Source organism: Variovorax sp. LjRoot84, from assembly GCF_964254305.1.
Taxonomy (GTDB): Bacteria; Pseudomonadota; Gammaproteobacteria; order Burkholderiales; family Burkholderiaceae_C; genus Variovorax.
Map to the genome: position 1 here is coordinate 1253807 of NZ_CAXUTE020000001.1, position 54850 is coordinate 1308656.

General features: G+C 68.2%; 54 protein-coding genes (2 of these 54 cut by a window edge). 31 read left to right on the forward strand and 23 right to left on the reverse strand.

Going from position 1 to position 54850, the window contains the following annotated elements; genetic code table 11:
- The 4 genes in view from ACSQ9I_RS06390 to ACSQ9I_RS06405 are tightly spaced (at most 41 nt apart) and all read left to right on the forward strand, a layout consistent with a single transcriptional unit that may run on beyond the window.
- Positions 1 to 1125: the end of a hybrid sensor histidine kinase/response regulator gene (locus tag ACSQ9I_RS06390; RefSeq protein ID WP_436312616.1), read on the forward strand. It extends 2409 nt beyond the left edge of the window; 1125 of the gene's 3534 nt are visible here — the last part of the coding sequence; the start codon falls outside the window, past its left edge; it ends in the stop codon at positions 1123 to 1125.
- The gene (locus tag ACSQ9I_RS06395) at positions 1122 to 2135 is read left to right on the forward strand and encodes a response regulator transcription factor (protein WP_093108992.1); all 1014 of its coding nucleotides are present in this window, start codon (positions 1122 to 1124) and stop codon (positions 2133 to 2135) included. Before ACSQ9I_RS06390 ends, ACSQ9I_RS06395 begins: the two co-directional genes overlap by 4 nt.
- A gap of 40 nt (positions 2136 to 2175) precedes the next feature.
- Positions 2176 to 2844 (forward strand): hypothetical protein, encoded by a 669-nt coding sequence (locus tag ACSQ9I_RS06400; protein WP_436312617.1) that lies wholly within the window; start codon positions 2176 to 2178, stop codon positions 2842 to 2844.
- A gap of 41 nt (positions 2845 to 2885) precedes the next feature.
- Positions 2886 to 4010 carry a GSU2403 family nucleotidyltransferase fold protein gene (locus ACSQ9I_RS06405; RefSeq protein ID WP_436312618.1) on the forward strand — a complete coding sequence of 375 codons (1125 nt, stop codon included), beginning with the start codon at positions 2886 to 2888 and terminating at the stop codon, positions 4008 to 4010.
- Here the strand turns inward: ACSQ9I_RS06405 and ACSQ9I_RS06410 are convergent.
- Genes ACSQ9I_RS06410 through ACSQ9I_RS06425 form a run of 4 tightly spaced genes read right to left on the reverse strand, consistent with a single transcriptional unit; the run spans position 3986 to position 8158 of the window.
- Positions 3986 to 4591 (reverse strand): hypothetical protein, encoded by a 606-nt coding sequence (locus ACSQ9I_RS06410; protein WP_436312619.1) that lies wholly within the window; start codon positions 4589 to 4591, stop codon positions 3986 to 3988. The genes ACSQ9I_RS06405 and ACSQ9I_RS06410 overlap by 25 nt on opposite strands.
- Positions 4592 to 4602: 11 nt before the next feature.
- Positions 4603 to 5484 (reverse strand): NUDIX hydrolase, encoded by an 882-nt coding sequence (locus ACSQ9I_RS06415; protein WP_436312620.1) that lies wholly within the window; start codon positions 5482 to 5484, stop codon positions 4603 to 4605.
- 2 nt (positions 5485 to 5486) lie between these two features.
- Positions 5487 to 7196 carry a single-stranded-DNA-specific exonuclease RecJ gene (gene recJ, locus ACSQ9I_RS06420; protein WP_436312621.1) on the reverse strand — a complete coding sequence of 570 codons (1710 nt, stop codon included), beginning with the start codon at positions 7194 to 7196 and terminating at the stop codon, positions 5487 to 5489.
- Positions 7196 to 8158, reverse strand: coding sequence for a hypothetical protein (locus ACSQ9I_RS06425; RefSeq protein WP_436312622.1), 963 nt, complete (start codon positions 8156 to 8158; stop codon positions 7196 to 7198). The genes recJ and ACSQ9I_RS06425 overlap by 1 nt, the downstream gene beginning before the upstream one ends.
- Before the next feature lie 122 nt (positions 8159 to 8280).
- On the opposite strand from ACSQ9I_RS06425, the gene ACSQ9I_RS06430 reads away from it, so the two are divergent.
- The 3 genes from ACSQ9I_RS06430 to ACSQ9I_RS06440 all read left to right on the forward strand — a co-directional run bounded on the left by ACSQ9I_RS06430 (position 8281) and on the right by ACSQ9I_RS06440 (position 10955).
- On the forward strand, positions 8281 to 9537 hold the full coding sequence (locus tag ACSQ9I_RS06430) for a lipoprotein-releasing ABC transporter permease subunit (protein WP_093108986.1): 1257 nt from the start codon (positions 8281 to 8283) through the stop codon (positions 9535 to 9537).
- Positions 9530 to 10294 carry a lipoprotein-releasing ABC transporter ATP-binding protein LolD gene (lolD, locus tag ACSQ9I_RS06435; RefSeq protein ID WP_436312623.1) on the forward strand — a complete coding sequence of 255 codons (765 nt, stop codon included), beginning with the start codon at positions 9530 to 9532 and terminating at the stop codon, positions 10292 to 10294. Before ACSQ9I_RS06430 ends, lolD begins: the two co-directional genes overlap by 8 nt.
- 70 nt (positions 10295 to 10364) lie before the next feature.
- Complete coding sequence (locus ACSQ9I_RS06440; RefSeq protein ID WP_436312624.1) at positions 10365 to 10955, forward strand: ATP-dependent Clp protease proteolytic subunit; 591 nt, start codon at positions 10365 to 10367, stop codon at positions 10953 to 10955.
- Between the two features lie 16 nt (positions 10956 to 10971).
- Here the strand turns inward: ACSQ9I_RS06440 and ACSQ9I_RS06445 are convergent, their stop codons facing one another.
- Positions 10972 to 11358: a RidA family protein gene (locus tag ACSQ9I_RS06445; protein WP_093108983.1), complete on the reverse strand. Its 387-nt coding sequence runs from the start codon at positions 11356 to 11358 to the stop codon at positions 10972 to 10974.
- Between the two features lie 154 nt (positions 11359 to 11512).
- On the opposite strand from ACSQ9I_RS06445, the gene ACSQ9I_RS06450 reads away from it, so the two are divergent.
- The 8 genes from ACSQ9I_RS06450 to ACSQ9I_RS06485 all read left to right on the forward strand — a co-directional run bounded on the left by ACSQ9I_RS06450 (position 11513) and on the right by ACSQ9I_RS06485 (position 20731).
- Positions 11513 to 13057 (forward strand): ABC transporter substrate-binding protein, encoded by a 1545-nt coding sequence (locus ACSQ9I_RS06450; RefSeq protein ID WP_436293882.1) that lies wholly within the window; start codon positions 11513 to 11515, stop codon positions 13055 to 13057.
- Between the two features lie 88 nt (positions 13058 to 13145).
- Complete coding sequence (locus tag ACSQ9I_RS06455) at positions 13146 to 14087, forward strand: ABC transporter permease (protein WP_093108981.1); 942 nt, start codon at positions 13146 to 13148, stop codon at positions 14085 to 14087.
- Between the two features lie 3 nt (positions 14088 to 14090).
- Positions 14091 to 14930 carry an ABC transporter permease gene (locus ACSQ9I_RS06460; protein ID WP_436312625.1) on the forward strand — a complete coding sequence of 280 codons (840 nt, stop codon included), beginning with the start codon at positions 14091 to 14093 and terminating at the stop codon, positions 14928 to 14930.
- A complete protein-coding gene (locus ACSQ9I_RS06465; RefSeq protein WP_436312626.1) occupies positions 14930 to 15964 on the forward strand; it encodes an ABC transporter ATP-binding protein in 1035 nt (344 codons plus the stop codon). Before ACSQ9I_RS06460 ends, ACSQ9I_RS06465 begins: the two co-directional genes overlap by 1 nt.
- 127 nt (positions 15965 to 16091) lie before the next feature.
- Positions 16092 to 17063, forward strand: a complete 972-nt coding sequence (locus ACSQ9I_RS06470; RefSeq protein ID WP_436315720.1) for an ABC transporter ATP-binding protein — start codon at positions 16092 to 16094, stop codon at positions 17061 to 17063.
- Positions 17060 to 18358, forward strand: a complete 1299-nt coding sequence (locus ACSQ9I_RS06475) for an amino acid deaminase (RefSeq protein ID WP_436312627.1) — start codon at positions 17060 to 17062, stop codon at positions 18356 to 18358. Before ACSQ9I_RS06470 ends, ACSQ9I_RS06475 begins: the two co-directional genes overlap by 4 nt.
- Before the next feature lie 11 nt (positions 18359 to 18369).
- Complete coding sequence (locus ACSQ9I_RS06480; protein WP_436312628.1) at positions 18370 to 19269, forward strand: MurR/RpiR family transcriptional regulator; 900 nt, start codon at positions 18370 to 18372, stop codon at positions 19267 to 19269.
- Positions 19262 to 20731 (forward strand): N-acyl-D-amino-acid deacylase family protein, encoded by a 1470-nt coding sequence (locus ACSQ9I_RS06485; protein WP_436312629.1) that lies wholly within the window; start codon positions 19262 to 19264, stop codon positions 20729 to 20731. The genes ACSQ9I_RS06480 and ACSQ9I_RS06485 overlap by 8 nt, the downstream gene beginning before the upstream one ends.
- A 25-nt stretch (positions 20732 to 20756) precedes the next feature.
- Here the strand turns inward: ACSQ9I_RS06485 and ACSQ9I_RS06490 are convergent, their stop codons facing one another.
- The 3 genes from ACSQ9I_RS06490 to ACSQ9I_RS06500 all read right to left on the reverse strand — a co-directional run bounded on the left by ACSQ9I_RS06490 (position 20757) and on the right by ACSQ9I_RS06500 (position 23245).
- Entirely contained in the window at positions 20757 to 21809 is a 1053-nt protein-coding gene (locus tag ACSQ9I_RS06490; protein ID WP_436312630.1) for an ABC transporter substrate-binding protein, read from the reverse strand.
- 201 nt (positions 21810 to 22010) lie between these two features.
- Positions 22011 to 22370, reverse strand: coding sequence for a hypothetical protein (locus tag ACSQ9I_RS06495; protein WP_436312631.1), 360 nt, complete (start codon positions 22368 to 22370; stop codon positions 22011 to 22013).
- Between the two features lie 35 nt (positions 22371 to 22405).
- A complete protein-coding gene (locus ACSQ9I_RS06500; protein ID WP_436312632.1) occupies positions 22406 to 23245 on the reverse strand; it encodes an alpha/beta fold hydrolase in 840 nt (279 codons plus the stop codon).
- A gap of 201 nt (positions 23246 to 23446) precedes the next feature.
- On the opposite strand from ACSQ9I_RS06500, the gene ACSQ9I_RS06505 reads away from it, so the two are divergent.
- Positions 23447 to 24415, forward strand: coding sequence for a LysR family transcriptional regulator (locus tag ACSQ9I_RS06505; protein WP_436312633.1), 969 nt, complete (start codon positions 23447 to 23449; stop codon positions 24413 to 24415).
- A 33-nt stretch (positions 24416 to 24448) separates the two neighbouring features.
- On the opposite strand, the gene ACSQ9I_RS06510 is transcribed toward ACSQ9I_RS06505, so the two are convergent.
- From ACSQ9I_RS06510 to ACSQ9I_RS06530, 5 genes are read right to left on the reverse strand one after another with little or no spacing between them, the layout of a single operon-like run.
- Positions 24449 to 25207: an SDR family NAD(P)-dependent oxidoreductase gene (locus tag ACSQ9I_RS06510; protein WP_436303037.1), complete on the reverse strand. Its 759-nt coding sequence runs from the start codon at positions 25205 to 25207 to the stop codon at positions 24449 to 24451.
- A gap of 12 nt (positions 25208 to 25219) precedes the next feature.
- Positions 25220 to 26263 carry a VWA domain-containing protein gene (locus tag ACSQ9I_RS06515; protein ID WP_093108971.1) on the reverse strand — a complete coding sequence of 348 codons (1044 nt, stop codon included), beginning with the start codon at positions 26261 to 26263 and terminating at the stop codon, positions 25220 to 25222.
- Positions 26260 to 27255 carry a DUF58 domain-containing protein gene (locus tag ACSQ9I_RS06520; protein ID WP_093108970.1) on the reverse strand — a complete coding sequence of 332 codons (996 nt, stop codon included), beginning with the start codon at positions 27253 to 27255 and terminating at the stop codon, positions 26260 to 26262. Before ACSQ9I_RS06520 ends, ACSQ9I_RS06515 begins: the two co-directional genes overlap by 4 nt.
- Positions 27236 to 28252 (reverse strand): AAA family ATPase, encoded by a 1017-nt coding sequence (locus ACSQ9I_RS06525; RefSeq protein WP_436312634.1) that lies wholly within the window; start codon positions 28250 to 28252, stop codon positions 27236 to 27238. The genes ACSQ9I_RS06520 and ACSQ9I_RS06525 overlap by 20 nt, the downstream gene beginning before the upstream one ends.
- A gap of 34 nt (positions 28253 to 28286) precedes the next feature.
- Complete coding sequence (locus ACSQ9I_RS06530) at positions 28287 to 29267, reverse strand: S1C family serine protease (protein WP_093108968.1); 981 nt, start codon at positions 29265 to 29267, stop codon at positions 28287 to 28289.
- Between the two features lie 90 nt (positions 29268 to 29357).
- Here ACSQ9I_RS06530 and ACSQ9I_RS06535 point away from each other — a divergent pair, with 90 nt between their 5' ends.
- The 11 genes from ACSQ9I_RS06535 (at position 29358) to ACSQ9I_RS06585 (ending at position 40403) form a co-directional block, all read left to right on the forward strand.
- On the forward strand, positions 29358 to 30218 hold the full coding sequence (locus tag ACSQ9I_RS06535) for a TatD family hydrolase (protein WP_436303040.1): 861 nt from the start codon (positions 29358 to 29360) through the stop codon (positions 30216 to 30218).
- 124 nt (positions 30219 to 30342) lie between these two features.
- Complete coding sequence (locus tag ACSQ9I_RS06540; RefSeq protein ID WP_093108966.1) at positions 30343 to 30717, forward strand: hypothetical protein; 375 nt, start codon at positions 30343 to 30345, stop codon at positions 30715 to 30717.
- A gap of 64 nt (positions 30718 to 30781) precedes the next feature.
- Positions 30782 to 31303, forward strand: coding sequence for a DNA-deoxyinosine glycosylase (locus ACSQ9I_RS06545; protein WP_436312635.1), 522 nt, complete (start codon positions 30782 to 30784; stop codon positions 31301 to 31303).
- Positions 31303 to 32064, forward strand: coding sequence for a spermidine synthase (locus tag ACSQ9I_RS06550; protein WP_093108964.1), 762 nt, complete (start codon positions 31303 to 31305; stop codon positions 32062 to 32064). Before ACSQ9I_RS06545 ends, ACSQ9I_RS06550 begins: the two co-directional genes overlap by 1 nt.
- Positions 32065 to 32066: 2 nt before the next feature.
- Positions 32067 to 33854, forward strand: a complete 1788-nt coding sequence (locus ACSQ9I_RS06555) for a GspE/PulE family protein (RefSeq protein ID WP_093108963.1) — start codon at positions 32067 to 32069, stop codon at positions 33852 to 33854.
- 118 nt (positions 33855 to 33972) lie between these two features.
- Positions 33973 to 34461, forward strand: coding sequence for a tripartite tricarboxylate transporter TctB family protein (locus ACSQ9I_RS06560; protein WP_436312636.1), 489 nt, complete (start codon positions 33973 to 33975; stop codon positions 34459 to 34461).
- Between the two features lie 13 nt (positions 34462 to 34474).
- Entirely contained in the window at positions 34475 to 35989 is a 1515-nt protein-coding gene (locus ACSQ9I_RS06565) for a tripartite tricarboxylate transporter permease (protein WP_093108961.1), read from the forward strand.
- A gap of 85 nt (positions 35990 to 36074) precedes the next feature.
- Entirely contained in the window at positions 36075 to 37046 is a 972-nt protein-coding gene (locus tag ACSQ9I_RS06570; RefSeq protein WP_436312637.1) for a Bug family tripartite tricarboxylate transporter substrate binding protein, read from the forward strand.
- A gap of 3 nt (positions 37047 to 37049) precedes the next feature.
- Positions 37050 to 38663 carry a gamma-glutamyltransferase family protein gene (locus tag ACSQ9I_RS06575; RefSeq protein WP_436312638.1) on the forward strand — a complete coding sequence of 538 codons (1614 nt, stop codon included), beginning with the start codon at positions 37050 to 37052 and terminating at the stop codon, positions 38661 to 38663.
- A gap of 5 nt (positions 38664 to 38668) precedes the next feature.
- Positions 38669 to 39592 carry a DMT family transporter gene (locus ACSQ9I_RS06580; RefSeq protein WP_436312639.1) on the forward strand — a complete coding sequence of 308 codons (924 nt, stop codon included), beginning with the start codon at positions 38669 to 38671 and terminating at the stop codon, positions 39590 to 39592.
- 19 nt (positions 39593 to 39611) lie between these two features.
- Positions 39612 to 40403, forward strand: coding sequence for an SDR family oxidoreductase (locus tag ACSQ9I_RS06585; RefSeq protein ID WP_436312640.1), 792 nt, complete (start codon positions 39612 to 39614; stop codon positions 40401 to 40403).
- A gap of 217 nt (positions 40404 to 40620) precedes the next feature.
- Here ACSQ9I_RS06585 and ACSQ9I_RS06590 read toward each other — a convergent pair whose 3' ends face one another.
- The gene (locus ACSQ9I_RS06590) at positions 40621 to 41241 is read right to left on the reverse strand and encodes an MFS transporter (protein WP_436312641.1); all 621 of its coding nucleotides are present in this window, start codon (positions 41239 to 41241) and stop codon (positions 40621 to 40623) included.
- Here ACSQ9I_RS06590 and ACSQ9I_RS06595 point away from each other — a divergent pair.
- Entirely contained in the window at positions 41193 to 41942 is a 750-nt protein-coding gene (locus ACSQ9I_RS06595) for a LysR family substrate-binding domain-containing protein (RefSeq protein WP_436312642.1), read from the forward strand. The two genes, ACSQ9I_RS06590 and ACSQ9I_RS06595, sit on opposite strands and share 49 nt — an antisense overlap.
- On the opposite strand, the gene asd is transcribed toward ACSQ9I_RS06595, so the two are convergent.
- Positions 41934 to 42800, reverse strand: coding sequence for an archaetidylserine decarboxylase (asd, locus tag ACSQ9I_RS06600; protein WP_436303051.1), 867 nt, complete (start codon positions 42798 to 42800; stop codon positions 41934 to 41936). The genes ACSQ9I_RS06595 and asd overlap by 9 nt on opposite strands.
- 53 nt (positions 42801 to 42853) lie before the next feature.
- Between asd and ACSQ9I_RS06605 the strand changes: the two genes are divergently transcribed.
- A complete protein-coding gene (locus ACSQ9I_RS06605) occupies positions 42854 to 44512 on the forward strand; it encodes an aminotransferase class III-fold pyridoxal phosphate-dependent enzyme (RefSeq protein WP_436312643.1) in 1659 nt (552 codons plus the stop codon).
- A gap of 23 nt (positions 44513 to 44535) precedes the next feature.
- Here the strand turns inward: ACSQ9I_RS06605 and ACSQ9I_RS06610 are convergent, their stop codons facing one another.
- Positions 44536 to 45129, reverse strand: a complete 594-nt coding sequence (locus ACSQ9I_RS06610) for a hypothetical protein (RefSeq protein ID WP_436312644.1) — start codon at positions 45127 to 45129, stop codon at positions 44536 to 44538.
- A gap of 126 nt (positions 45130 to 45255) precedes the next feature.
- Between ACSQ9I_RS06610 and ACSQ9I_RS06615 the strand changes: the two genes are divergently transcribed.
- Positions 45256 to 46497: a glycosyltransferase family 4 protein gene (locus ACSQ9I_RS06615; RefSeq protein WP_436312645.1), complete on the forward strand. Its 1242-nt coding sequence runs from the start codon at positions 45256 to 45258 to the stop codon at positions 46495 to 46497.
- 1 nt (position 46498) lies between these two features.
- Here the strand turns inward: ACSQ9I_RS06615 and lplT are convergent, their stop codons facing one another.
- Positions 46499 to 47758, reverse strand: a complete 1260-nt coding sequence (lplT, locus tag ACSQ9I_RS06620; protein WP_436312646.1) for a lysophospholipid transporter LplT — start codon at positions 47756 to 47758, stop codon at positions 46499 to 46501.
- 96 nt (positions 47759 to 47854) lie between these two features.
- On the opposite strand from lplT, the gene ACSQ9I_RS06625 reads away from it, so the two are divergent.
- Complete coding sequence (locus tag ACSQ9I_RS06625; protein WP_436312647.1) at positions 47855 to 48838, forward strand: quinone oxidoreductase family protein; 984 nt, start codon at positions 47855 to 47857, stop codon at positions 48836 to 48838.
- A gap of 3 nt (positions 48839 to 48841) precedes the next feature.
- On the opposite strand, the gene ACSQ9I_RS06630 is transcribed toward ACSQ9I_RS06625, so the two are convergent.
- The 6 genes in view from ACSQ9I_RS06630 to ACSQ9I_RS06655 are tightly spaced (at most 37 nt apart) and all read right to left on the reverse strand, a layout consistent with a single transcriptional unit that may run on beyond the window.
- Positions 48842 to 50500 carry a Na/Pi cotransporter family protein gene (locus ACSQ9I_RS06630; RefSeq protein ID WP_436303056.1) on the reverse strand — a complete coding sequence of 553 codons (1659 nt, stop codon included), beginning with the start codon at positions 50498 to 50500 and terminating at the stop codon, positions 48842 to 48844.
- Positions 50501 to 50537: 37 nt separating this feature from the next.
- Positions 50538 to 51359, reverse strand: a complete 822-nt coding sequence (locus ACSQ9I_RS06635; protein WP_436312648.1) for a phosphodiesterase — start codon at positions 51357 to 51359, stop codon at positions 50538 to 50540.
- On the reverse strand, positions 51356 to 52414 hold the full coding sequence (locus ACSQ9I_RS06640; protein ID WP_436312649.1) for an ABC transporter ATP-binding protein: 1059 nt from the start codon (positions 52412 to 52414) through the stop codon (positions 51356 to 51358). Before ACSQ9I_RS06640 ends, ACSQ9I_RS06635 begins: the two co-directional genes overlap by 4 nt.
- Positions 52404 to 53201 (reverse strand): ABC transporter permease, encoded by a 798-nt coding sequence (locus ACSQ9I_RS06645; protein ID WP_436312650.1) that lies wholly within the window; start codon positions 53199 to 53201, stop codon positions 52404 to 52406. The genes ACSQ9I_RS06640 and ACSQ9I_RS06645 overlap by 11 nt, the downstream gene beginning before the upstream one ends.
- A 7-nt stretch (positions 53202 to 53208) precedes the next feature.
- A complete protein-coding gene (locus tag ACSQ9I_RS06650) occupies positions 53209 to 54015 on the reverse strand; it encodes an ABC transporter permease (RefSeq protein WP_436315721.1) in 807 nt (268 codons plus the stop codon).
- Positions 54012 to 54850: the 3' portion of an ABC transporter substrate-binding protein gene (locus ACSQ9I_RS06655; RefSeq protein ID WP_436312651.1), read on the reverse strand. Its footprint extends 172 nt past the window's final position; only the last 839 of its 1011 coding nucleotides appear in the window; the start codon falls outside the window, past its right edge; its stop codon occupies positions 54012 to 54014. Before ACSQ9I_RS06655 ends, ACSQ9I_RS06650 begins: the two co-directional genes overlap by 4 nt.

A 54850-nucleotide genomic window follows, 5' to 3' on the forward strand; every position in this document is an offset into this window, starting at 1 on the left:
AGCGAGCTGGCCGACATGTTCGAGCTGCAGGCGGCCGAGAAGGGCCTGGCCTTCCGCTTCGAACCCGCCGGCGAACTGCCCGAGCTGGTGCGCGCCGACGAGCGGCGCGTGCGGCAGATCCTCATCAACCTGCTGGGCAATGCGATCAAGTTCACCGCCAGCGGGCAGGTCACGCTGCGCCTGCGCTATGCGCGAGAGTTCGCGGCCATCGAGGTCGAGGACACCGGGCCCGGCATGTCGGCCGAGGAACTGAGCCGCATCTTCGAGCCCTTCGCGCGCGGCACGAGCGCCGGCCCGTCCGCGCCCGGCGCGGGCCTGGGCCTCACGATCGCGAAGATGCTGATCGACCTGATGGGCGGCGAGATGAGCGTGCAGAGCGCGCCCGGCGCCGGCTCGGTGTTTCGGGTGCGGCTGTTCCTGCCGCGCGTGCACGAGGCGCCGGCCAACGGCGGGCGGCGCACGACCGCGGCCGCGCCCCGGCCGCGGCGCGGCTACGAAGGCCCGCGCCGTCGCCTGCTGGTGGTCGACAACGAAGAGGCCGACCGCGAACTGCTCGTGCACCTGCTCGCGCCGCTGGGCTTCGAGCTGCGCACGGCGGCCAGCGGCCACGATGCGCTGGACCTGATCGCCGCCGGCTGGCATCCCGACGCGATGTTCGTCGATCTCGCGATGCCCGGCATCGACGGCTGGGAAACCATCCGCCGCTCGCGCGCGCTCGGGCTCGCGCAGGCGTCCGTCGCAATCGTCTCGGCCAATGCCTTCGACAAGCGGCTGGACAACGACGTCGGCATCGCGCCCGAGGATTTCTTCGTCAAGCCGGTGCGCCACAGCGAGCTGCTCGACTGGCTCGAGCGCCGGCTCGCGCTGCGCTGGACCGACAGCGCCGTGGCACCGCCGCCGGCGCCCTCGCTGCCGGCGGCCGTGCTGCCCGATGCGGCCAGCCTGCGAGCGCTCGAGGAGGCCGTCGGCCTCGGCTACTTCCGCGGCATCATGAACCAGCTCGACGCCATCGATGCGGCCCAGCCCGAATGCGCGGGCTGGACGGCGGCGCAGCGTACGCTGGCGCGGCAGTTCCAGTTCGAGGCCATGAGCCGTGCCTTGAATTCGGCGGCGGGCACCTCATGAGCAGCGAGCCCCCGCCACCCCTGGTGCACAGCCTGCGCGAGCACGCCGGCACCGGCGACCTGGTGCTGATCGTCGACGACGTGCCCGACAACCTCGCGGTCCTGCACGATGCACTCGACGAATCGGGCTATGCGGTGCTGGTCGCGACCAGCGGCGAGCAGGCCCTGCAGCGCGCGGCCCAGGCGCGCCCCGACATCGTGCTGCTCGACGCGATGATGCCGGGCATCGACGGCTTCGAAGTCGCGCGCCGCCTCAAGGCCGATGCCGCGACGGCCCACATCCCGATCGTCTTCATGACCGGTCTCACCGAGACCGAGCACCTGGTCGCGGCGCTGGAGGCCGGCGGCGTCGACTACGTCACCAAGCCGATCAAGCCCAAGGAAGTGCTGGCGCGCATGAATGTGCACCTGCAGGGCGCGCGCGCCGCGCGGCAGGCGGTGCAGCAGGCCGGGCAGGCACGCAATGCGCTCGATGCCTTCGGCTACGCGAGCTTCACCGTGCGCATGCCCGAGGGCAGGCTGATCTGGCAGACCGCGCTGGCGCGCGACCTGCTGCAGCGCTACTGCGCCACGGCCGCGCCGGCCACGCCGCCGGTGGTGCTCGAATGGCTGCGCCAGCACCTGCCCGACGCGCAGCAGCGCCAGGTCGAGCCGCCCGTGCTCTCGATCGCGCAGGGCGCCGCCAGCCTCAGCCTGCGGCTGCATCAGCAGACCGGGCACGACGAGGAGGGCGACGACTGGCTGATCATCATGCGAGAGGTCTCCGGCACCGCGGTGATCGAGGCCATGAGCCTGAGCCTGAAGCTCACCGCACGCGAGGCCGAGGTTCTGTACTGGGTGGTCAAGGGCAAGACCAACAAGGACATCGGCGAGATCTTGGGCAGCAGCCCGGCCACCGCCAAGAAGCATCTGGAGCGCGTGTACGTGAAGCTTGGCGTCGAGACCCGTACCGCGGCCGCCGGCGTGGCAATGAAACGCATTCGCGAGCTGCAGCCGCAGTTCGAAATATGAGCCGATGAATTGACGCCGGCCGCTCCTAGAATGCGCGGCCATGATTCGACCCTATCTGATGGCCCCGCTGTGGTTCGCTGCAGCCTCCGCGCAGGCCGGCGGCCATTTCGACGTCGACGATGCGGGCACGCTCGATCGGGGCCAGTGCCAGTACGAGTTGTGGGGTACGCGCACCCGCAGCCAGCAGACCACGCTCTGGCACCTCGGGCCGGCCTGCCGCGTCGGCCCGGTCGAGCTGGGTCTCAACATCGATCGCATCGCGGTGGCCGGGGATCGCCTGCACACGGCGGGCCCGCAGCTCAAGTGGACCTTTCTCGGGCAGGCGCCCGATGCGCAGTGGAGCGCGGCCGTCTCGATGGGCGCAACCTTCGAGCTGCCGCGCCACGGCGGCCGCACCGGCGGCCAGTTCGTCGTTCCCGTGACCTGGCGCGCGACCGACAGCCTGCAGGTCCACGCCAACCTGGGTGCCGACTGGGCCCCCGGCACCGGCGCGCGCAGCGGCCGCGGCGGACTGGCCGGCGAATGGGCGCTGAACGACACCGTGTCCCTGATCGCCGAGCGCAACCGTGCCTTCGGGCTCTGGACTTCGCGCGTCGGCGCGCGCTTCAGCCTGACGCCCCTGATCAGCATCGACGTGGGCGCGGCGCGCACCGGGCCCGGGGGCGTGCGCAGCGTGGCGATCGGCCTGAATCACGAGTTCGGGCGCTGAAGCGTGGCTATACTGCGCAGGAAGGACTCCGCAGTATAACCGTGGCCACCGTCTCCGAACCCTCGCTCTTCGAGGATCTGTCGCTCTCGGCGCAGACCAACTTCGCCGAACTGGTCGAGCAGGCGCAGGCGCGCATGCTCGATCGCTCGATCGCAGATCTGAGCGGTTCCTTCAACAAGAAGGAGGTCAAGGGCGTCATCTATTGGTATTGGCAGTTCCGCGATCTGGCCGGCAGGAACCACCAGGTCTATCTCGGGCCCGACGATGAGCGCCTGCGTGAGCTCATCGGGCTGCGCTCCGAAGGCAAGTCGCATGGCCACGATGGCCTGGCCAGGCTCGCCAGCGCATGCACTTCGCTTGGCTGCCTGAACGTGACGCCCCAGCACTTCAAGGTGATCAACAGGCTCTCGGAGCATGGCTTTTTCAACGCCGGCGGCGTGCTGATCGGCACACATGCGTTCATCGCTATGGGGAACATGCTCGGCGTGCGGTGGACGGGGGGCTGGAAGACGAACGACATCGACTTCGCGCACGCGGGCAAGAATGTGTCGCTTGCCTTGCCGACGAACACCGAGTCCGACGTGCACGACGCGATCACTTCGCTTCAGATGGGCTTGCTTCCGGTGAAGTCGATCGCGAGCGGGGCTGGCGCCACCTACCTGAATTCCAAGGGTGGCGAAATGCGGATCGATCTGCTGACGACCGCCGGTAGGAGCGATGCGGTTTACCGGCACGAGCCGCTCAAGGTGAATCTCCAGCCTCTGAAGTTCATGGAATTCTCCCTGGAGAAGATCGCCCAGACAGCCGTGATCTCGGGGGAACACGCGCTGATGGTGAACATACCGTCGCCGGTGCGCTACGCGCTGCACAAGCTGGTCGTCATGGCCGAGCGCGAAGAGGCGTTCCGCACCAAGATCCAGAAGGATGCGGGGCAGGTCGCCGCCATTGTTTCGCACGCACTCGAGCGCTCCCCGTATGCGCTCGACGAGGCAGCCGAGGACATCATGGGCCGCGGCAAAGGATGGCGCAGCCGTATTGCCGAAGGCACGCGTCTGCTGGCGCAGCACCACCCGTCGATCGCGGGGCAGCTGACCATGGTGCTAGAGCTTGCCGGCGCCAGTCGGCCGCGAGCGCCGCGGCGTCAACCGCCTACCAAGGCACCGTAGGCGCGCCGCGTCGCCGGCGCCACCGCATCGAGCACCTGCGCGTAGGAGGTCTTGTGGCGCGCCAGCAGCCGTGCCGAGGCGACCGCCTTCGACCTGCAGAACCAGTGGCAGGTGTGCTGCATGAGGAAGAGCTCGGCCGACAGGGTGAAGGCCTTGCTCTTGGGCGTGCGCTGAGCGCTGTTCGCTACCGCATCGGCGATGCCCCGCGCGTGGATCGCCAGCGCCTCGCGCATGTCGAAGCTGCTGCCGGGAAACAGCGTCTGCGCGAAGGGCAGCGCGATCGGGAACTTGCTCACGCGCGCGTCGGCCGCGCCGACCTTCGAGAACTCTGCGGCGAAGCGCGTGAACTGGCCGGCAAGCGTCTGCTCGCTGGTGGCCAGCAGGCTCCAGATCTGATCGCGGCGCTCGGGGTCGTTTTCGCCGAGGCAGCGCAGGTAGCCATCGGTGAGCTGCTCCATCAGGTGTTCGATCTGGTAGTTGCCGAGATGGCTGGCAAGGAGCGCGACGCGCCGCTTCTGCTCGCGGGACTTGATCAGGTAGGCACCGAAGAAGATCAGGGCCGTCAGGGTGAGAACTTCCATGACGCTGATTGTCAGCGCCAGAACCCGTCGAAGCCGTCCGGTGGCTCCAGCCGCCGGACGCGCAGCACCAGACGCAGCGGCCCGGGCATGACGCGAATGCGCTCCGGATGGCGTTCGTCGCCGGGGTAGGCGGTGGCGCGCATGCCCTCGATCTCGAAGGTGTGCGGCCGCACGAGGCAGGGCGGGCGGCTGTCGGCCTCGGCCAGCATCGCATCGACGCTGTTGAAGCGGCCCAGGTGCGCGAGGCTCATGATCTGCGGCGCGGCCAGAACGATGTCGCCGCGCCAGTAGCTTTCGAGCGCGGTGCGTGGCTGCAGCCAGTCGCTGTGCACGGCCTCGTGCGCATCGTGCCGCGCATGCTGCCCGGCGGGCGCGGCGGCGATGAAGAAGCGCGTGTCGAAGCGCTTGCCCGGCGATGACAAGGCCTGCAGCGGCGTGATCCAGCGCGACCACGGCCGCAGGGCACGCGTGTCCAGGCGCAGGCCGAGCCGGCCCAGCATGTCGTTGAAGGCGACGCCGGCCGCGGCCAGCGCGGCCGCCTGCCGCAGGGCTTCGGCGTCGAGTCCCTGCGCGAACAGCAGGCCGCATTCCTCGAAGACTTCGCGCGCCGCCGCCACATGGATCGCCGCGGCGGTCGCGGCATCGATGTCCTCGTCGTGCAGCAGCGCGTGCAGGCGATCGGGTTCCTGGTCCAGGCGCGCCTGCGCGTCGAGCCCGGCATCCGCCGGATCCACCTTGCCGCCGGGAAAGACGTAGGAACCGCCATGCACGTCCGACAGCGCATGGCGCTGGATCATGAGGACTTCGGGCCCGGCCGCGCTGTCGCGGCAGATGAGCACGGTGGCGGCGGGCCGGATGGGCGCCGGCGGCGCATCGGGTCGCGCGGCTTGCATCTTCAGCCCTCGGCGCCTTCCACCAGGAAGCGCACCCGCCGCACGCCCTGCCACTCGTCGGCATCGAGCCGGAACGCAATCACCACGCGCGGCGGCAGCGGTTCGGTGTGGCCGAACCAGATGCCGTCCACCGGCTTGCCCTGGTGCTTGAGTTTCAGCGCCAGATGCTTCTCGCCCACCAGCCGCTGCGAGATGACCTCGACCTCTTCGCTGAAGGTCGGCGGCGCAAAGCCTTGTCCCCACACTTCGCGGTGCAAGGTGTCGACCAGTTCGACGCGCAGGTATTCGGGCGCCAGCGGCCCGTCGGTGTCGAGCCGCCGCGTCAGCGCTGCGGCATCGAGCCATTCCATCGCCACCTGCGCCAGCGCGCGCTCGAAGGTCTCGAAATGTTCCTCGGCCACGGTGCAGCCCGCCGCCATCGCATGGCCGCCGAAGCGTAGCAGCACGCCCGGATGGCGCTTGGCCACCAGGTCCAGCGCATCGCGCAGATGGAAGCCCGGGATCGAACGACCCGAACCCTTGAGCTCGTGCGACTTGCCGTCGGCGGCGCTGGCCGCGAAGACGAAGGCGGGCCGGTGGAAGCGGTCCTTGAGCCGCGAGGCGACGATGCCGACCACGCCTTCATGGAAGTCCGCGCCGAACACGCTGATGGCGGCGGGCGGGGCCTGGCTGTCGTCGAACAGCGTCTCGGCCAGCATCAGCGCCTGCTCGCGCATGCCGCCCTCGATGTCGCGCCGCTCGCGGTTGATGCCGTCGAGCATGCGCGCCAGTTCGTCGGCGCGCGCCGCGTCCTCGGTCAGCAGGCACTCGATGCCCAGCGTCATGTCGGCCAGGCGTCCGGCCGCATTGATGCGCGGCCCGAGTGCGAAGCCGAAGTCGAAGGTGGTGGCTGCCTGCGCATTGCGGCCGGCGGCCTTGAAGAGCGCGGCAATTCCTGCCGGCATGGAACCAGCGCGGATGCGGCGCAGGCCTTGCGCGACCAGGCGGCGGTTGTTGGCGTCGAGCCTGACCACGTCGGCCACGGTGCCGAGCGCAACCAGCGGCAAAAGCGCATCGAGCTTGGGTTGCGTCGCGACATCGAACACGCCGCGCGCACGCAGCTCGGAGCGCAAGGCCAGCAGCACATAGAACATCACGCCGACGCCCGCGATGCTCTTGCTTTCGAACTCGCAGCCGGGCTGGTTGGGATTCACCAGCACGTCGGCCGCGGGCAGCGCCGGGCCGGGCAGGTGGTGGTCGGTCACCAGCACCGCGAGCCCGCGCGCCTTGGCGGCGGCCACGCCCTCGACGCTCGCGATGCCGTTGTCGACTGTGATCAGCACGTCGGCGCCGCTCGCGGCCACGCGCTCGGCGATCGGCGGCGTGAGGCCGTAGCCGTCGATCACGCGGTCGGGCACCAGGTAGCTCACCTGCTTCGCGCCGAGCAGGCGCAGGCCACGCACGGCCACCGCGCAGGCCGTGGCGCCGTCGCAGTCGTAGTCGGCCACGATGCACAGGCGCTTGTCGTCGCGGATCGCATCGGCCAGGAGCACCGCGGCCTCGCGCGCGCCGCGCAGGGTGGCGGGTGCGAGCAGGCGCACGAGGCCGTCGTCGAGCTCGTCCTTGCCCTGCACGCCGCGCGCGGCATAGAGCCGTGCCAGCAAGGGATGCACGCCGGCCTGTTCGAGCGCCCAGGCGCTGCGCGGGGGGATGTCTCGGGCGACGATCTTCATCACAGCGCTTCCAGCACGGCCGGTGCGCTCTCTCGCTGGAACAAGGACTTGGCCCAGCGTGCCAGGCCGCGCTGCTGCACGCCGAAGCGTCGCGCGCCGCGGTCGCCGCACAGCGTGATCGCCACGTCGGCGCCTTCGGTGTACACGGCCAGCAGCTCGGCCACCGGGCCGGCGTCCACCTCGCCCCAGGCCGCGGTCCAGGCGGCGGCATCGTCGCGCAACGCGGGAGCACGCAGCGCGTCGGCGACAGTGGGCCGCGCGTCGCCGAAGGAAGGGGGGAGGCGGCCGGTGCCGCTGAGCCAGAAGGAATTGATCGGCGGCACGCCGCGCGCAGTGCGCTCGTCGTTCACGCGCTCGGTGTAGAGCAGCATCTGCATCTCGTTCTGCAGCCGGCGCAGCGACCGGGCACCGTCGGCGAGCGGTGACCACTGCGAAATGGGGTAGCCGATCGCGCGGTCGATCGAGGCGGTGGCCAGGCCGTCGAACACCTGGCCTTGCGCAAGCCAGCGGCCCGGCGTGGGCGTGGCGTGCAGCGCGATGCCGTCTTCCTCGAAGAAGGGGCGCGCGGCCGCGAGCAGGGCGCCGGATTCGGCCGCGTCGATCCGGATCGCGGCTGGATCACCCAGCACCACGTCGTCGATGCCCACCTGCCAGTGACACAGGGTTGCGATGCCCCAGCTGTCGCCGTCACTGGTAGGCGAGAGCCCGGCCTGTTTCGCTTCCAGCGCCGCCCACGGGATCTGCCCATCGGCGGCTTCGATGCCGAGCGCCGCGGCCAGCGCACGTTCGTGGGGTGGCGAGAGCGTGCTTTCGTCCTGCGTGTCTTCGTGCACCAGCGCCAGGCGCGAGAGCAGCGATTCCAGCTTCGGCAGACGCAGGCCCGTCAGTGCTTCGCGGCAGGCCGGCGAGCTGCGGCCGGCGAAGGGGATCAGCAAATGGTGCGAAGTAGACAAGGCGGGCATGGGCCTATTGTCCGGGATGCCACAATCCGAGCGATGAACGACCCCCACGCTCTGCATGCCGTGTCATCGCTGCCCCCCGAGGGGGCGCAGGTCTCTCTTGGGGCGGCCCGGCGAGATACCTGATGCGACTCCCCTACGAACTGCAGCTCGGCTGGCGCTACACGCGCGCGGGCCGGGCGACGCGGCGCAACGGCTTCATCTCCTTCATCTCTGGCGTCTCGATGTTCGGCATCGCGCTGGGCGTGGCGGCGTTGATCATCGTGCTCTCCGTGATGAACGGCTTCCAGAAGGAAGTGACCGACCGCATGCTCGGCGTGATCTCGCACATCGAGATCTTTTCGCGCGACGGCCAGGCACTGGCCGACATCGATGCGATTGCCGCGGCGGCACGCAAGAACCCCAACGTCGTCGGCGTCGCGCCCTTCATCGCCGCGCAGGCGCTGATCGCGCGCGGCGAGGACATGAAAGGCACGCTGGTGCGCGGCATCGAGCCTTCGCTGGAGCCGCAGGTGACCGACATCTCCACCACCGCGCAACACGGTGCACTGGCGAAGCTGGTGCCGGGCGAATTCGGCATCGTGCTCGGCGTCGAGCTGGCGCGCTCGCTCTTCGTGCGCGTGGGCGACCAGGTCACGCTGATCGCGCCCGGCGGCCAGGTCACGCCGGCCGGCGTGGTGCCGCGCCTGAAGCAGTTCACCGTGGTCGGCACCTTCGATTCGGGCCACTACGAATACGACTCGGCGCTCGCGATGATCCACGAGCAGGACGCGGCCCGCGTGTTCCGGCTCGAAGGGCCGAGCGGCCTGCGCCTCAAGCTCAAGGACCTGCACCAGGCGCGCGAGGTGGCCGATCAGCTGGCCGTCACGCTGCCCGGCGAATTCCTGATCCGCGACTGGACGCGCCAGAACAAGACCTGGTTCGCGGCCGTGCAGGTCGAGAAACGCATGATGTTCATCATCCTCACGCTGATCGTCGCGGTCGCGGCCTTCAACCTGGTCTCGACCTTGGTGATGACGGTGACCGACAAGCGTGCCGACATCGCGATCCTGCGCACGCTGGGCTCGAGCCCGCGCAGCATCATGGGCATCTTCGTCGTGCAGGGCGCGATGGTGGGCGTGATCGGCACGCTCGGCGGGCTGCTGCTGGGCCTGGGCATCGCCTACAACATCGACGTCATCGTGCCGGCGCTGGAGCGGCTCTTCAACGCGCGCTTCCTGCCGCAGGACATCTACCTCATCAGCAAGATGCCGAGCGATCCGCAGCGCGGCGACATCATGCCGATCGCGCTGATCTCGCTTGCGCTGTCCTTCGTGGCCACGCTCTACCCGAGCTGGCGCGCCAGCCGTGTCAACCCTGCGGAGGCCTTGCGCTATGAATAAGCGGGCCCCCACGCTCGGCACTGACGTGTCCTCGCTGCCCCCCGAGGGGGCTGCCATCGGCTTGGGGCGGCCCGGCGCCGATGGTGGGGTCGTCCTGCAAGTCAGAGGCCTCACCAAGCGCTTCCACGAAGGCCGCATCGATCTCACCGTGCTGCACGGCGTCGACCTCGACGTGCGCGCGGGCGAGACGCTCGCCATCGTCGGCGCCTCGGGTTCGGGCAAGAGCACGCTGCTGCACCTGATGGGCGGGCTCGATGCGCCCACGGCCGGCAGCGTGGAATTGCACGGCAAGAACATCGCGCATGTCGATGCGGCCGAGCAGGGCCGGCTGCGCAATGCGCACCTGGGTTTCGTCTACCAGTTCCACCACCTGCTGCCGGAGTTCAGCGCGCTCGACAACGTCGCGATGCCGCTGAAGATCCGCCGTACCGAGCCGCAGGCCGCGGCACGGGCCGCGAACCTGATGCTGGCCGCCGTGGGACTGGCCGAACGCACCCACCACCGGCCGGCCGAGCTTTCGGGCGGCGAGCGACAGCGTGTTGCCATTGCGCGCGCGCTCGTGACCCAGCCCGACTGCGTGCTGGCCGACGAGCCCACCGGCAACCTCGACCGCAACACGGCCGACAGCGTGTTCGCGCTGATGCTGCAGCTCGCGCACGAGCGCCGCACGGCCTTCGTCGTGGTCACGCACGACGAGAGTCTGGCCAAGCGCTGCGACCGGGTGCTGCGACTCACCGCGGGCCGTCTCGCAGGCTGAGCTGCGGCCGCTTGCCAAAGCCGGGCGCGGTCACCACACTGGGGCTTCGTTCGACAGCGCAAGGAGCCCCATGGAAACCCCGGACCTCCCGCCTTCCACCACGCTCGAGCAGCGCAGCTCGTACCTGGAAGAGAAGGCCTTCAAATCGCGCACGCTACTGATCTTCGGCGCCATCACGGACCAGTCGGCCGCCGACGTGGTGCGCCGGCTCATCGCCCTCGACGCCGACAGCCAGGAACCCATCGACATCCTGGTCAGCTCGCCGGGTGGGCACCTGGAGTCGGGCGATGCCATCCACGACCTCGTGCGTTTCATCAGCGCGCCGGTGAACATGATCGGCACCGGCTGGGTCGGCAGCGCCGCCACGCACCTCTACCTGGCGGTGCCGCGCGAGCGGCGTTTCTGCCTGCCCAATACGCGCTTCCTCATTCACCAGCCGAGCGGCGGCGCGGGCGGGCCGGCCAGCGACATTGCCATCCACGCACGCGAGATCCTGCGAGCTCGCACGCGCGTCGCCCAGGCGATCGCGCGCGAGACCGGCAAGCCGCTGGACGCCGTGCTCGCCGACATCGAACGCGACCGATGGCTGTCGGCGGAGGAGGCGATCGACTACGGGCTGGTGTCGCGCATCATCCAGCGCAAGAGCGAGCTGCGCCCCTAGGCGCGCAGCTGCCGGCTTACTTCGGCTTGTAGGCCACCACGTCGATCTCGACCTTGGCGTCGACCATCAGGCGCGCCTCGGTGGTCGAGCGCGCGGGCCGGCCGGCACCGAAATAGCCCATGTAGACGCGATTGAAGGCACCGAAATCGCGCGCGTCCTGCAGCCACACGGTGGTCTTGCAGACGTCGTCGAGCGTCGCGCCGGCCAGCGCGAGCACCGACTTGATGTTCTCCATGACCTGCCGGGTCTGAGCCTCGATGCCGCCGACCACGATCTCGCCGTTCGCATCGGCGGGCACCTGTCCCGACACATAGATGAAGTCGCCCGCGCGCACGGCCGGGGAGAAGGGGCGGACCTGGTTGTCCGAGGCCTTGGGGGATGCACCGAGGTATTCGAGCGGCATGAAAAGCTCCTGGGTTGAGTGTGGATTGAAATTCTATTTCAGTAAAAATCCTGAAACATAGGGTTTACACGCGTGATTTGGCATGTTTGATGCTTCAAAGTCCGGCCGAAGAGAAAATATTTTTCACATCATCCGACCCACGAAGGAGTTTCACATGCAGACCCCCGGCCTCTCGAAGCGCAGCCTGCTCGGCGCGTTCCTCGTCAGTTTGCTGTTCGCCGTGGCGCCGGCCCAGGCCCAGGGGCCGCGCAATTTCGCGACCCTTGCCATGGTGGCCGAGCCGCAGACGCTGGACCCGATGGCCTCCACCGCCGACCTGGTCGGCACGATCATGCAGCACGTCTACGAGCCGCTCTACACCTTCGATGCGAAGTGGAACGTGGTGCCGATGCTGGCCGAATCGATGCCGAAGATCTCGGCCGACGGCAAGGCCTACGCCATCACCCTGCGCAAGGGCGTAATGCTGCACAACGGCCGCGAACTGAACGCCGACGATGTGGTCGCGAGCCTGCAGCGCTGGATCGAGCAGTCACCGCGCGGCAAGGCGGTGGGCAAGGAGCTCGAGAGCCTCAAGGCCAAGGGCCCGCTGGGCGTCGAGCTGGTGCTCAAGGCGCCCTACGCGCCGCTGCTCGCCCAGCTGGCGCTGCCCAGCGGCATGGCCGCGATCATGGCCAAGGACTCGATCGCGCAGCCGCTGAAGGATTTTGTCGGCACCGGTCCCTACAAGTTCAAGGAGCGCCGGCCCGACCAGTACGTGCTGCTCACGCGCTTCGACAAGTACAGCGCTCGCAAGGAGCCCGCGAGTGGCTACGGCGGCAAGCGCGAGGCGGCGATCGAGGAACTTCGCTTCGTGCCGGTGCCCAATGCCAACACGCGCGTCGAAGGCGCGCTGGCCGGCCAGTACGACTTTGCCGACCTGCTGCCGGTGGAAGCCCTGGCGCGCCTCGAGAAGGCCAGCGGCAAGACGCTGCCGATCATGACGCCGTCCTTCGGCTTCCCCTACCTCGTCTTCAACACCAAGGAAGGCGTGGCCGCCAGCCAGCCGCTGCGCCAGGCGATCCAGGTCGCGCTCGGCGAGGGCGAGATGCTCGCGGCCGGCTTCGGCGACACGCGCTTCTTCGTCGCCGAAGGCAATCACTTCCCCAAGGGCTCGCCCTTCTATGCCACGGGCGGCACCGATCTCTACAACCAGCGCAATGCGCCCAAGGCGAAGGAGGCCGCCGCCAAGGCCGGCTACAAGGGCGAGCCGATCCGCGTGCTGACCAGCCGCCAGTACGACTTCCACTACAACATGGCGCTCTTGATGGCCGAGCAGCTCAAGCGCGCCGGCTTCAAGGTCGATCTCAACGTGGTCGACTGGGCCACTCTGGTGCAGCGCCGCAACGACCCGAAGCTGTGGGACGTCTACGTCACGCATTCGGGCCAGTTCCCCGAGCCGATGCTCTCGCCGCCGCAGCTCGGCGACGGCGCGCCGGGCTGGTGGGATTCGCCAGCCAAGAAGGCCGCGCTGTCCGCCTTCAATGTCGAGAGCGATCCCGCCAAGCGCGGCGCGCTGTGGGGCAAGGTGCAGCAGGTGGTCTACGACGAGGTGCCTTACGTGAACGTCGGCAAGTTCAACGGGCTGTCGGCCAAGAGCCCGGCGCTGGACAACTACCAGCCGGCCACCTGGCCGTATTTCTGGAATACGCGCATCAAGTAACCCCACCCCGTTCGGGCTGAGCTTGTCGAAGCCGTCGTCGCACGTGCAAGCCCTTCGACAAGCTCAGGGCGAACGGTCGGAGAACTGAATGGTCCGCTATCTCTCGTCCCGCCTCGCGGGCATGCTGGTCGTGCTCGCCATCGTGGCGGTGCTGGTCTTCATCCTCACGCGCGCCGCCTCGGGCGATCCGGTCTCGGTGCTGCTCGGTGACCAGGCCACCGCCGCCGACATCGCGCGCGTGCAAAAGGAATACGGCCTCGACAAGCCGCTGCCGGTGCAGTTCGGCTACTGGCTGCGCGAAGTGCTGCAGGGCAACCTGGGCCAGTCGATCTTTCTGCAGCGGCCGGTCACGCAGGCGCTCATGGAGCGCGCGGAGCCGACCACGCTGCTGGCGCTGATGGCGGTGGCGATCGCGGCGCTGATCGGGCTGCCCTGCGGCATCGTCTCGGCGGTGTTCCGCGGGCGCGTGGTCGACCAGGTGTTCACCGGCATCGCGATGCTCGGCGCCAGCATCCCGAGCTTCTGGCTCGGCATCGTGCTGATCCAGCTCTTCGCGGTCTCGCTCGGCTGGTTCCCGGTTTCGGGCTACGGCGCGCCCGACGCGCCGCTGGCCGAGCGCCTGCATGCGCTGATCCTGCCGGCCGCGGTGCTGGGGCTCTTGAACTCGGCGTTGATCATCCGCTTCACGCGCGCCTCGATGCTCGACGTGCTGGGCGAGGACTATGTGCGCACGGCGCGTTCCAAGGGCCTGGCGGAAAGCACGGTGGTGCTCAAGCATGCGCTGCGCAACGCGCTGGTGCCGATCGTCACCGTGCTGGGGCTCACCATCGCGCTGATGATCGGCGGCGCCGTCGTCACCGAGACGGTGTTCGGCCTGCCCGGCGTCGGCAACCTGGTGGTGAACGCGGTGCTGCGGCGCGACTATCCGGTGATCCAGGGAGCCTTGCTCGTGATCGCTGCGATCTACGTGCTCATCAACTTCTCGATCGACTTGTTGTACGCCGTGGTCGACCCGCGCGTGAAGATCTGAATCATGCAAATGCCTCGAATGCTCCGCCAGCTGATGCACCGCCGCATCGTGATGGTCTCGTCCCTGGTGCTGCTGGTGATCGCGGTGCTCGCGCTCGGCGCGCCATGGTTCGCCTCGGCCGACCCCAACGACACGGCCGTGCTCGACCGCCTCAAGCCGCCGAGCGCCGCGCACCTGATGGGTACCGACGAGCTGGGGCGCGACATGTACTCGCGCATCGTCCACGGCGCGCGCTATTCGCTCGCGATCGCGGCGCTGACGGCGCTGGGCTCGGTGATCGCGGGCACCCTCCTGGGCCTGGTGGCCGGCTTCTTCCGCCGGCTCGATGCGCCGCTGATGCGCGTGGTCGACGCGATGATGTCCTTCCCCGACATCCTGCTCGCGATCGCGCTGGTCGCCATCCTCGGCGCCTCGCTGGGCAACGTGGTGCTGGCGCTGGTGCTGGTCTACACGCCGCGCGTCGCGCGCGTGGTGCGCGCCTCCACGCTGGTGGTGCGCGAGCTGCTCTTCGTCGAAGCCGTGCGCGCCTTGGGCGTGCGCACCTCGCGCATCCTGTGGCGCCACATCCTGCCCAACCTGATGTCGCCGATCCTGGTGCAGGTGTCCTTCATCTTCGCCTACGCCATCCTGGCGGAGGCGGGCCTGTCCTTCCTCGGCGTCGGCGTGCCGCCCGAGATCCCGACCTGGGGCACCATGGTCGCGGGCAGCCAGCAGTATGCGGACCGGGCCTTCTGGGTCGTGCTGTTTCCGGGGTTGGCGATCATCTTCACCGCGCTCTCGCTGCAGTTGCTGGGCGACGGCGTGCGCGACCTGCTGGACCCCAAGCTCAAGAAGGCAACGTGATGACGATGCACGCAACTCCACGTCTCGCGGTACGCAATCTCGGCACCTCCTTCCCCACCGAAGACGGTCTCGTGCGTTCGGTGGCCGAGGTGAGCTTCTCGATCCAGCCCGGCAAGACCACCGCGCTGGTCGGCGAGTCGGGCTCGGGCAAGTCGGTCACCAGCTTGACGCTGATGCGTCTCTTGCCCAAGACCGCCAACGCACAGATGAGCGGCGAGACCGCCTTCGCCACGCGCGACGGCCGCATGGTCGACCTGCTCACGCTCGGGGACCGCGACATGCGGCGCCTGCGCGGCAACGAGCTCGCCATGATCTTCCAGGAGCCGATGACCAGCCTGAACCCGGTCTTCACCATCGGCGAGCAGATCGCCGAGAGCGTGCGCCTGCACAAGGGACTGGACCGCAAGGCCGCGCTCGCGCATGCGCTGCGCATGCTGGAGCTGGTCGAGATCCCGGCCGCGGCGCGGCGCCTGCATGAATACCCGCACCAGCTCTCGGGCGGCATGCGCCAGCGCGTGATGATCGCGCTGGCCATGGCTTGCGACCCGACGCTCTTGATCGCCGACGAGCCCACCACCGCGCTCGACGTCACGATCCAGGCGCAGATCCTCGAGCTGATGCGCCGGCTGCAGGCCGAGACCGGCATGAGCATCCTGTTCATCACCCACAACCTCGGCGTGGTGGCGCACCATGCCGACGACGTGGTCGTGATGTATGCGGGTCGCGTGGTCGAGAGCGCACCGGTGCGGCCGCTGTTCGCCACGCCCGAGCATCCCTACACGCAGGGCCTGCTGGCCTGTCTGCCCGGCAAGGCGCACCTGCGCGGAGGGGCCAAGCCCAAGCGGCTGTTCGCGATTCGCGGCCAGGTGTCGAGCCCGCTGGCGCCGCCGCCGGGCTGCGCCTTCGAGCCGCGCTGCGACCATGCGGCGGAAGCCTGCCTGCAGGCCATCCCGCCGCTCGTCGAAACCCACCCCGATCGGCAGGCGCGCTGCATCCGCGTGCCGGCGATCCAACCACTCGCGAGGGCCGCATGAGTACGCCGCCGCCTTGCTCCCTCTCCCGTTCGCGGGAGAGGGCCGGGGTGAGGGTGCATCCCGAGGCCCCCGCCCTCATCCCCCGCCCTCTCCCGCCTGCGGGAGAAGGAGCCAATACCACGTGCCCATGACCACTGCCGCAGTCCCCCTGATCGAGGTCCGAGGCCTCAAGAAATACTTCGGCAGCGGCGAGCGCCCGGTGCGCGCGGTCGACGACGTTTCCTTCGCGATCCGCGCCGGCGAAACGCTGGGCCTGGTCGGCGAATCGGGCTCCGGCAAGAGCACCATCGGCCGCACGCTGCTGCGCCTGGTCGAGCGCACGGAGGGCGAGGTGCTCTACCGCGGCGACGACATCGGCAAGCTCTCTTCCGGGCCGCTGCGAAAGCTGCGCAGCAAGCTGCAGATCATCTTCCAGGACCCGTACGCGAGCCTCAACCCGAAGATGCGCATCAGCGCCATCCTCGGCGAGGCGCTGGCCACGCACGGGCTGCACAAGGGCGCCGTTGCACGCGACAAGCGCATCGCCGAACTGCTCGAAACCGTGGGCCTGCGCCCCGAGCATGCAAGCCGCTTTCCGCACGAGTTCTCGGGCGGCCAGCGGCAGCGCATCGGCGTGGCGCGCGCGCTTGCCGTCGAGCCCGAGTTCATCGTCGCCGACGAGCCGCTGTCGGCGCTGGACGTGTCGATCCAGTCGCAGGTGATCAACCTGCTGGCCGATCTGCGCGAACGCCTGTCGCTGACGATGCTATTCATCTCGCACGACCTGGACGTGGTGGAATACCTGTGCGACCGCGTGGTCGTGCTTTACCTCGGCAAGGTGATGGAAGTGGCGACCACCAGCGAACTCTTCGAGCGCCCGCAGCATCCCTACACGCGAGCCCTGTTGGCCGCGAGCCCGAAGCCCGATCCGCTGCTGCCCAACGAACACGTCGCGCTGAAGGGCGACATCCCGAGCCCGGTCGCGCCGCCGTCCGGCTGCGTGTTCCGCACGCGCTGTCCGCATGCCATCGAGGCCTGCGCCCAGACCGTGCCGCCGCTGGACGAACTCGCACCGGGCCATTTTTCCGCCTGCATCCGCAAAGAGCTGATTTCCCTATGACCACCGAATACGACGACTTCATCGATCCGCTGCTCAACACCGGCTTCAAGGGCTACCCGCGCACCCAGCCGCCGAAGCGCCGCAGCGAGATCGGCAAGGCCGGCTGGCATGTGCTGGCCGGCGACCTGCCGCTGCCGCTGGCCGTGCTCAAGCGCGAGGCGCTGGAACACAACCTCCAGTGGATGCAGGCGCGCGTGCGCCAGTGGGGCATCGACCTCGCGCCGCACGGCAAGACCACCATGTCGCCGCAGCTCTTCAAGCGCCAGCTCGACGCCGGCGCCTGGGGCCTCACTTTCGCGACCGTGACGCAGCTCGCCGTCGGCGTGGCCGCCGGCGCGCGGCGCACGCTGATCGCCAACCAGGTGGTGAACGACGAAGACCTGGCCGGCATCCAGCTGCTGCTGCACGCGCACATAGACCTGCGCGTCGTGTTTCTGGTCGATTCGCTGGCGCAGCTTGCGCTGATCGAGGACTGGGCAGAGCGCCACCCCGAGCACCTGCCTTTCGAGGTGATGCTCGAAATCGGCGTCGAGGGCGCGCGCACCGGCTGCCGCACGCACGAGGAAGCGGTCACGCTCGCCACCCGCCTGCACGAGAGCGACGCCGTCAAGCTCGCCGGCATCGAATGCTACGAAGGGCAGGGCGCCACCGGCGAGAGCGGGCCCGACACGACCTATGCGAACACGCTGATGGACCGCGTCGAGGCCGTGGCCCGCCATTGCGACCTCCACAGTCTGTTCGACACCGACGAGGTGCTGGTCTCGGCCGGCGGCTCCGCGATCTTCGACCTGGTGGCCGGCCGCCTGAAGCCGGCGCTCCAGGCCCGCGTGCGCGGCCTGCTGCGCTCGGGCTGCTACGTGACGCACGACCACGGCTTCTACCAGCGCATGCTGAGTGCCGTGGACGAACGGTTGGGCTGCGACTGCGGCGAGAGCCTGCGCCCTGCGATGGAGGTGTGGGCCACGGTGCAGTCGCGCCCCGAACCGAAGCTCGCGATCCTCGCGGTCGGCAAGCGCGACATCTCCTTCGACCTTTCGCTGCCGGTGCCGATCGCGCGCGCCGCGCGCGGCAGCCTGGTGCCCGCCGCGGTGCCGCCGGGCTGGAAGATCACGGCGCTGAACGACCAGCATGCCTACCTGCGCTGGGACGATGCCGAGGAGCCGCAGGCGCCCGCGGTCGGCGAGCGCGTCGCCCTCGGCATCTCGCACCCCTGCACCACCTTCGACAAGTGGCACTGGATGCCGGTGGTCGAAGAGGACTACCGCATCAGCGATGCGGTGGCCATGCACTTCTGATGGCGCCCGTGATGACATCCTCCCTGCTTCAGAAGATGGCCGAGATCCGCGACGGCGCCTCGGCCACGCGGCGCGCCATCCTCGACCTGATCCTCGAAGACCCCGACCGCGCGCTCGAGGAAAGCTTCGAGACGCTGGCCGAGCGCTCGCGCAGCTCGGTGCCCACCATCATGCGCACCTGCCGCGATCTCGGCTTCGCCGGCCTGCGCGAATTCAAGCTTGCGCTGGCGCAGGAACTGGCGCTCGGCGGCTCGCCGCTGCACCGGCGCGTGAACATCGAGGACGCGGCCGACGAGGTGGTCGGCAAGATCGCGCGCAGCGCCGCGGCCTCGGTCTCGGGCGTGCGCAACCAGCTCGACATGGAAGTGCTCGACGGCGCCGTGGCCGCCATCGCGGCGGCGCCGCACGTCGATCTCTATGGTGCCGGCGCCACCTCGTGGTTCATGGCCAACGACCTGCAGGCGCGGCTGTTCCGCCTCGGCCTCTCGGCCAACGCCTGGGCCGACTACCACCTGCAGCAGGTGGCCGGCGCGGCCCAGCGCCAGGGTGGCGTGGTGATCGCGATCTCGCACGTGGGCGGCATGCCCTCGCTGCTCGATGCTGTCGACATCGCGCGCGGGCAGGGCGCCAAGGTGGTCGCACTCACGCGGCCCGGCACGGCGCTCGCGGCGAAGGCCGATTTCCTGCTGGGCCTCTCGGTGCCCGACGACGCGGTGATGCACGTGGGCATCGACGCCTACCTCACGCACCTGACGGTGATCGAGATCCTGACCGTGCTGGTCGCGCAGCGCCGCGGCGAACCCGCGGTGCAGCGCCTGCAGCGCGCGCGCGAAGCCTTCCAGCGCCACGGCATCGATGCGAGCACGCATCCGCTGCAGAGCTGGGATGGCGGAGGAGTGAAGCATGGCTGAACAAGCGATCTTCTTGCTCGAAGGCGGCCTCGTGGTCGACGGCTCCGGCGGCCCGAGCTGGCCCGGCGACGTGCTGCTGGCCGGCGACCGTATCGCAGCGCTGGGCGAAGGCCTGCGCGAGCGCCTGCCCGAAGGCATCGCAGCGGCCGATCTCGAAACCGTCGATTGCCGCGGCAAGGTGATCGCCCCCGGCTTCATCGATGTCCACACGCACGACGACGCGATCGTGCTGCGCGATCCGCTGTGCCTGCCGAAGGTCTCGCAAGGCATCACGACGGTGGTCACCGGCAACTGCGGCATCTCGCTCGCGCCCTACCGCACGCCGCAAGCCCAGCCGCCGCTCACGTTGCTGGGCATCGATTCCTTCCGCCACGCCACGATGGCCGAGTACCGCGCCGCGGTCGAGGCGGCGCAGCCGGCGCTCAACGTCGCGGCGCTGATCGGCCACACCACCTTGCGCTTCGCGACCATGGACGCGCTCGACCGCGCGGCCACCGAGGACGAGCGCGCGCGCATGGGCCAGCTGCTCGAAGCCTGCATGCTGGACGGCGCCCACGGCCTCTCCTCGGGCCTGTTCTACGAGCAAGCCTTCGCCGCGCCGGCCGAAGAGGTGACGGCGCTCGCGCGCATCGTCGCGCGCCACGGCGGCGTCTATGCCACGCACCTGCGCAGCGAGATGGAAACCATCATCGAGGCAATGCACGAGGCCGGCGACACCGCCTTCAGCGCCGGCGCGCCGCTCGTGATCTCGCACCACAAATGCGCCGGCCCCGCCAATTGGGGCCGCACGCTCGAAACCCTGCCGCTGGTCGACGCGCTCGCGAAGCGGCAGGACATCGCGCTCGACGTCTACCCCTACGTCGCCGGCTCTACCGTGTTGCGCGAGGACCTGGTGGACGGCGTGATCGACATCCTGCTGACCTGGTCCGATCCGCATCCCGAGGTGACGGGCCGCATGCTCGCCGACGTCGCGCGCGAATGGGGCGTGGACCAGAAGGAAGCCTGCCGCCGCCTGCAGCCCGGCGGCGCCTGCTACTTCCAGATGAAGGAAGAGGACGTGGAGCGCGTGATCGCCCATCCGCGCACCATGATCGGCAGCGACGGCCTGCCGCACGACCGCCATCCGCATCCGCGCCTGTGGGGCGCCTTCCCGCGCGTGTTCGCGCGCTACTGGCGCGAGCGCCAGCTGTTCACGCTCGAACAGGCGGTCCACAAGATGACCGGCATGACCGCGCGCAACCTGCGCATCGCCGACCGCGGCCTGCTGCGCGTGGGCGCGATGGCCGACGTGGTGGTGTTCGATCCGCGCACCATCGCCGACACCGCCACCTACGACCGGCCGCAGAGCGCCAGCGTGGGGATCGAGCGCGTGTTCGTCAACGGCGCCTGCGCCTTCCGAGGCGGCGAAGAAGAGCCCGAGGTGCGGGCGCGGGCGGGGCGGATGCTGACGCGGGCGGTCTGAGAACCGGTTGAGAAGAGCGCCCGGGTCAACGCACGAAGCGGCCCTCGGGCGTGACGCGAACCATTTCGATGAACTTCGACCCGGTGCTGCTGCCTGACGTGAAATCGATGTCCATGCCGGCCAGCCGCATCTTGAATGCGCGCAGCGCCGCATGCAGGCGCGCACGTGTCAGGTCGCGGCCGGCACGCTTGAGCCCCTCGATCATCACCAGCCCGTTCAGGTAGCCCTCGAAGCTGCCGTAGCCCACCGGCACCTGCGCGCGTTCCGCCAGGCGTCGGTAGTCGCGCGTGACGGTCTCCACCTCGCCCCAGGGATAAGGCATGACCTGCGAGATGGCCAGTCCGCCCGCCTGCAGGTTCACCACCTTGGCCGTGACCTCGCCCGGGACGACCGACATGCCATAGAACATCGGCTTGCTGCCGGCGCCGTAAGTCGCCTTGATGACCTCGCCGGCCACCGTGCCGGCCAGATACATCAGGACGGCCTGCGGCTGGCTGTCGGCCAATGTCTTGCCGGCGGCGGCGGAGGTCGAGCCGTCTCCCTTCACCGAGACCACCGCCGTCGGCGTGAGCTTGTGGGTGGCCATGGCGGCCTCGATCAGCTTGACCGCTTCGGCGCCGCCCGGGTTGTCGAGATGGGCTATCGCCATCTTGTTCACGCCGACGGTCGTGAGGTGCTCGACCAGGGCCTGTGCTTCGCGCGCATTGCTGGCGCGCACGAAGTAGGCGGAGCCGGCAACGCGTTCGCGCGCCGTGTCGCCCACGCCGTAGCCGCCCACGCTGGGTGCGCCGCTTTGCTGCAGCAGCTTGGCCGCGGCGGCCGTGGTGCCCGAGCCGACGCAGCCGAAGAACGCGAACACGCGATGGTCGTTCAGCAGCTTGCCGTAGTTCTCCACCGCCTTCTCGGGCTTCAGCTCGTCGTCCAGCGACACCAGCTTGATCTTGCGTCCGCCCACGCCGCCTTGTTCGTTGATCGCATCGAAGGCCAGCCCGGCGCCGTTGTGCACGACCTTGATCTGCGAGCCGAGCGGGCCGCTCAGCACGGCGCTGCTGCCGAGCAGGATCTCGCTGTCGCTCACCCCTGTTTCTGCCTGCGCGGACGACAAGTGTGCCAAGCCAGTGGCAAATACGGCAGTGGAGGCGACAAAACTTCTGCGCTGCATGAGCAAGGCCCTTTTCCAATGAATTTAGTTAAGTTGAATAACTATTGGAAATGAGCCGTCGGTGCCGCCGAGTCAGGGTTTACCCACGCGGTCGCGGCATTCGTCACGCTCCTGCAATCACTCGTGTCCCGTCAGCATCAGCGCTGCTCTGTAGGCCGCACGGCCGGCCGTCTTGGCTTCTTCGACCAGCGCCTTCAGCCGCTGCCCGCGCTCCTTCGGCGCCAGGAGATGGAGCGGTTCGGCCATCAATTGCCGGGCCGCGCCGAGCAGGACGTGCGCCGAAGTGACGCAGACGCGGACGGCCGCACGCTCGCCGGCCGGGGTGTTCTCGCCTTCGCGGTCATTGAGAACGGACTCGATCAAGGCGAGCGCATTGTCGAGGCAGGCCTGCGCGAGGTCGCGCTGTGTCGCTCCTGCTTGAATCGTCAGGGGCGGGCTGGGGACATCGAGCGCGGCATCGCGCGGAGTGTCGAACATGGTGAGAAGACCGGGTTGCTTTCTTTGGAGTCGAATCAGCGCGCCGCCAGCGCCGCCAGCGCTGCCTGCGGAACTGCTGCGCGCGGCGTGCCGGCTTCATGCCCATGCAGCCAGCGGCGCAAGATCCGCAGCAGCGCCCCCGGCTGGTCGGCATGCACCCAATGGCCGGCGTCGTCGATGTGTTCCAGGTGCGCGCGCGGAAACAGGCGCGCGATGCCGGCATGCGACTCGGCTTGCACATAGGCCGAATCGGTGCCGGCGAGGAACAGCGCCGGCCCTTCGTAGTGCCGGTGCTGGAGCCTCTGCGGAAATCCGCACAGCTCCTGCATGCACATGGCCACCGCCAGCAGGTTGAGCCGCCAGTCGAAGCGCTCGTCGTGGCGCCGCAGGTTCTGCATCAGGAAGTCGAGGACCGGCGTGTCGCCTTCCTGGCCCTGCGCCAGCGCCTGCCGGGCCTCGTTGCGGCCGGTCGCGGCGGCCGCGTCGAAGCCGCGCATGGCCATCATGTAGGGCGAGAACTGGTCGCTGTAGCGCTCGGGTGCGATGTCGATCACCGCCACGCCGGAGATCGCCTGCGGATGCTCGAGGGCCAGGGTCATGGCGGTCTTGCCGCCCATGCTGTGGCCGATCAGCAGCGGCTGCTGCAACTGCTCGCGCTCGATGAGCGCCAGCACGTCCTGCGCCATCTCGGTGTACGACATGGTCTGGCCCCGGGGCGACGCGCCGTGGTTGCGCGCATCCGGCAGGTAGACCCGATGCCTGTCGCCGAGCGCTCGGGCGATCCGCGCCCAGTTGCGTCCGGCACCGAACAGCCCGTGCAGGATCACCAGGGGAGGGCCGTCGCCCACGGCCTCGAATGCGAGCTCAATAGCCACGGGATTCCGGCGCAGGCAGAGCGTTGGCGGGGCGCGTGTTCACGGGTTCCGTCTCCATTTATGTGGGGCCCCCATTCGAGGGTTTGACAGAGGTTAGGGACGCAGGAGCCGTCAGTAAAATGGTTTGCATCCATGCCGTGGATCGATCGCGTGGATACCTTGCAAGGCGGACCGGGGTTTTCAAAGGGACGAGGTCAGCTCATGCGGTTCAACAAGCTCGACTTGAACCTGCTGGTGGCCCTGGATGCGCTCCTCACCGAGCGCAGCATCAGCCGGGCCGGGGAGCGCCTGCACCTGAGCCAGTCCGCCACGAGCAATGCGCTGGCGCGGCTGCGGGCCTATTTCAACGACGACCTGCTGGTGCAGGTCGGCCGCAAGATGGAGCTCACGCCGCGGGCCGAGACGCTGAAGGATGCCGTGCGCGACGTGCTCGTGCGGGTGGATTCCGCGATCCTTGCCCAGCCGCGCTTCGATCCCGCCCAGGCGGAGCGCCGCTTTCGCCTGATCGTCTCCGATTACAGCTCGATAGTCCTGATGCCGCAGCTGCTCACGCTGGTGAGCCAGCAGTCGCGCACCGTGCGCTTCGATCTGCTGCCGCTGCTGCAGCCGCCCCATCGTGAGCTGGAGAGCGGCGAGGCCGACCTGCTCATCCTGCCGCTGGAATATCGCACGCCCGAGCCTCATCCCTTCGACATCCTGTTCGAGGAGCAGTTCGTCTGCGCGGTCTGGAGCGGCGGCCGCTTCGGGCACGCCGACAAATTGACGGCCGATCAGTACGCGACGGCCGGCCACGTCGTGATGCAGCCCTCCGGCATGGACGAGCCCACACTCGCGGGATGGCTGAAGCGACGCTACCCGGGGGTGCGGCGCATCGAAGTCACCAGCTACAGCTTCGCCGCGGTTCCCTATCTGATCGTGGGCACCGATCGCATTGCCATGCTGCACGCACGGCTCGCCCGACTGGCCCAGAAGTCCCTGCCGCTGCGGCTGCTGCCGGCGCCGGTGCCGATGCCGGCGATGAAGCAGACGATGCAGTGGCACACGTACCGCACGCAGGACCCGGGCCTGGTCTGGTTGCGCGGCCTGTTGCACCAGGCCGTGGCGAGGATGGATGCGGAACTGGAACCTGCCTACGCGGACGGTGTGGCCGAAACGGTTCGCATGGAATGACTGCGGGCGCGGGCGCGGGCGCCTCGCGCCGCCTCAGGCTGCGATCGAGTAGCCGCCGTCGACGGGGATTGCCGTGCCCGTCACGAAGTCGGAGGCCTTGCTCGCGAGAAAGACCGCGATGCCGGCCAGGTCCTCCGGCCGGCCCCAGCGCCCGGCGGGCGTGCGCGCGTTGACGCGCTCTTCGAGGCCCTGCACCTGCGCACGCGCGCCGTCGGTCAGCTCGGTGCGGATCCAGCCCGGCAGCACGGCATTGACCTGGATCTTGTCCGGTGCCCATGACGCGGCCAGCGCGCGGCTCAGCTGCACGATGCCTCCCTTGCTCGCGCCGTAGACCGGCGCATAGGGCGCGCCGAAGATCGACAGCATCGAACCGATGTTGATGATCTTGCCGCCGCCGGCCGCCTTGAGGTGGGCGTGGGCCGCGCGGCAGCACAGGAAGGCGCTGGTGAGGTTGGTGTCCATCACCATGTGCCATTCGGCCAGCGCGAGCTGGTCGGCCGGCTTGCGCACCGTGGTACCGGCGTTGTTGACCAGGATGTCGAGCCGGCCGCAGCGCTCGGCCACCTGGTCGAAGAGCCGCTGCACCGAGGCCTCGTCGGTCACGTCGGCCGACAGCGCGAAGCTGTCGCTGCCGAGGGCCTTCAGGGTCTCGACCGCGGCGGCCGATTTCTGCGGATTGCGCGCTGCAACGATCACGCGCGCCCCGGCCTTCGCCAATCCCTCGGCCATGCCGAGTCCGATGCCGCCGTTGCCGCCGGTGACGAGCGCGGTCTTTCCTGTCAAATCAAACATCAGTGAAGGCGGCTACAGGATTCTGTTGAACCACAGCAAAGAGAGTCCGGCTGACAGCAAGGCCAGCACGGCCGCGCCGAGCGCGAACAGCGCCGAGATTTCGGTCTCCTTCTTCTCGACCGTGAGCCTGGAGCTCAGCGTGTTGTAGACCTTGGTGAGGTCTGCCGCGGTGCCTGCGTAGTAGTACTCGGCCTGCGTCTTGTTGGCGATCGCCTTGAGCGTTTCCTCGTCGAGGCGCACGCGCATCGACCAGCCTTCGAAGCCGATGGTCTCGCCGTCGACCGTGCCGATGCCCACCGTGTAGACGCGCACGCCGCGCTCGGCCGCGACCTTGGCCGCGTCGAGCGGGTCAACGCCGGTGGTGCGCTGGCCGTCGGTCAACATGATGATGGCGGCCGAGGTGTAGGAGCCGGGCGCCACCGGCGTGAATTCCTTCTGCGGCGCCTTGCCGGCCTGCTCGAGCGGCACGCCGCGCTGGCGGCTGCTCTGGGGACCGAAGTTCGAGACGTCGATGCCCGCATCCGGGAACAGCGTGGCCAGCGAAACGACGATGGCATTGCCGGTGGCCGTCGCGCGCTGCAGCTGGAAGGAGTCGATGGCCGTGACCAGGTCTTCGCGGTTGGTGGTGGGCAGCTGCGCGACATTGGCGCTGCCCGCGAAGGCGACGATGCCGACCTTCACGTGCCGCGGCAGCTCCTTCAGAAAGCTCTTGGCCGCTTCCTGCGCGGCCACCAGCCGGTTGGGCAGCACGTCGGCCGCGCGCATGCTGCCGGACACGTCCATCGCCAGGATGATGGTCTGCTGGTTCGAGGGCAGCACCACCACCGCCATCGGCCGCGCGGCGGCGATCAGCATCGCGACCATCGCGAGCAGGAACAGGAAGGGCGGGATGTGGCGCCGCACGCTCTGTCGCACGCCCATCGCCTCGCGCACGATGGACAGGCTGGCATAGCGCAGCGCCAGCTTCTTCTTGCGCCGCATGAGCCAGGCATACAGCAGCACCAGGAGCGGCGCCGCCAGCAACAGCCAGAGGAATTGAGGCCAGAGGAAGTTCATGCTGCCACCGCCTTCGGGTTGGACGACCCGGCGCGCACGCGGCGCTTGCGCATGTCGGCAAAGCGCACGATGGCTTCCACCAGATCGTCGTTGGTCGAGAGTTCGAGCGCGTCGACGCCGACCTTGGCCAGCGTCTCGCGCAGGGTTGTTTCGCGCTCCGCGGCGACGCGGGCGAAGCGCTTGCGGAAGCTCGCGTCGTGCGTGTCGACCCAGAGCTGCTCGCCGGTCTCGGCATCGGTGAGCGGCACCAGGCCGAGGTCGGGCAGCTCGAGCTCGAGCGGGTCGAAGAGGCGCACCGCCACCACCTCGTGACGCCGGACCAGCTGCGCGAGCGGGAGCTCCCAGCCGGGCTCGCTCAGGAAATCGGACACCACGAACACGGTCGAGCGGCGCGGCATCAGCACCGCTGCCGACTTGAGCAGATCGGCCAGCCGGGTCATGCCTTTCTGGGCCGGCGCGTTCTTCTTTTCCGCGCGGCGTTCCATCGAATGCAGCAGATGCAGCACGTGCCGCCGGCCGCTGCGCGGCGGGATCACCGCCTCGACGTCGTTGCCGTAGACCAGCGCGCCGACGCGGTTGCCGTGCCGCGTGAGCAGGCGTGCGATGACGCCGACGAAGCCGGCCGAGATCTCGCGCTTGGCCTTGCGGCCGGAGCCGAAGTCAACCGAGCGGCTCAGGTCGAGGATGAACCAGGCGGCCATCTCGCGGTCTTCAGTGAACACGCGCACGTGCGGCGTCTGCAGGCGCGCGGTGACGTTCCAGTCGATGTGGCGCACGTCGTCGTGGTGCTGGTACTCGCGCAGGTCGGCCAGGTCGAGGCCGGTGCCGCGCATCAGCGTGCGGTAGTCGCCCTGCAGCAGGCCGTCGAGCCGGCGGATCACCGTCCATTCGAGCCGGCGCAGCGTGCGTTCGGCGGAGCCCGCCGCGGCCTCGCCCGCGAGTCGTTCGTCGTTGGCGGCGCGCGCGCGCCGGCTAGGCCACCAGCTTTTCATGTTCGAGCGGCTTGGCTGGCGCGGGCACGGCCCGCATGATCTTGTCGATCAGGCCGTCGGGCGTGAGCCCTTCGGAGAGGCCTTCGTACGACAGCGTCACGCGGTGCCGCAGCACGTCGGGCACCAGCGCCGTCATGTCCTCGGGCAGCGCGTAGCTACGGCCGCGCAGCAGCGCCAGGGCGCGCGCGCCTTCGGTCAGGTTGATGCTGGCGCGCGGGCTGGCGCCGAAGGTGATGAAGCGCCGCATGTCCTTGAGGCCGTGCCTCTCGGGCGTGCGCGTGGCAGACACCAGCCTGACCGCGTACTGGATCAGCGAAGGGTCGACATAGACGCGCCGCGCTTCGCCCTGCAGCGCCGCGAGCTGGTCGGTGGTCGCGACCGGGCTGGCCTCGACCGGGGCGCCGATCACGCGCTCGACGATCACGAACTCTTCCTCGTCGGTCGGGTAGTCGACCAGCACCTTCATCATGAAGCGGTCCACCTGCGCCTCGGGCAGCGGATAGGTGCCCTCGGTCTCGATCGGGTTCTGCGTCGCCATCACGAGGAAGGGGCGCGGCACCTTGTGCGACTCGCCGGCGATGGTGACCTGGCGCTCCTGCATCACTTCAAGCAGCGCGCTCTGCACCTTGGCCGGGGCGCGGTTGATTTCGTCGGCCAGAAGCAGATTGGCGAACACGGGCCCCAGCGAGGTGCTGAACTCGCCGGTCTTCTGGTTGTAGATGCGCGTGCCGATCAGGTCGGCCGGCACCAGGTCGGGCGTGAACTGGATGCGCTTGAACTGGCCGCGCACCGCTTCGGCCAGCGTCTTGACGGTCAGGGTCTTGGCCAGCCCGGGAACGCCTTCGACCAGCAGGTGACCACCCGCCAGCACAGCGACCATCACGCGCTCGAGAAAACGGTCCTGGCCGACGACGACGCGCTTCACCTGGTAGAGGATCTGCTCCATCAGCTCGGCGGTGGAAGCGGAGGCGGAGGTCGGTTCGTTCTCTGTGCTCATGCTTGCTGCTTTCGGTGAGGAATCGGAAAGACCATCAGAAAGGCGGAGAGCCGGCGGCCGAGGCCGCGTTCTCGATCGGCACTGCAAAACCGATGCCAATGAAGGTGCGCTGTTGGGTCGGGTTGAGGATCGCGGTCACGATGCCGAGCACCTCGCCGTTCATGTTGATGAGCGGCCCGCCCGAATTGCCGGGGTTGGCGGCGGCGTCGAACTGGATCAGGTTGCCGAGCTCCTGCTTGCCCTCGGGCGAGCGGAACGAGCGCTTGAGGCCCGAGACCACGCCGGCCGAGACCGAGGGGCCGATGCCGAAGGGAAAGCCGACCGCGACCACTTCGTCGCCGGGCTGGAGGTCGGCGGTCGAGCGCATCGTGGCCGGGATCAGGTCGTCGGGCAGCTTCTGCGCCTGCAGCACGGCGAGGTCGTTCTCGGGCTGCACGCCGGTGATCACGGCGGGCGCCTCGAGGCCGTCGGCAAAAGTGACCTTGATCTTCTCGGCGCCGGCGACCACGTGCAGGTTGGTGAGGATGATGCCCTTGTCGACGATCACCACGCCGGTGCCGACGCCGCGCTCCACCTCGCCCGGCGGTTCGTCGGCCTCGGGCGGCTTGCCCTTGGCGACGTTGTTTCCGCGCTTCTGCGTCTGGGCTTCCGGCGTCTTCTTTTCGGGCCCGTAGCCGACCACCCGCACCACCGAGGGACGGATGATCTCGGCCGCCTTGGCGGCCGGCGAGGGCAGGGTGGCGGTCTGCAGCGTGCGCAACACGGCGGCGTCGATGTCCTTCTGCGTGTACTGGCGGATGTTCTGGCGCGGCCACAGCGCGATGCCGGTGGCCGATGAGCCGACGCAGAGCGCGAGCAGCAGCGCGAAGCTGCGCCGCCCGGGCTGCCAGCGCGGCGCAGCGGCGGCTGGCGCCGCTGCGGGCACCTCCGAGTCATCGGACGCCTGGGGCGTGCCAGGCTCGGCCGCGTCCTGCGGCGCGCGGGGTGAGCGGCTGTAGAAAGCAGGCCTGCGCATCGGGGCACCTCCGGCAAAAAAATCGACGCGTGAGAGAGGCACGGTAGCACGCTTTCTCCGGCTGTGCATGCGTTCGGGCATCATTGGCCGATGGCCGTCTTCATCGATACCCACTGTCACCTCGATGCACCGGAATTCGGCACCGAAATGGCCGCGATACGGGATCGCGCGGCAGCCCGGAACGTGGCCCTGTGCGTGATTCCGGCAGTGGCGGCCGCCAACTTCGCAACAGTGCGCGAACTCGCGCATGCCCAGAACGATGCCTACGCGCTGGGCATCCACCCGATGTGCACCACCGAGGCGCAGGACGAGCACCTGGCGCTGCTCGACGCGGAACTTGCCGCGCGCCGCGACGATCCGCGCCTGGTGGCGGTGGGTGAGATCGGGCTCGATTTTTTCGTGCCCGGCCTGGACCCCGACAAGCAGGAGCGCTTCTTTCACACTCAGTTGCAACTCGCGCGCAAGCACGGGCTGCCGGTGATCGTTCACGTGCGCCGGTCGGTGGACAAGGTCTTGAAACACCTGCGGCAGGTCGCGCCCGGCCAGACCTGGCAGGGCATCGCGCATGCGTTCAACGGCAGCGCGCAGCAGGCGCAGGCCTGTATCGATTGCGGGCTCAAGCTGGGCTTCGGCGGCGCCGTGACCTTCGAGCGCGCATTGCAGCTGCGGCGTCTTGCCGCGACGCTCCCGCTCGCGTCGATCGTGATGGAAACCGACGCGCCCGACATCCAGCCGCATTGGCTCTACCGCACCGAAGCGCAGCGTGCGGCGGGCGAGGCGCAGGGTCGCAACGAGCCGGGCGAGCTGCCGCGCATCGCCGAAGTCGTGGCCGGGCTGCGCGGCATCACGCTCGACGCGCTGGCCCAGGCGACCACGCGAAATGCCGTTTCGGCACTGCCGCGTCTGTCCTCGCTGATCGATGCGTCGGCCGGCATCCCGCAGCACGCGTAGGCCAAGTGCCCGACTTTCGCGCAAGCGCGTTCACGACGTCGTCCGGGTGTCATCCTTGGGCTTCGAGTGTTCGTTGCATGCCAGTGGCAAGTTCGTCACTCCAACTCATCAAAGGAGCTTTCCCATGAACAAATCGTCCATTCGCACCTTGCCCGCCGTGCTGGCCCTGGCCCTGGCATCCATCGGCCTGTCGGCCGCGGCGCAAACCCAGCCCGCACCGGCGGCACCGGCGGCTCAGGAGCCGACCATGACCGAGAAGGCCAAGGAAACCGGCAAGGACGCCGTCGACGCCACCAAGCGCACGACGAAGAAGGTGGTCGGCGCCACCGAGCGCGGGGTCAAGAAGGCGGGCACCGCCACCAAGAAGGTCGCCAAGAAGACCGGCAATGCGGTGGCGACCGCTGGCCACAAGACGGCCGACGGCATGCGCACCGCAGGCAAGAAGGTCGGCGAGAAGGTGCCCGGCACGGCAGAGCATGACGCTGCCAAGAAGCCCTGAGTCTGGGAATCGGGCTCTTGCCAAACAACCCGCTTCGGCGGGTTTTTTTGTGTCTACTCCGCGCATGAAGAAAGCATCGCCTGCGCCGCCGCTGCGGCTCACCGGCCTCGATCCGATCGTCTCGGACCGCACCGTCGTTCTGGTCCTCGGCAGTTTCCCGGGCGGCCGCTCGCTCGCCGAGCGGCAGTACTATGCGCACCCGCAAAACCACTTCTGGAAGATCTTGCAAGCGATTTGGCCCGACCACCCGCTCCCGGCGGGCGCAGACAGTTATCCCGCCCGCCGCGCCTGGCTGCTCGAGCGCGGCCTCGGCCTCTGGGACGTGTACGCCGCCTGCGAGCGCGAAGGCAGCCTCGATTCGGCGATCCGCAACGGCGAGGCGAACGACATCGCGGGCCTTGCGCTGCCCAGGCTTGCCGCGATCGCGCACAACGGCGGCGAAAGCTTCAAGCATGCGCGACACAGCCAGGGCCTCGGCGTGCCGGTCTACCGGCTGCCGTCTTCGAGCGCGGCGAACGCATCGTGGACCTTCGAGCGCAAGCACGATGCGTGGCGCGAGGTGTTCCTGAAGCACGGATTGCTCTGATGGCGGCGAAGAAAGCCGCGGCGCCTGAACTTCCGGAAGTCAATTTCTCCGACTGGGGCGATGTGCGCTACCTGCACCTCGGCACCGAGTGGGTGCAGGGCTCGATGAAGCTCGATGCGCCCTTCGAGATCGAGCTCGAGTACGTGCAGCGCATGATGGCCTGGCTGCTCTTCGTCGAAGCCGCGAGCGTGCGCAGCCGCCATGCGATGCAGCTGGGTCTGGGCGCGGCCAGCCTCACCAAGTTCTGCCGCAAGACGCTGGGCATGCGCACCACGGCGGTCGAGCTCAATCCGCAGGTGGTGGCGGCCTGCCGTGGCTGGTTCAAGCTGCCGGCCGACGACACCAGGCTGCAGGTGGTGGTGGCCGACGCGGCGACGGAGATCCGCAAGCCGCAATGGCAGGGCGCGGTGGATGCGTTGCAGGTCGACCTGTACGACCACGAGGCCGCCGCGCCGGTGCTCGACAGCGAAGCTTTCTACGCCGACTGCCGCGCCCTCCTGACCGAGGACGGTTGCATGACGGTCAACCTGTTCGGCCGCTCCTCGAGCTACGAGCGCAGCCTCGAGAAGATCGCCACCGCCTTCGGCGAAGATGCGCTCTGGGCCTTCAAGCCCACGCGTGAAGGCAACACCGTGGTGCTGGCCCAGCGCACGCCCAGCCAGCCGAAGCGCCCCGCGCTTGCCGATCGCGCCCAAAGCATCCAGACTCGGTGGGGCCTGCCGGCGCCGAAGTGGCTGCGGGTATTCAAACCATTGACCTGACCATGAGCGCTGTCTCTCCACCCAAGTCCGCCGCCTCCCGCCACGAAGGGCCGCTCGATCTGCGGCATCTGATCGAATGGCTCGCCAAGGACGGCGTGATCTCGCCGGTGGAGGCCAAGCGCACGCTGGCGCGCTGCGCGCAGGCCGAGAGCCGCCAGCATCCGCTGGTGCGGCTCGCGAATGTCGCGATGACGCGCGAGAGCGACGGCAAGCCGCTCGACCTGGAGATGCTGAGCCAGTGGCTCGCCGGCCGCGCCGGCCTGGCCTATCTGCGCATCGACCCGCTCAGGGTCGACGTGGGCAAGGTGGCCGACACCATGAGCGCGGCCTATGCGGAGCGGCACAAGGTGCTGCCGGTGCAGGTCACGCCCGCCGAGGTGGTGGTGGCGACGGCCGAACCTTTTCTCACCGACTGGATCGCCGAGGTCGAGCGCCAGGCGCGCCGCGCGGTGCGGCGCGTGGTCGCGAACCCGGTCGACATCCAGCGCTATACGGCGGAGTTCTTCTCGCTGGCCAAGTCGGTGCGCGCGGCGCAGAAGGCCGGCGGCAATGCGGGCGGCGCCAGCTTCGAGCAGCTGGTCGAGCTCGGCAAGAGCAACAAGCAGCTCGATGCCAACGACCAGAGCGTGGTGCAGGTGGTCGACTGGCTCTGGCAGTACGCCTTCGACCAGCGTGCCAGCGACATCCACCTGGAGCCGCGGCGCGAGCAGGGCGTGATCCGCTTTCGCATCGACGGCGTGCTGCACCCCGCCTACCAGATGCCGATGGGCGTGATGAACGCGATGGTGTCGCGCATCAAGCTGCTCGGCCGCATGGACGTGGTCGAGAAGCGGCGGCCGCTCGATGGCCGCATCAAGACCCGCAACATGCGCGGCGAAGAGGTCGAGATGCGGCTCTCCACGCTGCCGACCGCCTTCGGCGAGAAGATGGTGATGCGGATCTTCGACCCCGACACCGCGGTCAAGGACCTCGATGCGCTCGGCTTCGCGCAGCACGATGCGCAGCGCTGGGAGCAGCTCGTGACGCGCCCGCACGGCATCATCCTGGTGACCGGACCGACCGGCTCCGGCAAGACCACCACGCTCTACTCGACGCTCAAGCGTGTCGCGACCGAGGAGGTCAACGTGAGCACGATCGAGGATCCGATCGAAATGATCGAGCCCTCCTTCAACCAGACGCAGGTGCAGCCGCAGCTGGACTTCGGCTTCACCGAGGGCCTGCGCGCGCTGATGCGGCAGGACCCGGACATCATCATGGTGGGCGAGATCCGCGACATCGCGACGGCCGAGATGGCGGTGCAGGCCGCGCTCACCGGCCACCTGGTCTTCAGCACGCTGCACACCAACGATGCACCGAGCGCGATCACGCGGCTGATGGAGCTCGGCGTGCCCAACTACCTCGTCAACGCCACCATGCTCGGCGTGCTGGCCCAGCGCCTGGTGCGCACCCTGTGCCCGCATTGCAAGGCGCCGGACGACAGCGTCACGCGCGAACAGCTCGGCGAGTTCGTCAAGCCCTGGCAGATCACGGGCTCGGTGCGGGCCTACAAGCCGGTCGGCTGCGTCGACTGCCGCATGACGGGCTACCGCGGCCGCATGGGTCTGTACGAACTGCTCACCGTGGGCGAGGGCTTCAAGGCGCTGGTCAACAAGGAGCCCAACCTCGCTGGCCTGCGCCGCCAGGCCGTGGTCGACGGCATGCGGCCGCTGCGGCTGGCGGGTGCGCTGCGCGTGGCCGAGGGCCTGACGACCATCGACGAAGTCTTGAGCGCGACCCCGCCGCTCGAGTAGCTTCGGCGCGGCCTCGCGACCCGGGATAACCCTAGGCTCTTGCTAGGTGGAATCCACATCAAGCTGACCACTGCCTGACCACACAATCCGCTGTTCGAATTTTTCGAGGGGACTGTTCGTGAAAATCAAGAGTCAGAAGGACTTCTTTGCGGGGCTGATGTTCACCATCGTCGGCATCGCCTTCGCATGGGGCGCGACGACCTACAGCGTGGGCAGCGGCGCGCGCATGGGCCCGGGCTACTTTCCGCTGATGCTGGGCATCCTGCTGGGCATCCTGGGGATCATCGTGATCTTCACGGCCCTCACCATCGAGACGGTGGACGGCGAGCCGATCGGAAAGATCGCATGGCGGCCGCTCGGCTACATCATCGGTTCCAACCTCGTGTTCGGCATTCTGCTCGGCGGCCTGCCCAGCATCGGGTTGCCGGCCATGGGCCTGATCGCCGCGATCTACGCACTGGTGCTGATCGCCGGCCTCGCGGGCGAGCACTACACCCTCAAGTCGAGCCTGATCCTCGCCACGATCCTGGCCGTCGGCAGCTACTTGGCCTTCGTGGTCCTGCTGAAGCTGCAGTTCCAGGTGTGGCCCACCTTCATCACCGGCTGAGAGCAACGTCGCCATGGAACTCATCAACAACCTCTCCATCGGGTTCGCCGCGGCCTTCACGCTGCAGAACCTCATCTACGCCTTCGTCGGCTGCCTGCTGGGCACGCTGATCGGCGTCTTGCCCGGCATCGGCCCGGTCGCCACCATCGCGATGCTGTTGCCGGCCACCTACGCGCTGCCGCCGGTGGCCGCACTGATCATGCTCGCGGGCATCTACTACGGCTCGCAGTACGGCGGCTCGACCACCGCGATCCTGGTCAACCTGCCGGGCGAATCGTCCTCCGTCGTCACGGTGATCGACGGGCACCAGATGGCCAAGCAGGGCCGAGGGGGAGCGGCACTTGCGGCCGCCGGCCTGGGCTCCTTCTTCGCCGGCTGCGTGGGCACGCTGATCCTGGCCGCCTTCGCGCCGCCCTTGACCGAGCTGGCCTTCAAGTTCGGCCCGGCCGAATACTTCTCGCTGATGATCCTGGGCCTGATCGGCGCGGTGGTGCTGGCCTCGGGCTCGCTGCTCAAGGCGATCTGCATGATCGTGCTGGGCCTGCTGATTGGCCTGATCGGCACCGACGTGAATTCGGGCGTGGCGCGCTACAGTTTCGACATCCCCGAACTGACCGATGGCGTCGGCTTCATCGTGATCGCCATGGGCGTCTTCGGCTACGGCGAAATCATCTCCAACCTCTCGCGGCCCGAGGAAGAGCGCCAGGTCTTCACCTCCGAGGTGCACCACCTGTGGCCCACCAAGGAAGACTTCAAGCGCATGACGCCGGCGGTGCTGCGCGGCACCACGCTGGGTTCCTGCCTCGGCATCCTGCCGGGCGGCGGTGCGCTGCTGTCGGCCTTCGCGGCCTACACGCTCGAGAAGAAGATGAAGCTCAAGCCGGGCGAGATTCCCTTCGGCAAGGGCAACATCCGCGGCGTCGCAGGCCCTGAAGCGGCCAACAACGCCGGGGCGCAGACCTCCTTCATCCCGCTGCTCACACTCGGCATCCCGCCGAATCCGGTGATGGCGCTGATGGTCGGCGCGATGACCATCCACAACATCCAGCCCGGCCCGCAGGTGATGACCAGCAACCCTGAGCTGTTCTGGGGCCTGATCGCCTCGATGTGGATCGGCAACCTGATGCTGATCATCCTGAACCTGCCGCTGATCGGCATCTGGATCAAGCTGCTGTCGATTCCCTATCGCTGGCTGTTCCCGGCCATCGTGCTGTTCTGCGCGATCGGCGTCTACTCGACCAACAACAACACCTTCGACGTCTGGATGGTCGCGATCTTCGGCGTCATCGGCTACGCCTTCATCAAGCTCGGATGCGAGCCGGCGCCGCTGCTGCTGGGGCTGATCCTCGGCCCGATGATGGAAGAGAACCTGCGGCGCGCGCTCTTGCTCTCGCGCGGATCGTGGGCCGTGTTCGTCACGCGCCCGATCTCGGCCGGCCTGCTCGTGGCGGCCGCGCTGATGGTCGTGATCGTCTTGCTGCCCGCGGTGAAGTCCAAGCGCGAAGAAGCCTTCGTCGAGCCTGATTGACTGGGCTCGCCGAACAAAAAGGCCGCCTGAGGGCGGCCTTTTTGTTTTTCAACTAGGCTTTGCCTCCTCGTCAGAATCGATGCCCATGAAAAGAATCAACTTCCTTCGCGCGGCTGCGATCGTGCTGTGTACGGCAGCCATGCCGACCGCCTTCGCGCAGGCCTATCCCAGCAAGCCCATACGTCTCATCGTGCCCTTCCCTGCCGGTGGCGCCACCGATCTTTTTGCACGCACCCTGTCGCAGAAGATGGGCGAGAAGCTCGGCACCACGCTGGTCATCGACAATAAGCCGGGCGCCGGCGGCGCGATCGGATCCGATCTCGCGGCCAAGGCGCCGGCCGACGGCTACACGCTGCTGCTGGCCACCACCAGCACGCACGCCATCGGACCCGCGATCAACGCCAGGCTGCCCTACGACACGGTGCGCGACTTCACGCCGATTGCCCATGTGGGCGATGCGCCGAGCGTCATGCTGGTGCCCAACAGCTCGCCGGCGAAGACGGTGCGCGAATGGATAGCGTACGCACAGAAGAATCCCGGCAAGCTCAACTACGCATCGAGCGGCAACGGCACCATCGTGCAGCTCACCACCGAGCTGTTCAAGTCGCAGGCCGGCGTGTTCGTCACGCACATCCCGTACAAGGGCACCGCGCTTGCGATTCCCGACCTGATCAGCGGCAAGATCGACGTGCTCTTCGATTCGCTGCCAACCGGCATGCCGCATGTGCGCGACGGCCGGCTGCGCGCGCTGGGCGTGACGACGCTGAAGCCCAGCCCGCTCGCGCCCGAGTTGCCGGCCGTCGCCGAGGTGCTGCCGGGCTTCGAATCGAACACCTGGTTCGGGCTCTACGGTCCCAAGGGCCTGCCGGCGGACATGACGGCGCGCATCAACAAGGCGGCCAACGAGACGCTCGCCGATCCGGAGGTGCGCGACAAGTTGTCGAAGCTAGGCATCGCACCGACGATCGGCACGCCCACGCAATTCGCGAGCATGGCGGCGCAGGACGCCGCCAAGTGGAAAAAGATCATCACCGAACGAAAAATCACAGGCGACTGAGCAATGAAATTCGACTACGCCAATCCCTATCCCTCGATCCGCATCCCCGTCTTCGCACGCAACGTCGTCTCGACTTCGCATCCATTGGCCGCGCAAGCGGGCCTTCGCATCCTCCAGCAGGGCGGCAATGCAGCCGACGCGGCCATCGCGACGGCTGCGGTGATGACCCTGGTCGAACCGGTCAGCAACGGCCTGGGCAGCGATGCCTTCTGCATCCTGTGGGACGGCGAGAAGCTGCATGGGCTCAATGCCTCCGGCTCGGCGCCGCAGGCCTGGACGCCCGAGTACTTCCGCCGCAAGTACGGTGCCGATGCCGCGACGCCACCGCAGCGCGGCATCGACTCGGTGACGGTGCCGGGCGCGGTCGGCGGCTGGGTCGCGTTGTCCGAACGCTTCGGCAAGCTGCCCTTCGAAGACCTGATGGCGCCGGCGATCGAGATCGCCGAGCGCGGCTACCTGATGCCGCCGGTGGTGCAGCAGAAGTGGGCCGCGGCCACGCCGATCCTGCAATCGCAGCCGGGTTTCGCGCAGGCCTTCCTGCCATGGGGCCGTGCGCCCGAGGTCGGCGAGCTGTTCCGCTTTCCAGCCGCGGCGCGCGCTCTGAAGGCCATCGCCGCGACCAGGGGCGATGCCTTCTACAGCGGCGAGATCGCCGAGGCGTTGGGCAAATTCTCGAGCGCCAACGGCGGCAGCCTCAAGGTGCGCGATCTCGCCAACTGGAAGCCCGAGTGGGTCGAGCCGATCTCGCAGAACTACCGCAAGCACACGCTGCACGAGATCCCGCCCAATGGGCAAGGCATCGCGGCGCTGATTGCGCTCGGCATCCTCGAGCACTTCGACATGGCATCGATTCCGGTCGATTCGGTCGCTTCGCAGCACCTGCAGATCGAGGCCATGAAGCTGGCCTTTGCGGACACCTACCGCTACGTCTCGGACCCATCGTCGATGGAGGTGACGCCCTTGCAAATGCTCGATGGCACCTACCTCGCCTCGCGTGCCAAACTCATCGACGTGAACAAGGCGCAGGACTTCAAGGCGGGCAACCCGGTCAAGGGCGGCACCATCTACCTCACCGCCGCCGACGAGCGCGGAATGATGGTGAGCTTCATCCAGAGCAACTACATGGGCTTCGGCTCCGGCTGCGTGGAGCCCGAATTCGGCATCAGCCTGCAGAACCGCGGCCACGGTTTCAGCCTCGATGCCAAGAGCCCCAACGTGGTGGCGCCTGGCAAGCGGCCTTTCCACACCATCATTCCGGCCTTCCTCACGAAGGACGGGCAGCCCGTGATGAGCTTCGGCGTGATGGGCGGCAACATGCAGCCGCAGGGCCACATGCAGACACTGGTGCGCATGCTGGACTACGGCCAGAACCCGCAGGCCGCCTGCGATGCGCCGCGCTGGCGCTTCAACAGCGGGCTCGAGATCAACGTCGAGGCCGCCATGAATCCGGCGACGGTGCGCGGCCTCGCGGAGCTCGGCCACAAGGTCGACGTGATCAACGACTCCTACCAGGACTTCGGCGCCGGCCAGTTCATCTGCCGCGCGGGCGATCCGGCGGTCGAAGGCTACGTGGCCGCGAGCGATCCGCGCCGCGACGGCCTGGCGGCGGGGTTCTGAGATCGATGTCTGCGGTTCAGGCCACGCCCGGGCAGCTCGCGCACAAGAGCATCGGACCGGGCCTGGCCCTCGCCACTGCCGGCGCGATCGCGTTCAGCGGCAAGGCGATCATCGTCAAGCTCGCGTACCGCTACGGCGTCGATGCGGTCACGCTGATCATGCTGCGCATGCTGTTCGCGCTGCCGCTGTTCGCGCTCATGGCCTGGTGGGCCGGGCGCGGCAAGGCGGCGCTGACGCGGCGCGACTGGCTGGGCGTGTTCGGTCTCGGCTTTTCGGGCTACTACCTCTCGAGCTTCCTGGACTTCGCGGGCCTGGCCTACATCACGGCCAGCCTGGAGCGGCTGATCCTGTACCTCAACCCCACGCTGGTGCTGCTGTTCGGCTGGATCGCCTACCGCCGGCGCATCACGCGCTGGCAGGTGGCGGGCATGGCCGTCAGCTACGCCGGCGTGCTGCTGGTGTTCGGCCACGAGGTGCAACTGGGCCAGAGCGCGGCCGCAGCGTGGGGCACGCTGCTGGTGTTCCTGAGCGCGGTGAGCTATGCGGTCTACCTCGTCGCCAGCGGCGAGTTCGTCAAGCGCCTCGGGTCGCTGCGGCTGGTGGGGCTCGCGACCAGCGTGGCCTGCGTGCTGTGCATCGCGCAGTTCGTCCTGCTGCGGCCGATCAGCGCGGCCCTGCAGGTGGCGCCCGAGGTGATCTGGTTGTCGGTGCTCAATGCCACGCTGTGCACCGCATTGCCGGTGCTGGCGGTGATGATGGCCATCGAGCGCATCGGCCCCGCGATGGCAGCGCAAACGGGTATGGTCGGGCCCATGTCGACCATCCTGATGGGCGTGCTGATCCTCGGCGAGCCCTTCACCGCGTGGATCGCGGCCGGGACCGCCCTGGTGATCGCCGGCATTTTTGTCTTCACTCGAACCGGGCGCTGAAGGCCCGAAGGAAACGACCATGGATTTTGGAATTGCAGGCAAGACCGCGCTGGTGTGCGGTGCGAGCAAGGGCCTCGGCTACGGCTGCGCGGAAGCGCTGGTGCGCGAGGGCGTGAACGTGGTGATCGTCGCGCGCGGCGCCGAGGCGCTGGAGGTCGCGGCGAAGAAGCTGCAGGCGCTGGCGGGCGGGCCCAAGCCTTTCGTCAAACATGTCGCGGCCGACATCACGAGCGCCGAAGGCCGCGCCGCGGTGTTCGCGCTACACAAGGATTTCGACATCGTCGTCACCAACGCCGGCGGCCCCCCGCCCGGCGATTTCCGCGACTGGGACCGCGAGGCCTGGATCAAGGCGGTCGACGCCAACATGCTGACGCCGATCGAGCTGATCAAGGCCACGGTCGACGGCATGGCCGCGCGCGGTTTCGGGCGCATCGTCAACATCACCTCGAGCTCGGTGAAGGCGCCGATCGACATCCTCGGCCTCTCCAACGGCGCACGCAGCGGCCTCACCGGCTTCGTCGCCGGCGTCGCGCGCACGGCCGTAGCGGCGAAGGGCGTGACCATCAACAACCTGCTGCCGGGCTCCTTCGACACCGACCGGCTTAAGGGCACCATGGCCGGCGCGGCGAAGAAGTCCGGCCAGGACCTGGACACCGTCATGGAAAGCCGCAAGAAGAACATCCCGGCGCGGCGCTTCGGCACGCCGGAGGAGTTCGGCGCCATCTGCGCCTTCCTCTGCAGCGTGCAGGCGGGCTACCTGACGGGGCAGAACGTGCTGGCCGACGGCGGGGCCTATCCGGGGACCTACTAAGAAGCACTACTCGCACCCCATGCTTCATGCGCCGGGGTCGGGCCTGCCCGATGAACAACTACTAAGAAGCACTACTCGCACCCCATGCTTCATGCGCCGGGGTCGGGCCTGCCCGATGAACAACTACTAAGAAGCACTACTCGCACCCCATGCTTCATGCGCCGGGGTCGGGCCTGCCCGATGAACAACTACTGAGCCGCGGGCACGGTCGTCGGCGTCAGCGCACAGCTCTGTTTCTACGCTGTATCGCGAGAGAAAGTAGGACGCCAAGCGCACAACACGCGCTCAGGGTTCCAAGCGCCCAATGGCATCCCTGCGTAAAGCTGGCAAGATCGGCGTCGCTCAAATGACCCAGGGAGCCGCCATATGCGGCGCGCTGCGCCAGTGGGGGCAACGGTGCAGTCGCGATGCTCAGCGTCAAGGCCGTGCCGATCACAAACCCCGCGTTTTGCAGAGTGGAACGCACGCCGTTGGCGATGCCGCGGCGCTCCGTGCCCACACTGCGCAGGATGGCAGTGTTGTTGGGCGTGACGAAGATTCCAATGCCGACACCGAACAGAAGCAGACTCGCACCGAGCTTCGCTCCGTCGACATCGGGGCTCAGGAAAAAAGTCAGCCCGGCAAGACCGCAAGCGGCGAGCAACATCCCCGCCGTGCACAGATGTTCGGCGGCAATGCGACGGGTGAGCGCGCCGGCAACGGGTGCGGCCAACAACATTCCCAAAGCGACCGGCGCAATGCGGATTCCCGCGCCCAGCGAATCCAAACCGCCGGCTACCTGCATGAACAATGCAACGAGCACCACGGGTGCCGCTTGGGCCACGGACAGCAAGAGCACGCAAACATAAGCCACCGCGGGCCCGGGAGGCCCTGCTGCTGGCGCACGAGGGTTTCGAAGCGGCACGCGCCGTCGGTTCCGGCCATCGAGGGCGCCTGACGATCGGCACCATGTTTGCCCTGCCCTATCTCGTGCTTCCCAGGCTCGCTCCCGAACTCAAACGACGGCTCCCCGATGTCGAGGTCCGCTACATGGAGTTGAGCGCAACGACAAGCACATCAGCCATCACCAACCTCGAGGCGACGGTCGCGCTGTGCATGCCATCCATCGCTCGCGAAGGTATTGCGTCGGAGCGGATCGGCACACAACCGCTGATGCTGGCAGTCAGCGCGCGGTCGGCCCTGGTGCGAATGTCGACCGTCCCCATCGAGCGCCTGGCAGGCCTGCCATTGATCGGCTTGCCAACACTGGAGGAAGGTGTCGACAAATCCGTGGTGGCGTCCATGCTGCGCAGAAACAATGTCACGATGCACATCGCGCATCGGGTAGAGACAGTGAACTCGGCGCTCGCGCTGGTGATGGCCGGTGAGGGATGCGCAATACTCCCGGCCTGCGCGCAAATTGGCCGACCACCTGGTGTTGTGTTCAGGCGCTTCCGCAACGTTCGGGACGCCCTGGAGGTTGCCGTTTGCTGGCGGCGAGATCTCGACAATCCGCTGATCGAGCCCTTCCTCGCGTGTGCTCGTGCTGCGCTAGGCTGATTTCATCAACGCCTGCCCCATCCGGATCGGTGTGTCGGTCTCGATGCCCTTGGCCAGCGTGAAGCCCTTGGGGGCGAAGACGATGATGGTCGAGCCGTGCTCGAACCAGCCCATCTCCTCGCCCTTGCGATAGTCGGCCTCGCAGTCGGTGCGCTTCGGCCCGCGGTAGCGCAGGTTCAGCAGCACGTCCAGGCAGTGCAGGCGCAGGCTGGCCACCAGGATCGCCGCCACCGGCACCATCGCGATGCGATGGCCGCCGGCATGCAGGCGCGCCTCGATCAGTGCGCGCTCGTTGCGGCAGAACAAGCGCTCGATGCGCTTGAGCGCGATCGGGTTGACGTTCCAGGTGTCGCCCGACAGATAGGTGACGCGCTCGACCCGGCTGTCGTGCGGCGCGTGGAAGCGGTGGTACATGCTCGAGGTCAGCCTGAGCGTCGCATAGCAGCCGTCGCGAAACGGTTCGACCGCGCGCGCATCGCCGAACAGTTCCGCGACCGAGTACGGAAAGCCCTTGGCCTGGAACACCTCGATGCCGTTCACCGCACCGCAGGCGCCGACGATGGCGTCGCAAGGGCTCGCCAGCACCGAGGGGTCGGGATCGACGGCACGGGACCCCGGCTTGAGCTCGCGGATGAAGCAGTCGTGCAGGCTGTCGAAGCGGGTTTTCTTCGCGTCGCTCAGGTCGAGGTCGGCGAACAGGCGCCAGACCGCGATCGAGGCGTCGCGCACCCATGGATGGCGCAGCTTGCTGAACCAGCCCATGAAGCGCGTCAGCAGGATGCGTGGCACGCGGTTGGTGAGCAGGAAGTTCAGGTCTTCCTGCTGCAGCAGGGCATCGCGGAGTCTTCGGATTTTCATCGGGCCGTCAAGAAGCTGTTGTAGACAGGGAGGTCCTGTCCGACTTCGAATCCATGAACGAAACATTCTTTTTGTCCGCCGTGGCGCTGGCTGCGGGCGCCGCCATGCTGCCGCTCGGCCTGCGCCGCCTCGAACTCTCCCGCGCCAAGCATCCTTCGCTCACCGGCCACTCGCGCATGGCCAAGCGCATCGCGGGGCTGCTGCCGGGCTATGCCTACGATGCCGACCGCTTCTTCGTCTCGGACGGCGCACCCGCGGAAGTGATCGAACGGCGGCGCGCCGGCCTGGCGGCGCTGGCCGCCCTGTACCGCACGCGCTATGCACGCTCGCTCGCGGCGACGGCCGAGGCGCGGCCCGGATTGCCGGACCTGCAGTTCACCGGCGCCTACCGCGTGCCCTTCCAGTACAGCCCCTATCTGCGCGAGCACCTGCAGGTCGGCGCCTTCCTCCAGGCCTCGCACGGCGTCACGATCGAAGACCTGGACGGCAACGTCTTCTACGACCTCACCGGGTCCTACGGCGTCAACGTCTTCGGCTACGACTTCTACAAGGAGTGCATCGCCGAAGGCGCCTCGCTCGTGCAGGCGCTCGGGCCTGTGCTCGGCGCCTACCACCCTTGCGTGAGTTCGAACGTGCAGCGCCTGCGCGAAATCTCCGGCCTCGACGCGGTGTCCTTCCACATGTCGGGCACCGAGGCGGTGATGCAGGCGGTCCGGCTGGCCCGCTACCACACCCGCCGCACCCACCTGGTTCGCTTCTGCGGCGCCTACCACGGCTGGTGGGACGATGTGCAGCCCGGCCTCGGCAACCCGATGCCGCCGCGCGAGACCTACACGCTGCGCGAGATGGACGATCGCGCGCTGCGCGTGCTGCGCAATCGCAGCGACATCGCCTGCGTGCTCGTCAATCCGCTGCAGGCGCTGCACCCGAACGCCGGCGCGCCGAGCGATTCGTCGCTGGTGGACAGCGGCCGGCGCGCCGGCTTCGACCGGGCCGCTTACGCCGACTGGCTCAAGGCCTTGCGCAAGGTGTGCACCGAGCGCGGCATCGTGCTGATCTTCGACGAGGTCTTCGTCGGCTTCCGGCTCGCGCGCGGCGGCGCGCAGGAATACTTCGGCGTGCGCGCCGACATGGTGACCTACGGCAAGACGCTCGGCGGCGGGCTGCCGGTCGGCGCGGTCTGCGGCCGCGGCGATCTGATGAAGCGCTTCCGCGAAGACCGTCCGGCCGACATCTGCTTCGCGCGCGGCACCTTCAACTCGCATCCTTATGTGATGGGCGCGATGCATGCCTTCCTGGACCGGCTCGAACGGCCCGAGGTGCGCGCGCTCTACGATGGAATCGACGAGCGCTGGAACGGGCGCGCCCAGTTGCTCAACGCGCGCCTGCAGGAGGCGGGCGTGCCGGTGCAGGTGGCGAACCTGTCGTCGATCTGGACGGTCTTCTATACCCGTCCTTCGCGCTACAACTGGATGTTGCAGTACTACCTGCGCGCCGAGGGGCTGGCGCTGAGCTGGGTCGGCACCGGCCGGCTGATCTTCAGCCTCAACTACTCGGACGCCGACTTCGATGCGGTCGTGCAGCGCTTCATGGCGGCCGCGCGCGCGATGCAGGCCGACGGCTGGTGGTGGGACGATGCCGGCCTGACCAACAAGTCGATCAAGCGCGAAATCTTGCGCGAGATGCTCGCGCATCGCTGGCAGGGGCAGTAGTCGCGAGGGCGCGGGCGCGCGCCTCACGCCTTCTGTTCGATCAGCTCGCCGCGCAGCAGATGCAGCGGCGCGCGATGGTAGAGCTTGATGTCGTGGAAGGGGTCGGTCAGGATCTTGGTCATCCACACCAGGCCGGTGCGGACATCCTTGAGCCAGAAGAGGTGGAAGGTCCGGAACAGCAGGCCGCCGGCACCGAGCGCCAGCCACACCATGCCGAGCTGCCGCACATAGCCCTCGAAACCGCTGCCCGGCGCCATCAGATCGAACACCGTGGGGTCGAGCCACAGCAGCACCGGCGCCGCCGCCCACAGCCCCATCAGCACCACCTTGCGCCGCAGGTTGTAGCCGACCTTGATCTCTTCCTTGTGCTCGTGGGTCGCCTGGTTGACGTGGTCGTAGCCCTTGGGCTCGAAGAAGAAATGGCCGGCCTGGCGGCTGGTCATCGACACCAGCCAGCCGATGAGCGCCGCGGCCACCGGATCGACGAAGAGCAGCGCGTAGGCGATCACGAAACTGACTGCGCTCACCAGGTGCAGCGACTGGTTGATGCGGCTGTGGTGGTAGTAGCGGTGGTCGTCCCAGCGCTGGATCTCGAGGGCGCGGAAGAAGTCTTTCAAGTTTTCTCCTGTGGAGCGCCGATGGCGGATAAGCGCGGCGCGTGACGGAATGGTGACGAGCGTGCGTGAAATTTCGGTGACGCTGCTGTCACGGCAATGTTGCAATCGATCGGCAGCATGCCGCGCATGGCCTCTTCGCTCTCACCCATTGTGGTCGACGACATGCCGGCAGCGCAACGGTCGCTGCGCATCGCGCTCGTCACCGAGACCTATCCGCCGGAAGTGAACGGCGTGGCGCTGACCCTGCAGCGCATCGTCGAGGGGCTGCATGCGCATCACCACGACATCCAGCTGGTGCGACCGCGCCAGACCGTGGAGGACATGGCTTTGCGCGCCGATCGCTTCCACGAGGTGCTGATGCGCGGCTTCCCGATTCCGCGCTATCCGGAGATGAAGATGGGCGTGCCCTCGAAGAAGGCACTGGTTGCGTTGTGGAGCCGGCGGCGGCCCGACCTGGTCTACATCGCCACCGAAGGGCCGCTGGGCTGGTCGGCGCTGCAGGCTGCCGCCGTATTGAAGTTGCCGGTGTGCTCCGATTTCCGGACCAACTTCCACGCCTACAGCCGGCACTACGGCATCGGCTGGCTGCAACGGCCCATCATGGGCTATCTGCGCAAGTTCCATAACCGCACCGCCTTCACCATGGTGCCGAGCGAGCGGCTGCGCGTGGAGCTGGCGACGAACGGCTTTCAGCGGCTGGTGCTGGTGTCGCGCGGCGTCGACACGGCGCTTTTCGATCCGGCGCGACGCAGCGAGGAATTGCGTCGCGCATGGGGCGTCGAGCCCGGCACCTTCGTGGTCCTCTACGTGGGGCGTCTGGCGCCGGAGAAGAACCTCGGTGCGCTGGCCTCCGCCTTTTTCGCGATGCGCCGGGCGCATCCGGCGACGCGGCTCGTCGTCGTCGGCGACGGGCCTGCCAGGCACACGCTCGTTTCGGCGATCCCCGATGCGATCTTCGCGGGAACGCGCTACGGTGAGGATCTCGCCGCGCACTATGCGTCGGCCGATGCCTTTCTCTTTCCCAGCATGACCGAGACCTTCGGCAACGTGACGCTCGAGGCCTTGGCCAGCGGGCTGCCCGTGCTGGCTTACGACTATGCCGCGGCGGGGCAGCTGATTCGAAGCGACGAGAACGGCTTGCTGGCGCGGCTCGGCGACGAGCCCGAGTTCATTCGCCAGGCCGTGCGGCTTGCCGCCGAACGCGAGCACGCGCAGCGCATGGCGCTGAACGCCCGCCAGACCGCGAACGAGCTGGGCTGGGAACGCATCGTCACGCAGGTCGAGTCAGTGTTCGCCGCGACGCTGGCTGCCGGCTCCGAGCCGCGCGCAGCCGGTGCGGCGGGCCGCGCCGTGGCGGGCGCGATGTAGCTCAGGTTTCGGGCACGGCGACCGGCGGCGGCCTGCTGCTCTCCATGCGCATCAGCAGTGTGATCGCCGCGGCGATCATCAGGCCGAAGCCCCACATCAGCGGCACGATGGGAACATCGATCGCGAGCAGCGCGGCGTAGCTGGCCAGCATCAGCAGGATGCTCAAGTTCTCGTTGAAGCCCTGCACAGCGATCGACCGGCCGGCGCTCAGCAGCACATGGCCGCGGTGCTGCAACAGCGCGTTCAACGGCACGACCAGCACGCCGCCCACCGCGCCGGCGAGCACCAGCAAAGGCACCGCGACCGCCAGCGACGATGCGGAAGCGACCGCCGGCATCAGGAGGCCGAGCACCACGCCCGCTGGCAGCACGCGCTTGGCCTGATCGAGGCTCACGTACCGTCCCGCGAGGGTGGCGCCCGCGATGACGCCGATCGCCACTGCGGCCTGAAGATAGGCGGCGTGCTCCAGGCTCAGTTGCATGACGTCCGCGGCCCAGCGCAGCACCACGAACTGCAAGGTTGCACCTGCGCCCCAGAAAATCGTCGTGACCGCGAGCGACAAGCCACCGTCGCGGTCGCGCCACAGCGTGCGGTTGCCGCGCTCGAAGTCGCGCACCAGTGCGACCGCGTGGATGCGGCTGGCAGGGTAGCGCGCGCCGCTGTCCGGCACGCCCAGGTTCAGCAGTCCGGACAGCACGTAGATGAAGAAAATCGCAACGATCGAGAGAGTCAGCGTCGTCGCGGAAGACCCCGGCACGCTGGCAGCCAGCCAGGCCTGAAGCGTCAGGCTGGCGCCCGACGAACGAACCAGGTCGGCCACCAGCAGCCCTCCGAACATGGTTCCCAGCAGCGCCGCGCAGATGACGGAGACCTCGATCCATCCGTTGGCCGCGACCAGCTGGCGCGGGCCGACGATCTCGGTGACGAGGCCGTACTTGGCCGGCGCGTACGCCGCCGCGCCGAAGCCGATCACCGCGAAGGCCGCGAAAGGGTGCAAGCCGGCGAACAACATCGCGACGCCGATCATCTTGACCGCATTCATCAGGCTCATGAGCCGGGCCTTCGGCATCGCATCGGCCAGCGGCCCGATCAGCGGCGCGAGAAAGACATATGACAGGGTGAAGGCGAACTTGAGCAGCGGCGACCACCAGCCGGGCAGGCCGCGCGCTTCCAGCAGCGCGATCGTCACGATCAGTACGGCGTTGTCCGCCAGCGCCGAAACCGCTTGCGCGGCGATCAGCAGGTGGAATCTAGGCGACATCGACGCCGATGGTCACGAGGCCGTGTGACGCCGGTGTGAACCGGCCCCAAGCTGTCTAACATATGTCACTTTCGCCACAGCCGATTCAGGAAACATATGAGCAAAGCCGTCCGCATCGACCGCCCCGGCGGTCCCGAGGAACTGAAGATCGTCGACGTCGAGGTCGGTGAGCCTGGCCCGGGAGAGATCCGTATCCACCACCATGCCGTGGGGCTCAACTTCATCGACACCTACCAGCGCAGCGGCCTCTACCCCTTCGCGATGCCGCTGCAGCTCGGCATGGAAGCCGCGGGCGTGGTCGAGGCGGCGGGCGAGGGCGTCACGCACCTGAAGCCCGGCGACCGCGCCGCCTACGCGAGCCAGCCGCCCGGCGCCTACAGCGAGCTGCGCGTGATGCCGGCCAAGTGCGTGTGCAAGCTGCCAGATGCGATCTCCTTCGAGACCGGCGCCGCGATGATGCTCAAGGGCCTGACGGCGCAGTACCTGCTCAAGAAGACGCTGCCGGTCGAGGGGTTGCAGGCGGGCGACTTCATCGTGTTCCATGCGGCTGCGGGCGGCGTGGGCCTGATCGCCTGCCAGTGGGCCAAGGCGCTCGGCCTGCAGCTCATCGGCACCGCCGGCACCGATGCCAAGTGCCAGCTGGCGCTGGCGAACGGCGCCGCGCACGCGATCAACTACAGCACCGAGAACTTCGCCGAGCGCGTCAAGCAGATCACCGGCGGCAAGGGCGTGAAGGTGGTCTACGACTCGGTCGGCAAGGACACCTTCGAGGGCTCGCTCAACTGCCTGCGCCCCTTCGGCCTGCTCGCCATCTTCGGCAACGGCTCGGGGCCGGTGCCGCCGGTCAACATCGGCACGCTCGCGTCCAAGGGCTCGCTCTACCTGACGCGGCCGACGCTGTTCACGCACATCGCGACGCGCGAGAGCACGCAGGCGATGGCCGACGACCTGTTCGCGGCGGTGGTCAGTGGTGCGGTGAAGATTCCGATCGATCAGCGCTATGCGTTGGCCGACGTGCAGCAGGCGCATCGTGATCTCGAGGCGCGCAAGACCACGGGCTGCACGATCCTGACGCTCTGAGCCTTATTCCAATGCGCTGAGGCGCGATTCGCGCAGCCGGCTCGGCGCCAGCGCGCCAGCCGAATCGAGGATCGGGTAGGCGATCGAGCAGATGTGGGAGTTGATGCGCTTCAGGTCGCTGATCAGGTCGATGTGCAGCGAGCTGGTCTCGATGCTCGACGCGGTCTGCTCCGAGAGGCGGCCGAGGTGCGTGGTGGCGTAGGCGCGCTCCAGATCGCGGAAGCGCGCCTTCTCTTCGAGCAGCTTCTGGGCGTCGCGCACGCTGCCGTTCAGGAACACGCTCATGCTGAGCCGCAGGTTCGCGACCAGCCGTTCGTGCAGTTCCACGATCTCGCGCATGCCGGCGTCCGAGAAGTTGCGCTGCTTCTTGATCTTCTTGTCCTCGATGTCGATGATCACGCGCTCGATGATGTCGCCGATCTGCTCCATGTTGATGGTGAAGCTGATGATGTCGGTCCAGCGCCGGCTCTCCTCTTCGCCCAGCGCCTCGCGCGAGATCTTGGTCATGTAGTACTTGATGGCCGAGTACAGCTGGTCGACGGTGTCGTCGAGCTTGCGCAACTCGGCGGCCAGGCGCAGGTCGTTGTCGCGAATCACCTTGAGCATGCCGATCAGCATGGTCTCGACGATGTCGGCCTGGTGCAGCGCCTCGCGTGCGGCATTGGATATCGCGAGGGATGGCGTGGACAGCGCCGAGGGGTCGAGGTGGTGCGGCCGCTGCATGGCCGCGGGTTCCGCCAACGCGGGAAGCAGCCGCGTCACCAGCTTCGCGACCCCGTCCGTGAGCCCGATGAAGCCGATGCTGACGACCACATTGAAAGCCAGGTGGAAGAGCACCACCAGCTGCGTCGCATCGCTGATGTAGGGCCTGACCTCGCGCAGGTACAGGCCCACGAAGGGCGTCGCGATCGCCACGCCCAGCAGCTTGAAGACCAGGTTGCCGACCGTGACCTGCCGCACCGGGATCGCCGACTTCGCGGTGGTCAGCACCGCGAGCAAGCCGCTGCCGAGGTTGGCGCCGAGCACCAGGCCGAGCGCGACATCGAGCGGCACCACGTTCGAGCTGGCCATGGCCGCGACCAGCAGCACCACCGCCAGGCTGGAATAGGCGGCGATCGCGAGCGCAGCGCCGATCGTGATCTCGAGCAGCACGTCGCTGCTGAGCGAGGCCAGCAGCGCCAGCACCGGCGGCGAAGAGAACAGCGGCCCGGTGGCCTCCACCACCAGCTGCAGGGCCAGCAGCATGAGGCCCAGGCCGATCAGCACCCGCCCGATGCGGCCCGCTGCGGTCGATGCGCGCGTGATGAAGAGCACCACGCCGACGAAGATGAAAAGCGGCGACAGCCACGAAAGATCGGCCGAGAACAGCACCGACATCAGCGCCGTGCCGACATCGGCGCCGCGCATCACCGCGAGCGCGGCCGGCAGCGTGACCAGGCCCTGCCCGACGAAGGAGGAAGTCATCAGCGAGGTGGCGGTGCTCGACTGCACCAGCGCCGTCACGCCGATGCCCGAGAGCGCCGCCGTGAAGCGGTTGCGCATGCTGTGCACCAGGATCTTGCGCAGATTGGCGCCGAAGACGCGCAGCACGCCGGTGCGAACGAGATGGGTACCCCATACCAGCAGCGCGACCGCTGCCAGCAGATTCAACAGATGCTTCATGGAAGCGGAGGACTATACGCCGCACATCCGGCCCGCCTCAGTCGATCAGCGCGCCGTTGTCGTGAAAGGGATACGGGCCTTCGAAGGTGCCGCTCGGCACGAGATGGGTCACCAGACGCTCGCCGGCCCAGGCATGGACGCGAAAGCCCGGCGGCTCCAGCATCCAGGCCGAAGACGCATCCGGCGCCAGGTCGAGCGCGACCTGGTGCGCCGGGGACGGCGCCGTGGAGGCGATGCTGCCGCCGAAGCGCACGTCGATGGCGCGGTGCAGGTGGCCGCAGATGACGCGTTCGACCTTGGGATGCCTCGCGATCAGGGCTTCGAGCGCTTCGGCGCCCTCCAGCAGGCCGATCTCGTCCATGTGGCCGATCAGCGTCTCGAAGGGTGGATGGTGCATCGCGACCACCACGGGCTCGCCGCGGTAGAGATCGAGCTGCGTTTCGAGCCAGGCCAGCCGCTGTTCGCAGAGGGTGCCATGGCTCTGGCCCGGCACGCAGGTGTCGAGCGCGAGCAGGCGCAGGTCGCCGATCTTCACCGCGAACTGGACAAAGCCCTCGGTGCCCAAGTAGGCGTGGCCGGGAAAGCTGCGGCGCAACTGTTCGCGGTCGTCGTGGTTGCCGGGCATCAGGTAGAGCGGCATCGAAAGCGGCGCCAGCAATTCTTCGAGATGGGCGTATTCGGCCGCGCGGCCGAAGTCGCTCAGGTCGCCGGTGATCACCACCGCGTCGGGCTGCTGCTTCAAGCGCAGGATGGATTGCACCGCGCGCTGCAGATAGGGGGCAGTGTCGAGCCGGCCGTAGGCGAGGCGGCCCGGTTCGCGGATGTGCAGGTCGCTCAGTTGAACGAGAAAGGTGGTCATGCGAGCTTCTGGGAGGTCATGAGGCGGGCGGGATCGATTCGGATGCCGACGCTGTCGCCCGGGCGGAAAGCGATGTCGCGGCCGACATCGGCGACGAGCAGCGGCTGTCCCTCCGCGCGCAGCTTGAGTTGTACGCGGTCGCCGAGAAAGGTGCGTTGCTCGACCCGGGCTGCACCCCAGCCGCTTTGGGGCACGCCGACCTCCAGGTCTTCGGGCCGGATGAGCAGCGTCGCGTGTGTCGTCCATGCGCTCGGGCAAGCAAAGGCCGCGCCGCCCAGGCGCAGCACACCCTCGGCGACCGCGTCGGGCGCGCGCTCCAGCCGGTTCACGCGGCCCAGGAACTCGGCCACGAAGGGATGCTGCGGCGCGCGGTAGAGCTCCTCGCCGCGGCCGATTTGCACGATGCGGCCGGCGCTCATCACGGCCAGCCGGTCGGCGATCGCCATCGCTTCCTGCTGGTCGTGCGTGACGTGGATGGCGGTGATGTGCAGCCTGCGCAGCAGCTCGGCCAGTTCGTCGCGCAACGATTCCTTGAGCTTGGCATCGAGCGCCGCCAGCGGCTCGTCGAGCAGCAGCACGCGCGGGCGCACAGCCACCGCGCGGGCCAGCGCCACGCGCTGGCGCTGGCCGCCGGACAGCTCGGCGGGCCGCTTCTTCTCCAGGCCACCGAGCCGCGTGAGATCGACCAGCTCGCCGACCAGGCGCCGCTCTTCGGCCGGCGCCACGCCGCGGATGCGCAGGCCATAGCCGATGTTGGCTTCCACCGTCATCTGGGGGAAGAGCGCGTAGCTCTGGAACACCATGCCGACGCCGCGCTGCTCCACCGGCCGCGCGGTCACGTCCTGCTCGCCGAAGACGATGCGGCTGCCTTCGTCGGGCGACTCGAGGCCGGCGATCAGGCGCAGCAGCGTGGTCTTGCCGCAGCCCGAGGGGCCGAGCAGCGCCAGCACCTCGCCGGGCTCGACATGCAGCGTGGTCGGCAGCAGGCCGCGCGTGCCGTCGGCATAGGTCTTCGCGCAGTTGGAAATATCGACGGGGATGCGCTCAAGTTCCATAGCGTCTTTGCACTTGATGGGCCAAGTATTGGAGGCCCCACAGGACCGGCAGGATGACGATGAAGAAGACCAGCGTGTAGGCCGAGCCGATTTCCAGTCGCATCGATGCATAGCTGTCGGCCAGGCCGACGGGCAGGGTGCGAGTCAGCGGCGTGTGCAGCATCCAGGTGAGGTTGAACTCGCCGACCGACAGGGTGAACACCATCAGGCTGCCGGCCACGATGGCCGGGAACACCGCGGGCACCAGCACGCCGAGAAAGCGCTGCCCGAAGTTCGCGCCCAGCGAGCGCGCGGCTTCTTCCAGCGCAACCAGTTCGTCGCGCTGGAAGGCCGAGGACACGGTGCGCACCATGAAGGGCAGCGTGAACACGATGTGGCCCACCAGAATGAAGGCGAAGCTCTGGCGGAAGGCGGTGAGCTGGCCGTAGGCCAGGATCAGCGCCAGTGCCGTGGCGAGGCCGGGCACCGCCACCGGCAGCGTGATCAGTTCCTCGAAGGCGCGGGCGGCGCGCGTGCGGCTGCGCGCCAGCGCGTAAGCGCAGGGCACGCCCAGCAGCAGCGTGCCGATCACGCAGCCCAGGGCGAGCGCGATCGACCAGCCGACGGTGTTGCCGTAGACCTCCCAGACTTCGCCGAGCCAGCGCAGGGTCAGCCCGCTCTTGATGCCGGCGCTGTAGTTGTTGACCAGGCCGGCCATGATCGACAGCAGCATCGGCGCGATCATGAAGAGGCTCACGAGCACGGTGACGGTCAGCAGGAACGGAGCGGGTGTCGTGGTGGTGCGCATCGCCTGCCTAGCGTGTGGGGTCCGCGCCGAAATGCCGGGCCACGTAGAGAACGGCCCAGGTCACCAGGCCCAGCGCGATCGACAGCGAGGCCGCGAGCGCGAAGTTGGCGTAGTTGGTGAACTCGTTGTAGATCGTGATCGGGATCACCTCGAACTTGCTCGCGAGCGTGAACGCGGTGCCGAAGGCGCCCATCGAGGTGGCGAACAGGATCGCGCCGCAGGCCACCGTGGTCGGCGCGAGTTCCGGCAGCCAGACGTCGCGCACCACGCGCAGCCGCGAGGCGCCGAGCGAGCGCGCGGCTTCTTCCAGCTGCAGGTTCATGGCCTCGGCGGCCGCCGCGTAGGTGGCGATGGCGCGCGGCAGCGAGAAGTAGAGATAGGCGAGGAAGAGACCGAGCAGGCCGTAGGCGAAGGTGATGCGCTCCAGGCCGAAGGCCGCGCCCAGGTCGGCGACCAGCCCTTGGCGGCCGCCGAGCAGAATCACGAAGAAGCCGATGATCACGCCCGGAAAGGACAAGGGCAGCGTCAGCAGCGACAGCAGCAGGCGCCGGCCCGGAAAGGCGCGGCGCGCCAGGTAGATGCCGACCGCGCTGCCGAGCACCAGCGTCGCCACTGTCACCGCCAGCGACAGTGCGACCGTGTTGAGCATGCTCGCCAGGTAGCGGCCGTCGGTCAGCACGGCGAAGTAGGTCTCCCAGCCTTTGGCCGCCGGCAACGCGAGCAGGCGCGCCACCGGCAGCAGCCAGAAGGCGAGGAAGAACACGGCCGCCGGCGCCAGGCAGGCCGGCAGCAGCCAACGCTGATGAATGTTCAGCGCACTTCCTTCAGATAGCGGTCGGAGAACGCGCGCTGGGCCTGCGCCATGCGGCCGTAGTCGACGGACTTGGCGCGTGCGTACTCGGCGGCCGGCAGGAACTGCGCCTCGACCTCCTTGGGCATCGCACCGGCGCGCACCGGCCGCAGGTAGGCCTTGGCCCAGAGCGCCTGGCCTTCGTCGGAGAGCACGAAGTCCAGCACCTTCTTGCCTTCGGCGGCATGCGGCGCGTTGGCGACCAGGCTCATCACGTAGGGCACCACCACCGTGCCTTCGCTCGGGATGACGAAGGCGACGTTGGCCTTGTCCTTGTACTTGGCGCGGTAGGCATTGAAGTCGTAGTCGAGCAGGATCGCGATCTCGCCGGACAGCACGCGCGCATAGGAGGTCTGCTTGGGCACGATGGGCTCGTTCTTCTGCAGCGCCTTGAAGTAGTCCATCGCCGGCGCGAAGTTGTCGAGCGAGCCGCCGCGCGCCTCGTTGATCGCGACTGCGCCCACATAGCCGACGAAGGCCGAGGCCGGATCGAGGTAGCCGATCAAGCCCTTGTACTCGGGCTTGAGCAAATCGGCCCAGGACTTGGGCACCGGCTTGCCGCGCAGCGCGTCGACGTTGACCATGAAGCCGAGCGTGCCCGAGTGGATGGTGAACCACTGACCCGCCGGGTCCTTGAGGCCGTCGGGAATGTCTTTCCACGCGGCGGGCTTGTAGGCCTGGACCACGCCGTCCTTCTGCGCCTGGATCGCGAAGGTAACGCCGAGGTAGGTGACGTCGGCGACCGGGCTGGCCTTCTCGGCCACCAGCTGCGCGAGCGACTGGCCGGAGTTCTTGTTGT

Excerpts from the sequence above, each read along its gene's own strand:
- ACSQ9I_RS06395 (WP_093108992.1), top strand. The coding sequence starts at position 1,122 with ATGAGCAGCGAGCCCCCGCCACCCCTGGTGCACAGCCTGCGCGAGCAC.
- ACSQ9I_RS06400 (WP_436312617.1), top strand. The coding sequence starts at position 2,176 with ATGATTCGACCCTATCTGATGGCCCCGCTGTGGTTCGCTGCAGCCTCC.
- ACSQ9I_RS06410 (WP_436312619.1), bottom strand. The coding sequence starts at position 4,591 with ATGGAAGTTCTCACCCTGACGGCCCTGATCTTCTTCGGTGCCTACCTG.
- ACSQ9I_RS06415 (WP_436312620.1), bottom strand. The coding sequence starts at position 5,484 with ATGCAAGCCGCGCGACCCGATGCGCCGCCGGCGCCCATCCGGCCCGCC.
- recJ (WP_436312621.1), bottom strand. The coding sequence starts at position 7,196 with ATGAAGATCGTCGCCCGAGACATCCCCCCGCGCAGCGCCTGGGCGCTC.
- ACSQ9I_RS06425 (WP_436312622.1), bottom strand. The coding sequence starts at position 8,158 with ATGCCCGCCTTGTCTACTTCGCACCATTTGCTGATCCCCTTCGCCGGC.
- ACSQ9I_RS06430 (WP_093108986.1), top strand. The coding sequence starts at position 8,281 with ATGCGACTCCCCTACGAACTGCAGCTCGGCTGGCGCTACACGCGCGCG.
- lolD (WP_436312623.1), top strand. The coding sequence starts at position 9,530 with ATGAATAAGCGGGCCCCCACGCTCGGCACTGACGTGTCCTCGCTGCCC.
- ACSQ9I_RS06440 (WP_436312624.1), top strand. The coding sequence starts at position 10,365 with ATGGAAACCCCGGACCTCCCGCCTTCCACCACGCTCGAGCAGCGCAGC.
- ACSQ9I_RS06445 (WP_093108983.1), bottom strand. The coding sequence starts at position 11,358 with ATGCCGCTCGAATACCTCGGTGCATCCCCCAAGGCCTCGGACAACCAG.
- ACSQ9I_RS06450 (WP_436293882.1), top strand. The coding sequence starts at position 11,513 with ATGCAGACCCCCGGCCTCTCGAAGCGCAGCCTGCTCGGCGCGTTCCTC.
- ACSQ9I_RS06455 (WP_093108981.1), top strand. The coding sequence starts at position 13,146 with ATGGTCCGCTATCTCTCGTCCCGCCTCGCGGGCATGCTGGTCGTGCTC.
- ACSQ9I_RS06460 (WP_436312625.1), top strand. The coding sequence starts at position 14,091 with ATGCAAATGCCTCGAATGCTCCGCCAGCTGATGCACCGCCGCATCGTG.
- ACSQ9I_RS06465 (WP_436312626.1), top strand. The coding sequence starts at position 14,930 with ATGACGATGCACGCAACTCCACGTCTCGCGGTACGCAATCTCGGCACC.
- ACSQ9I_RS06470 (WP_436315720.1), top strand. The coding sequence starts at position 16,092 with ATGACCACTGCCGCAGTCCCCCTGATCGAGGTCCGAGGCCTCAAGAAA.
- ACSQ9I_RS06475 (WP_436312627.1), top strand. The coding sequence starts at position 17,060 with ATGACCACCGAATACGACGACTTCATCGATCCGCTGCTCAACACCGGC.
- ACSQ9I_RS06480 (WP_436312628.1), top strand. The coding sequence starts at position 18,370 with ATGACATCCTCCCTGCTTCAGAAGATGGCCGAGATCCGCGACGGCGCC.
- ACSQ9I_RS06485 (WP_436312629.1), top strand. The coding sequence starts at position 19,262 with ATGGCTGAACAAGCGATCTTCTTGCTCGAAGGCGGCCTCGTGGTCGAC.
- ACSQ9I_RS06495 (WP_436312631.1), bottom strand. The coding sequence starts at position 22,370 with ATGTTCGACACTCCGCGCGATGCCGCGCTCGATGTCCCCAGCCCGCCC.
- ACSQ9I_RS06505 (WP_436312633.1), top strand. The coding sequence starts at position 23,447 with ATGCGGTTCAACAAGCTCGACTTGAACCTGCTGGTGGCCCTGGATGCG.
- ACSQ9I_RS06510 (WP_436303037.1), bottom strand. The coding sequence starts at position 25,207 with ATGTTTGATTTGACAGGAAAGACCGCGCTCGTCACCGGCGGCAACGGC.
- ACSQ9I_RS06515 (WP_093108971.1), bottom strand. The coding sequence starts at position 26,263 with ATGAACTTCCTCTGGCCTCAATTCCTCTGGCTGTTGCTGGCGGCGCCG.
- ACSQ9I_RS06520 (WP_093108970.1), bottom strand. The coding sequence starts at position 27,255 with ATGAAAAGCTGGTGGCCTAGCCGGCGCGCGCGCGCCGCCAACGACGAA.
- ACSQ9I_RS06525 (WP_436312634.1), bottom strand. The coding sequence starts at position 28,252 with ATGAGCACAGAGAACGAACCGACCTCCGCCTCCGCTTCCACCGCCGAG.
- ACSQ9I_RS06530 (WP_093108968.1), bottom strand. The coding sequence starts at position 29,267 with ATGCGCAGGCCTGCTTTCTACAGCCGCTCACCCCGCGCGCCGCAGGAC.
- ACSQ9I_RS06535 (WP_436303040.1), top strand. The coding sequence starts at position 29,358 with ATGGCCGTCTTCATCGATACCCACTGTCACCTCGATGCACCGGAATTC.
- ACSQ9I_RS06540 (WP_093108966.1), top strand. The coding sequence starts at position 30,343 with ATGAACAAATCGTCCATTCGCACCTTGCCCGCCGTGCTGGCCCTGGCC.
- ACSQ9I_RS06545 (WP_436312635.1), top strand. The coding sequence starts at position 30,782 with ATGAAGAAAGCATCGCCTGCGCCGCCGCTGCGGCTCACCGGCCTCGAT.
- ACSQ9I_RS06550 (WP_093108964.1), top strand. The coding sequence starts at position 31,303 with ATGGCGGCGAAGAAAGCCGCGGCGCCTGAACTTCCGGAAGTCAATTTC.
- ACSQ9I_RS06555 (WP_093108963.1), top strand. The coding sequence starts at position 32,067 with ATGAGCGCTGTCTCTCCACCCAAGTCCGCCGCCTCCCGCCACGAAGGG.
- ACSQ9I_RS06565 (WP_093108961.1), top strand. The coding sequence starts at position 34,475 with ATGGAACTCATCAACAACCTCTCCATCGGGTTCGCCGCGGCCTTCACG.
- ACSQ9I_RS06570 (WP_436312637.1), top strand. The coding sequence starts at position 36,075 with ATGAAAAGAATCAACTTCCTTCGCGCGGCTGCGATCGTGCTGTGTACG.
- ACSQ9I_RS06575 (WP_436312638.1), top strand. The coding sequence starts at position 37,050 with ATGAAATTCGACTACGCCAATCCCTATCCCTCGATCCGCATCCCCGTC.
- ACSQ9I_RS06580 (WP_436312639.1), top strand. The coding sequence starts at position 38,669 with ATGTCTGCGGTTCAGGCCACGCCCGGGCAGCTCGCGCACAAGAGCATC.
- ACSQ9I_RS06585 (WP_436312640.1), top strand. The coding sequence starts at position 39,612 with ATGGATTTTGGAATTGCAGGCAAGACCGCGCTGGTGTGCGGTGCGAGC.
- ACSQ9I_RS06595 (WP_436312642.1), top strand. The coding sequence starts at position 41,193 with ATGCAACGAGCACCACGGGTGCCGCTTGGGCCACGGACAGCAAGAGCA.
- asd (WP_436303051.1), bottom strand. The coding sequence starts at position 42,800 with ATGAAAATCCGAAGACTCCGCGATGCCCTGCTGCAGCAGGAAGACCTG.
- ACSQ9I_RS06605 (WP_436312643.1), top strand. The coding sequence starts at position 42,854 with ATGAACGAAACATTCTTTTTGTCCGCCGTGGCGCTGGCTGCGGGCGCC.
- ACSQ9I_RS06615 (WP_436312645.1), top strand. The coding sequence starts at position 45,256 with ATGGCCTCTTCGCTCTCACCCATTGTGGTCGACGACATGCCGGCAGCG.
- lplT (WP_436312646.1), bottom strand. The coding sequence starts at position 47,758 with ATGTCGCCTAGATTCCACCTGCTGATCGCCGCGCAAGCGGTTTCGGCG.
- ACSQ9I_RS06625 (WP_436312647.1), top strand. The coding sequence starts at position 47,855 with ATGAGCAAAGCCGTCCGCATCGACCGCCCCGGCGGTCCCGAGGAACTG.
- ACSQ9I_RS06630 (WP_436303056.1), bottom strand. The coding sequence starts at position 50,500 with ATGAAGCATCTGTTGAATCTGCTGGCAGCGGTCGCGCTGCTGGTATGG.
- ACSQ9I_RS06635 (WP_436312648.1), bottom strand. The coding sequence starts at position 51,359 with ATGACCACCTTTCTCGTTCAACTGAGCGACCTGCACATCCGCGAACCG.
- ACSQ9I_RS06640 (WP_436312649.1), bottom strand. The coding sequence starts at position 52,414 with ATGGAACTTGAGCGCATCCCCGTCGATATTTCCAACTGCGCGAAGACC.
- ACSQ9I_RS06645 (WP_436312650.1), bottom strand. The coding sequence starts at position 53,201 with ATGCGCACCACCACGACACCCGCTCCGTTCCTGCTGACCGTCACCGTG.